This is a genomic window from Methylobacterium sp. J-092, from assembly GCF_022829325.1.
Lineage (GTDB): Bacteria > Pseudomonadota > Alphaproteobacteria > Rhizobiales > Beijerinckiaceae > Methylobacterium.
In genome coordinates this window covers 54,477-107,718 of record NZ_JAKSXU010000144.1, presented here as the reverse complement: position 1 = coordinate 107,718, position 53,242 = coordinate 54,477, and the positions used below count along the sequence as shown (strand labels likewise).

Below are 53,242 nucleotides of genomic sequence, written 5' to 3'. Positions count from 1 at the left end.
GTCGACGTCGTCGGCGTTGGCCGGGGTCTCCACCAGGGTCTTCCGCCCGGAGGCCTGAGCCGGGGACGGTGCCTGCGCCTGAGGCGGTGCCGGGGGCGGCGCCGGCGCGGGAGCGGGCGCCGACGGCAGGGTCGGCGACGTGATCGCCTTCTCGGGCGCGGGCGCGGACGACTTGTTCGGATCGGCGGGCGGGTTCGGCGCGGTCGTGGTCGGGAGCGGGTCCGTCACCGCGGGCGAGGGCGCCGTCGAGGCCGGCGGCGGGGGCTGCTCGGCCAGGACCGGCAAGGCCAGGACGGGAAGGACGGCGGCGCCGAGAAGGCCGGCGGCGAGCGTGAGGCGAGGGCGGGTCAAGGCAGCGCTCCGGCAAAGGCATCGAGGCGACGACCGAAGGCCGCCGCGGACCGAATCGGCACGGTCCCGTCACGCCCGAACGTAGTGACGAACACCGGTCTTCGCGAGGCCGTCGATGCAGGTTCCGAAGCGCGGCGTGCGGGCGCGGCGGATCTGCCACGCTCCGGCGCGCGCGGAGCCGCCCCTCGCGTCGGACGCCGGCCTTGCCATATACGGGGCCTCGACGACGGGCCGTTCGGAGCCCCGACCCCGCATCCCGCGACGACGCAGCTCGAACCACCATGGCCGCATGAGCGCACTCGCCCACAGACGCTTCCTGAAGATGCACGGCGCCGGCAACGCGATCGTGGTGCTGGACCTGCGCGGCAGCGGCGTCCGCGTCGCCGCCGCCGAGGCGCGCGCCATCGCGGCCGACCCGTCCTCGAGCTTCGACCAGCTGATGGTGCTGCACGATCCGCGAAGCCGCGGCACCGACGCGTTCATGCGGATTTACAACACCGACGGCTCGGAATCGGGCGCCTGCGGCAACGGCACCCGCTGCGTCGCCTACGCGATGCTCGACGACCCGGCCATGGCGCGCCCCGTCGAGACCGGGCGGCTGGTCCTGGAGACCGATGCCGGCCGCGTGGAGGTGAAGCGCGTCGCCGAGCGCTCCTTCACCGTCGACATGGGCCGCCCCCGGCTCGCCTGGAACGAGATCCCGCTGCGCGACCCCTTTCCCGACACGCGGCGGATCGAGCTGCAGATCGGGCCGATCGACGACCCGATCCTGCATTCGCCGGGCGCGGTGAACATGGGCAACCCGCACGCGGTGTTCTTCACCGACCGCGACCCGGACACGTTCGACCTCGGGCAGATCGGCCCGATGCTGGAGAACCACCCGATCTTCCCCGAGCGCGCCAACATCTCGATCGCGCAGGTCCGGGGGCGGGAAGCGATCAAGCTCCGGGTCTGGGAGCGCGGCGCCGGGCTGACGCTCGCCTGCGGGACGGCCGCCTGCGCCGCCGTGGTCGCCGCCTCGCGCCTGCGGATGATCGGCCGGCAGGCCACCGTGAGCCTGCCCGGCGGCGAGCTGTTCGTGGAGTGGCGCGCCGACGACCACGTGCTGATGACCGGCCCGGTCTGCCTCGTCGCCGAAGGCCGCTTCGCCCCCGAATTGTTCGCGCAGGACGCCGCCTGATGGCGGTCGAGACGCTGACCTTCGGCTGCCGGCTGAACACCGTCGAGGCCGAGGTGATGCGCGGCCATGCCGAGGCGGCATCGCGCGACCGCGACCTCGTCGTGGTCAACACCTGCGCCGTCACGACGGAAGCCGGGCGGCAGGCGCGCAAGGCGATCCGCCGCCTGCACCGCGAGCGGCCGGGCGCCGAGATCTTCGTCACCGGCTGCGGCGCGCAGATCGAGACCGCGGCCTACGCCGCGATGCCCGAGGTCGCCCGCCTCGTCGGCAACGGCGACAAGCTCTCCCCCGCCGCATGGGGGCCGGACCCCGACCGTCCGCGCGATGCCGTGGGCGACGTGTTCGCCGCCCGCCACGCCACGCCGACGCGGATCGCGGGCGTGGCCGGGCACACCCGCGCCTTCGTCCCCGTGCAGAACGGCTGCGACCATCGCTGCACCTTCTGCGTCATCCCGTTCGGGCGCGGGCACTCGCGCTCGGTGGCGCCCGCGGCGGTGATCGATCAGGTGGCGCGCATCGTCGCCCATGGCGGCCGCGAGGTCGTGCTCACCGGCGTCGACCTCACCGCCTACGGCCGCGACCTCGCCGGCGCGTCCGAAAGCCTCGGCACGTTGGTGCTGGCGATCCTCGCCGCGGTGCCGGACCTCGCGCGCCTGCGCCTGTCCTCGATCGACTCGATCGAGGCCGACGACGCCCTGATGCGCGCGCTCGCCGACGAGCCCCGGCTGATGCCGCACCTGCACCTGTCGCTGCAGGCCGGCGACGACCTCGTGCTGAAGCGGATGAAGCGGCGCCATGAGCGGTCCGACGCGATCCGCTTCTGCCGGGAGGTGCGGCGGTTGCGGCCGGACGCGGTGTTCGGCGCCGACCTGATCGCCGGCTTCCCGACCGAGACCGAGGACCAGTTCGCCCGCTCCCTCGAGCTCGTCGCGGAATGCGGCCTGACGCATCTCCACGTCTTCCCGTATTCGCCCCGGCCGGGCACCCCGGCCGCGCGGATGCCGCCCGTGGCCCCCGAGATCGTCCGGGGGCGCGCCGCCCGCCTGCGCGCGGCGGGCGCGGCGGCCCTCGTCCGCCACCTCGACGGCGAGGTCGGGCACTCGCACCGGGTGCTGGCCGAGCGCGGCGGCATCGGCCGCACGGAAGGCTTCACGCCGGTGCGGCTCACGGCGGAGCCGGGCACGATCCGGACGGTAGCGATCCTGGGCCACGACGGCCGGGCGCTGCTCGCCGCCTGATCGCAGGCCGTCGGCTGCGCACCCCGCCCGCTCAGGCGGTCCAGCCGCAGGCGAGGAGCCCGCTCCGCATGTGCTCCGGCGCCGGCGCCTCGGCGACGACCGGCGGCTTCTTCGGGTAGAGCGGCAGGGCGAGCTGCCGGGCATGGAGCTGCAGGCCGGGTCCGCCGTGGCGCGGCGCGGTGCCGTAGATCGGGTCCCCGACGATCGGAAACCCCGATGCGGCGCAGTGGACGCGAAGCTGATGGGTGCGGCCGGTGACCGGCACGAGCTCGAGCCAGGCCTGGCTCCCGGACCGGCCGAGCACGCGCCAATGCGTCAGCGACGGATCGCCGGCGGGATCCGCCTTCATCCACCACGAGCGCGGATCGCTCGAGCGCCGGGCGAGCGGCAGGTCGACGCTGCCGGTCTCCTCCGTCGGGCCGCCCTCGACCAAGGCCCAGTACGCCTTCCGGGCCCGCCCGTCGGCGAACAGCTTGTTCAGGCGGGCGAGCGCCTGCGCGTGGCGCCCGAGCGCGAGGCAGCCGGAGGTGTCGCGGTCGAGCCGGTGCGCGGCCTCCGGGCGCCGCGGCAGGCCGAAGCGCAGCCCGTCGAGGTGGTCGGTCAGGGTCTCGCCGCCCTTCGGCCCCGGATGCACCGGCAAACCCGCAGGCTTGTCGATGACGAGGACCAGGGCATCGCGGTAGAGCAGGCGCGCGCCTATGTCAGGGTGGATAGCGGCGGGCGACGACATGCCTCCCGGCTAACGGTGCCGGGGCGCGGGAGCAAGGACGACATGAGTCAAGACGAGAAGCCGGGCTGGTTCGGCCGCCTGTTCGGGCGCAAGGGCGCGACCGAAGCCCCCGAGCCGCCGGCGGACTCGCCCGCCTCGCCGGCGGAGGGCCAGCCGGACTTCGCCACCGGCGCCGACGACGTGGCGCACGTGCCGTTGCCGCCGGCCGAGCCGTCGCCGGTCGACCCCGACCGCAACGCGGTGCCCGACGCGACCGAGGGCGCCGACCTGCAACCGATCGAGGGCGAGCCCGAGACGCCGCCGGCGGGCACCGCGGGCGACGACCCGGCCCACGGCGCGGGGCCGGCCGACGCCACCACCGTCGCCCGGGAACCGGCGACCGGGACCGAGACCGAGACCGGTGCGGCGGCCAGCGCGCCCGACATCCAGCCGGTCGACGTCGCCGCCTCCCTCGCCCATGACGCCGTCAACGACGCGGCGCCGGCCGAGGCGGAGCCGGAGAAGCGCGGCTGGTGGACCCGGCTGACCTCGGGCATGAAGCGGACCTCCTCGGCCCTGTCCGACCGCGTCACCGGGTTGTTCACCAAGCGCAAGCTCGACGCCAACACCTTGGAGGACCTGGAGGACGCGCTGATCCAGGCCGATTTCGGCGTCGAGACCGCGACGCGGATCTCGGAGGCCGTCGGCAAGGGCCGCTACGAGAAGGGCATCTCCCCCGACGAGGTCCGGGCGATCCTGGCGACCGAGGTCGAGCGCGCGCTGGAGCCGGTGGCCAAGCCCCTGGTGATCGACGCCGCCAAGAAGCCGTTCGTGGTCCTGATGATCGGCGTGAACGGCGCCGGCAAGACCACGACGCTGGGCAAGCTTTCCCTCAGCCTCAAGGCGGAAGGGCGCTCGGTGATGCTGGCGGCGGGCGACACCTTCCGCGCGGCCGCGATCGAGCAGCTCAAGGTCTGGGGTGCGCGCACCGGCACGCCGGTGGTGAGCGGGGCGCAGGGCGCGGACGCGGCGGGCCTGGCCTTCGACGCCCTGAAGCGCGCCAAGGCCGAGGGCACCGACGTGCTCCTGATCGACACCGCCGGCCGGCTCCAGAACAAGGCCGGCCTGATGGCGGAGCTCGAGAAGATCATCCGCGTGCTGCGCAAGAGCGACCCGGAAGCGCCGCACGCCACGCTGCTGGTGCTCGACGCCACCGTCGGCCAGAACGCGCTGTCGCAGGTCGAGCTGTTCTCCAAGGCCGCGCCGGTCTCGGGCCTGGTGATGACCAAGCTCGACGGCACCGCGCGCGGCGGCATCCTGATCGCGCTCGCCGCGAAGTTCGGCCTACCGGTCCACTTCATCGGCGTCGGCGAGGGCGTCGACGACCTGGAGCCGTTCGCGGCACGGGACTTCGCGCGGGCGATCGCGGGGTTGGAGAAGGGCTGAGGCCGATCGCCTCCGGTAGACCTCACCATTCCCCGTCGATAGAGACGCCCTGACGTGACGGACCGTTCGGGGACGTGACGGACCGCTCGGATTCACTGGCCAGACGCATGCAGATCGAATCCGTCCCCCCGCACCGCCACCTGCCGCCGGCCCTGAAGCTCGCCCTGGAGATGGGGCCGCTGGTGATCTTCTTCCTCGGCAACGCCTATGCCGAGCGCTTCGGCGTCGCCGCCGATCAGAAGCTGTTCGTGGCGACCGGGGTGTTCATCGCGGCGACGGTGCTGGCGCTCGCCGTGCACTTCGCCCTGGTGCGCCGGCTGCCGATCATGCCGATGGTCTCGGGCGTGGTGGTGGTCGTGTTCGGCGGGTTGACCCTCTATCTGCAGGACAAGACGTTCATCATGGTGAAGCCCACCATCGTGAACACCCTGTTCGGCCTGGTGCTGCTCGGCGGGCTCGCCTTCGGCAAGTCCCTGCTCTCGGTGGTGCTCGACTCGGTGTTCTCGCTCACCGAGGAGGGATGGCGGAAGCTGACCTTCCGCTGGGGCCTGTTCTTCCTCGCGCTGGCACTGATCAACGAGGTGGTGTGGCGGACCCAAAGCGAGGATTTCTGGGTGAACTTCAAGGTCTTCGGCATCATGCCGCTGACCGTGGTGTTCGCGCTGGCCCAGACGCCCCTGCTCGCCCGCTACGAGCGCAAGAAGACCGACGCGTGAATCGGGCGCAAGCCGAACCGGCGCCGCCGGCTCGGCGGACGGCCCGCCCGGGCCGGTGCGGACCGTCCCTTCCTACTTCGCGGCCACCTTCCCGGCCGCCCGGATCTTGGCGATCACGTCCGCGAGGTTCTCTGGCGTGACGATGCCGACGAGCTTGTCGCGGATCACGCCGTCCGGGCCGATGATGAAGGTCTCGGGCACGCCGTAGACCCCGAAATCGATGCCGACGCGGCCGGTTTCGTCGTGGCCCACCGCCTGGAACGGGACGCCGTTCTTGGCGAGGAAGCGGCGCCCGTTCTCGGCCGCGTCCTTGTAGTCGATCCCGACGAGCCGGATGCCGGGCTCGCGCGCCAGCCGCATCAGCATCGGATGCTCGACCTGGCACGGCGCGCACCACGAGGCCCAGACGTTGAGCACCGTGACGCCGCCCTTCAGGTCGGCGCTCGACAGGCCCGGCACCGGCTTGCCGTCCGCGGTCAGGCCGGGCACCGCCGGGAGCGCGAAGCTCGGCACCGGCTTGCCGATCAGCGCGGAGGGGAGGGCGGCCGGATCGACGCCGGAGCGCAGGCGCAGGAAGAACACGCCGGCCAGCACCGCGAAGGCCAGCACCGGGACGACGACGAGGAGCGAGCGGCGGACCGGCTCCGGAGGGGCCTCGACGCTCACCGGCGATCCTCCGGCTGGAGCTGGGCCAGCGCCCGCCTCTGGGCCCGCCGGTCGCGGATCGCGTTGAGGACGAGGGCCGCCATCACCAGGGCGGTGAACGCGTAGGAGGCGAGGATGAAGCCGCCGTGGCTGCCGAGGTCGAAGGTCATGGGTTCAGGCGATCCGGATCGGTTTCATGCGTGGGCCGCCCGCTCGAGGGCGGCGACGTCCAGCTTGATCATGCCCTGCATGGCCGAGAAGACCCGGGCCGACACGGCGGGGTCCGGGTCGGCCAGGAGGCGGGGAAGCACCTCCGGCACGACCTGCCAGGGAATGCCCCAGCGGTCGCGGAGCCAGCCGCACATGATCGCGGAGCCGCCGTCGGCGGTCAGGCCCGCCCAGAGCCGGTCGACCTCGGCCTGATCGGCGCAGGAGACGGAGATCGACGCCGCCGTGCCGTACTCGACCGGCGTGCCGCCGTTCAGCGCCTGGAAGCTCTGGCCGCCGAGGGTGAACGCGACGAGGATCACGTCGCCCGCGGCGCCGCCCGGCCACGCGCTCGGCGCGCGCTGGATGTGATCGATGCGGGAATCGGGCACGAGCCCGACATAGCGGCGCACCGCCGCCTCCGCATCGGTGCCGAACCAGAGGCAGGTTCTCACCGTCTTCATGGGCCGCGTCTCCTTCCGGGATGCGGGGCGCGCCGCACGCGGACGCGTCTCGCGATCAGACGGCCTGGCCGAGCGGCAGGTCGCGCCCGGCGTCCGAGGTCGTCACGGTCGACCCGGCATCGAGGCGCTCGGCCTCGCGGATCGTCAGGGTCCGCACGCGTCGGCGCATGATCTCGGTCCGCATGGCATAGAGGTGCAGGGTGGTGCCGCCGAGGGTGGCGGCGCCGATCATCACCAGCAGCGGGTAGAGCATCGACGGGTCGATGGTCGAGCCGCCCATGCGCAGGATCGAGGCCGGCTGGTGCAGGGTCGACCACCAGTTCACCGAGAACTTGATGATCGGCAGGTTGATCGCGCCGACGAGCGTCAGGATCGCGACGGAGCGGGCGGCCCGGTTCGGGTCCTCCATCGTCCGCCACAGGGCGATGATGCCGCAGTAGATCAGGAACAGGATCAGCATCGAGGTGAGCCGCGCGTCCCAGACCCAGTAGGTGCCCCACATCGGCTTGCCCCAGAGCGAGCCGGTGACGAGGCAGATCAGGGTGAAGGCCGCCCCGATCGGCGCGGCGGCGCGCTGCGCCACGTCGGCGAGCGGATGGCGCCAGACCAGGGTGCCGACCGCCGACAGGCTCATCGACGCGTAGAAGAACACCCCGAGCCAGGCCGCCGGCACGTGGATGAACATGATCCGCACGGTCTCGCCCTGCTGGTAGTCGGGCGGGGCGACGAACCAGGACAGGTAGAGCCCGAGCGCGAGGATCGCGGTCGAGATCGCGGCGAGCCACGGCACCAGCGTGCCGGACCAGCGCATGAAGTGACTCGGGTTGGACAGGCGCGTCCACAGGGGCGTCGACATGGGCGATGTCTTAGCCCGGGGTGCGGTGCAGCGGCAATGCGCACGTCTGGCGCAGCCTCGCTGGGCGCGGGCACCGGCGGCATGAGCCCTCGACGTGCGCAGGCGTCGATGTCGCCGCGTGCGCCGTCCGGTGAGCCCGGTCGGCCGACGCGGCGGAAGATCGATCACCTCGGCAAGCCGCCGATCCGTCGTGCGGCGTCGCAGGGTGGAACGGTCACTCGCACTCGGAGAGGACGAGCTTGCAGCTGGGGCACTTGTCGAAGGCCATCTCCTTGGCGGCGGCCTCGGTCCGGCCCCAGCCCACGCCGTAGGTGGTGCGATTGGAGACGTAGGCGCCGCAGGCGTCGAAGCGGGCGACGACCTTGCAGTTGTCGTTGCCCATCTTGGCGCATTGGCGCATCGCGGCGGCGCCCGCGGCCTCGCGCGAATCGCCCCAGCCGATGCCGTAGCCCTCGTCGCCGGCCTTCTGGCCCTCCTCGGTGTCCACGGCGAAGGCGCCGGCCGCGGCGGCGGGAGCGGTCGCGAGGAGCGCCAGGAGCAGCGCGGACATCAGGGTCTTCATCGTTACGTCCCCATCGAGCTTGACAGGGCGGCCGAACCCTTCGCGCCGCCGCTGCCAGCCGTCTGATAAGGCAGGGCGGCGCAAAGGAAATTGCACGACCGTTCCGATCTCTTGCGCGAGCGTCCCGCCCTCATTCCGACCAGCGCAGGGCCGCCGCCGCCGCGAAGGTGCCGACCAGCGCGGCGATCAGGCTGAGGCCGGACAGGATCATCAGCGGGGTGGCGAAGGGGACGGTGCCGCCGAGGGCCGACTGCGCGGCCGAGACGCCGAAGATCAGCGTCGGGATCATCAAGGGCAGCACCAGCACGGCGAGGATTAGGCCGCCCCGGCGGATCGAGGCGGTGAGCGCCGCGCCGACCGCGCCGACGAAGGTCAGCGCCGGCGTGCCGACGAGCAGCGTCAGGGCGGTCGCGGCCATGGCGGTCCCGTCGAGCGCGACGAGCAGGCCGAACAGCGGCGAGGCCAGCGCCAGGGGCAGCCCGGTGGTGATCCAGTGCGCGATCACCTTGGCCAGCACCACGAGCTCGAGCGGCACCGGCGCGGCGGTCATCAGGTCCAGCGAGCCGTCCTCCTCGTCGGCCTGAAACAGCCGGTCGAGGCCGATCAGCGTCGCCAGCACCGCCGAGAGCCAGAGGATGGCCGGGCCGATCCGCGAAAGCAGGTTGAGGTCCGGCCCGAGGGCGAACGGCACCAGCGCCACGATCATCAGGAAGAAGACCAGCGACAGCATGCCCGACCCGCCGACGCGGGAGGCCAGCGTCAGGTCGCGGGCGACGAGGGCTGCGAGGATGCGGATCACGCCCACGCCTCCTCCGCGTCGTCCGCCGGCTCGGGCGCCCGCGGGGCGGCCTGCGCGATGTGGAGGTTGCGCGCGTCCTCGAGCCCGAGGGCCTGGTGGGTGGCGGCGATGACGAGGCCGCCGGCCGCCCGGTGCTCGGCCATCAGCCCGGCGAGCACGCCCTGCGAGGCGGTGTCGAGGGCGGCCGTCGGCTCGTCGAGGAGCCAGAGCGGGCGCGCGCAGACGAGGAGCCGCGCCAGCGCCACCCGCCGCCGCTGCCCGGCGGACAGGTAGGCGACCGGCAGGTCGAGCGCGTGGGCGAGGCCGAGCCGGTCGAGCGCCGCCCGCGGGCTCAGCCGCTTCGTCCCGAGAAGGCTTTGCGCGAAGGCGAGGTTCTCGGCCGCCGTCAGGCTGCTCTTCAGCCCGTCGCGATGGCCGACGGCGTGCAGGCACTCGGGCAGGGCCGCCTCGCCCATGTCGTGGACGGTGAGCCGGCCCGAATCCGGCCGCAGCCGCCCGGACAGGATCGCGAGCAGGCTCGACTTGCCCGCGCCGTTGCGGCCGGTGACGGTGATCGCCTCGCCCGGGCCGATGGCGAAGGTCAGCCCGGAGAAGATTTTTCGCCCCGAGCGGCGGCAGCAGAGGGCATCGACGGTCAGCCGCACGAAGGTTGCCTGTTCAGAGAATGAAACGCTTCGATCTACCGGTAGATCGCGCGCCGGTGGCCGATCCGTACCACGACGACCCTGACGGTCGCGTCGTCGATCGCAGCGATGATCCGGTAATCGCCGACCCGATATTTCCAGAGGCCGCCCAGCCGCGAACCTTTGAGCGCCTCACCGAGGCTTCTCGGATCGTCCAGGGGCGACAGGCGATCCCGCAGGAAACGGAGAATCCGCGCGGCGGCCTCACGATCGAGCCTATCGAGTTCGCGTTCCGCGGACCGTTCGAACTCAATCCGACAAGCCATGCCGATCCATCACCGCCTGCAGCGTGACGGTCCGGCTCTCGCCGCTTTTCAGAGCTGCGACCCGGCTCTCCGCTAGCTCGACGTCCTCGATCTCGTCGAGGTGGTCCTGGATCGCCTCACGCACGTGATCGTCCGCGCTGCGGCCGGTGCGTCGGGCCAGGGCGTCGAGGCGGCGTTCGATCTCCGGCGGCAGGTCGAGGGCGAGCATGGAAGTCTCCGAGGCGCGTCAGGCTTACGATGGCGGCGCGCATCCGTCCATTCTCGGCACCAAGCCCTCTTGCACGACGAGCCCACGACACCCGCGCCGCCTTGCCCGATTGCGCAAGACGAAGGAGCCGCGCAACCTCACCGTCATCGGGCAAGCGGCGTTCCGCGATCGTGGGACGCCGGGACGCACCGCCGACACGGAGGATGTCGCCATGACCAAGCCGTCGCAATCCGCGAAGCTGCGCGTGAACGACCCGCGGGTCCGCACCGAAGCCGAAATGGCCCGGGATCCCGACGCGCTCGCCGGCCGCGCGATGGTGGAGGCGCGGGTCGCGCGCTGCACCGCGGACGAGCAGGCCGCGTTCTGGGCGGCGGTGCGGCGCTGCTTCGGCGGCCCGGCGCCGGAAGCCGCCGCCTGAGCCGGACGGGACCGAGGACGCGGGCGGACAGCCTCGCGGCACTGTCACCCGCGACCCGGTAGCGGGCAAATTCGAATCGTTCTATACGGTCCCCAGGCTGCGCCGCGCGACCTTCGAGCGTCCAATTCGCTCCTCGCGCACCCTCCTGCCCGGGCACCCCCGGGGCGGCGCGCGCTCCCAGCGAGCGCAGTCAGGCCGAACACCGGTTTCGTGGCGCGGGTTATGCCTGCGCGTGTTCGACAAACGCCAGCGAGGATCAGACCAGCCGTGGCTTCCATCGACAGCTTCAAGTCCCGACAGACGCTTCAGGCGGCGGGCAAGACCTACACCTACTACTCGATCCCCGAGGCCGAGAAGAACGGGCTCGCCAACTCCACGGCCCTGCCGTTCTCGATGAAGGTGATCCTCGAGAACCTCCTGCGCTACGAGGACGACCGTTCGGTCAGGAAGGGCGACATCGAGGCGACGGTCGCCTGGGTCGACAACCGCGGCAAGACCGAGACCGAGATCGCCTTCCGCCCCTCCCGCGTGCTGATGCAGGACTTCACCGGCGTGCCCGCCGTCGTCGACCTCGCCGCGATGCGCGACGCGATGGTGGCCCTCGGCGGCGACCCGCAGAAGATCAACCCGCTGGTGCCGGTCGACCTCGTGATCGACCATTCGGTGATCGTCGACGAGTTCGGCACGCCGAAGGCGCTGGCCGACAACGTCGCGCTGGAATACGAGCGCAACGGCGAGCGCTACACCTTCCTCAAGTGGGGCCAGTCGGCGTTCGACAACTTCTCCGTGGTCCCGCCCGGCACCGGCATCTGCCACCAGGTCAACCTCGAGTACCTGTCGCAGACCGTGTGGACGAAGCGGGACCCCGACGCCTCGGACGGCTCCGAGATCGCCTATCCCGACTCGCTCGTCGGCACCGATTCGCACACCACCATGGTCAACGGCATGGCCGTGCTCGGCTGGGGCGTCGGCGGCATCGAGGCGGAAGCCGCGATGCTCGGCCAGCCGCTGTCCATGCTGATCCCCGAGGTCGTCGGCTTCAAGCTCTCCGGCAAGCTGCCCGAGGGCACCACCGCCACCGACCTCGTGCTCACCGTCACGCAGATGCTGCGCAAGAAGGGCGTGGTCGGCAAGTTCGTGGAGTTCTACGGCCCCGGCCTCGACGAGATGGCGGTGGCCGACCGCGCCACGATCTCGAACATGGCGCCCGAATACGGCGCGACCTGCGGCTTCTTCCCGATCGACCGCAAGACCATCGACTTCCTGAAGGTCACCGGCCGCACCGACGAGCGCATCGCGCTGGTCGAGGCCTACGCCAAGGCGCAGGGCATGTGGCGCGACGCCCAGACCCCCGACCCGGTCTTCACCGACACGCTCGCGCTCGACATGGGCGACGTGCGGCCCTCGCTCGCCGGCCCCAAGCGCCCGCAGGACCGGGTGCTGCTCGACGCCGCCAAGCCCGGCTTCGCCGGCTCGATGGAGACCGAGTTCCGCAAGGCGGCCGACATCGCCAAGCGCTACCCGGTGGAGGGCGCGAACTACGACATCGGCCACGGCGACGTGGTGATCGCGGCGATCACGAGCTGCACCAACACCTCGAACCCGTCGGTGATGATCGGCGCCGGGCTGCTGGCCCGCAACGCGGTGGCCAAGGGCCTGCGCTCGAAGCCCTGGGTGAAGACTTCGCTGGCGCCGGGCTCGCAGGTCGTCGCCGAGTACCTCGAGAAGGCCGGGCTGCAGCAGCCGCTCGATGCGCTGGGCTTCAACCTCGTCGGCTTCGGCTGCACCACCTGCATCGGCAATTCCGGCCCGCTGCCGGCCGCGATCTCGAAGGCGATCAACGACAACGACGTCGTGGCCGCGGCGGTGCTCTCGGGCAACCGCAACTTCGAGGGCCGCGTGAACCCCGACGTGCGGGCGAACTACCTCGCCTCGCCGCCGCTCGTCGTCGCCTACGCCCTCGCCGGCTCGATGCAGATCGACATCACCACCGAGCCGCTCGGCACCGGCTCGGACGGCCAGCCGGTCTACCTCAAGGACATCTGGCCGACGACGGCCGAGGTGGCGCAGTTCATCGAGGCGAACATCACCTCGGCGCTGTTCAAGTCGCGCTACGCCGACGTCTTCACCGGCGACGCGAACTGGCAGGGGGTCGAGGTCACCGAGGCCGAGACCTTCGCCTGGAACGGCGGCTCCACCTACGTGCAGAACCCGCCCTACTTCGAGGGGATGCAGAAGGAGCCGGCGCCGATCACCGACATCCAGGACGCCCGCATCCTCGGCCTGTTCCTCGACTCGATCACCACCGATCACATCTCGCCGGCCGGCAACATCCGCGCGGCCTCGCCCGCCGGCGCCTACCTGCAGGAGCATCAGGTCCGGGTGCAGGACTTCAACCAGTACGGCACCCGCCGCGGCAACCATCAGGTGATGATGCGCGGCACCTTCGCCAACATCCGCATCAAGAACCAGATGGTGCGCGATCCCGCCGGCCAGGTGGTCGAGGGCGGCTGGACCCTGTTCCAGCCCTCGGGCGAGCAGATGTACATCTACGACGCGGCGCAGAGATACGCCGAAGCCGGCACCCCGCTCGTGGTCTTCGCGGGCAAGGAGTACGGCACCGGCTCGTCGCGCGACTGGGCGGCCAAGGGCACGAAGCTGCTCGGCGTGCGCGCGGTCGTGGCCGAGAGCTTCGAGCGCATCCACCGCTCGAACCTCGTCGGCATGGGCGTGGTGCCGCTGGTGTTCCAGGGCGAGACCTCGTGGGCCTCGCTCGGGCTCAAGGGCGACGAGACCGTCACGATCAAGGGCCTCGCCGGCGAGCTGAAGCCGCGCCAGACCCTGACGGCCGAGATCACCGCGGCCGACGGCACCAAGCAGGAGGTGCCGCTGACCTGCCGCATCGATACGCTGGACGAGCTGGAATACTTCCGCAACGGCGGGATCCTGCCCTACGTGCTGCGCTCGCTAGCAGCCTGAAGCTCGGGTCGGGCGGCCCTCGGGTCGCCCGGCCTCACGACACTTCGTCGAGCCGCCGCGGGTCCGTCCCGCGGCGGCTCTTTTCATGCGGTGCGTGCCGGTCGGATCAGGCGGCCGGCTGCGCCGCGTCGAACGCCGCCGCGAAGGCGGCGCCGGGCCGCGCGGTGCACCGATCGACCCAGGCGTCGATGGCCGGCACGCCGGGCTTGCCGAACCACGCGAAGGGCGAGTGCAGCAGCAGGTCGACCGCGGTGAAGCGGTCCCCGAGCAGGAACGGGCCGTCGGCGAGTGCGGAGGCCAGGCGTGCCCTGGCCTCCGCGCCGTCCCGGAACGTCTGCGTCAGGAACGGGTGATCCAGCCCGGCGGCCTCGACGACCAGAACCGGCTCCAGCACGCCCGCGTACCAGGCGAGCCACCCGAGATAGGCGCCGCGCTGCCTATGCCCGTGGGGGACGGCGAGCCCGGCCTTCGGGAACAGCTCGGCGAGGTACTGCACGATGGCGCTCGATTCGCGGACCAGCGTGCCGTCGTGGTCGAGCAGCGGCACCTTGCCCTCGGGATGCGGGTTGCCGGAATCGCGGATCCCCGACCCGTCCCTGCGCGGGATGGTCACCCGCTCGATCCGGACGTCGTCGAGGGCGTCGAGCTCCTTGAGCAGGGCGACGATGCGGGTCGAGCGGCTGTTGGGGGAATGGTAGAGCGTGATCACGGCGATCTCCTGCTGGCGGGTCGGCAGGGGATGGTCTAGCCAAGGTCTCCTGCCAGTTTCCGTCAGTTGCACGATGGCCCGAGCCGACCGGCTTCTCCGACTGCTGCATGCGATGCGCGTCCTGCCGGCGCCGGTGACGGCGGCCCGGCTGGCCGAGGAGACCGGGGTGTCGCTGCGATCGATCTATCGCGACATCGACAGCCTGCGCACGGCCGGCGCCGGGATCGAGGGCGAGCGCGGCTACGGCTATCGCCTCGTCGAGGACGTCGCGCTGCCGCCGCAGACCTTCGACCGGATCGAGATCGAGGCCCTGGTGCTGGGTCTCGGTGAGGTCCGCCACATGGGCGACCCGGCGCTCGCGGAGGCCGCCGCCTCGGTGCTGGCGAAGGTCGCGGCAACGCTGTCCGACCGGCGCGAGCAGCACCTGCTCCACGCGGTGTCGCAAGTCCGCCGCTTCGGGACGCGCTACCCGGCGACCTTCGACATGACGACGATCCGCACCGGGTGCTGGCGCGAGGAGGCGGTGACCATCCGCTATGCCGACAAGGACGGAGCGACGACCGTGCGGACGATCCTGCCGCTCTCCATCGTCTACCTCGACGACAAGATGACGGTGCTGGCCTGGTGCTGCCTGCGCGCGGCGTTCCGCATGTTCCGCGCCGACCGCATCGCGGCGGCGGAACCGGCCGGCACCAGCTTCCGCCCGCGACGGGTGGCGTTGCTGCGCAGCTACGTCGCCGAGCTCGGCCGCCGCGGATGATGCGGGCCGGGCCCGCCGGCCGGGCGATGCGCGTCTGAGCCAGAAATAAGAGCCAGCGACCGCGAATAGATTGTGCGCAAGGGTGTTTTGCGGCCGCCGCCGCCCCATAACCTCCCGACCACAACCGGGAGATGCCCCATGAAGACCCTGAATGTCCTCGCCCTTGCCGGCCTGATGACCCTGTCCGGCGCCGCCCTCTCGGCCCAGGCGCTGGAGCGCGTCCGCGGCACGATCGAGAAGGCCGACGGCGGCATGGTGACGATCAAGACCGTCGACGGCGCGACCGAGACCGTCGACGTCGGCGGCGCCAAGTTCGCCTGGGTGGTGAAGTCGAGCCTCGACCAGATCAAGGACGGCGTCTTCATCGGCACCGCGACCAAGGGCGAGAACCCGATGACGGCGCTCGAGGTGGTGCTGTTCCCCGAGTCGATGCGCGGCACCGGCGAGGGCCATTACGGCTGGGATTCGATCACCGACCACACCGCCGCGGGCGGCACGGCGGTGAAGAGCTCGATGACCAACGGCACCGTCAAGGCCGAGTCGGGCACGCCGCGCGTCAAGAGCGCGATGACCAACGGCACGGTGAAGGCCGACACGGCCGGCGCCTCCGGCACGAAGACGTTGACCGTCGGCTACGGCAAGGACGGTGCGGCCAAGACCATCGAGGTGCCGCCGACCGCGCCGATCGTCGCCTTCGAGCCGGCCGACAAGGCGATCCTGATGCCCGGATCGAAGATCTTCGCCGTGGTCGACAAGGCCGGATCGAAGATCGAGGGCAAGCTGATCGCCGTCGGCAAGGACGGCCTCACCCCGCCGATGTGATCCCGGGCGCCGGCGGCACGCGGGTCCGTGCCGCCGCGCCTGACTGGTCATGTCCGAACGGCCGCGGGACCTCGAATCCCGCGGCCGTTCGCATGTCAGGGGGCCTTCGCGTCCGCGCCGACCGTGAACTCGCGCCACAGCAGCATCAGCGCCGCCATCACCGCCGGGCCGAGGAACAGGCCGAGCAGGTGGAAGGTCTCGACCCCGCCGAGAATGCCGAGCAGCACCCACAGGAACGGCAGCTTGGTCGTGCCGCCGATGAGCGCCGGGCGCACGAAGTGGTCGGCCACGAACGTCACGACGAAGCCGGCCACGGCCACGATCACCGCCGCCTTCACCGAGCCGGCGGCCACCAGCAGCAGCGCCGCGATGGCGATGGCGAGCGCGGCGCCGAACGGGATCATCGCGGCGACCGCGGTGAACGCGCCGAGCAGCACCGGGTGCGGCACGCCGGCGAAGTAGTAGACGATGCCCAGCACGACGCCCTCGCCGAGGCCGACGAGGACGAGGCCGTCGACCGTGCCGTGCACCGAGGCGACCATCTGCCGGCCGACCCGCTCGCCCCGCGGCCCGAACAGGCGGTTGCAGGCAACGAGGACCTGATCGCGGATGGTGCGGCCGTCGCGGAACAGGAAGAACAGCGCGACCAGGCTGAAGCCGAACAGCACGACGCGGTGCACGACCTCCTTGCCGACGTTGCGCGACACCCCGATCACCGAATCGTTGTCGAGCCTGCGCAGCATGTCGGAGCCGGCATCCGGATGGCTGAGGTTGGCGCTCCACCACGCCGAGGCCTGCGCCGCGCCGTAGGGCAGGTGGTTGACGACGTCCGGCACCGGAATGCCGTCCTTCTCGGCCGCGCGCACGAAGTCGAGGACGTCGTGGGCCTCGCGCGCCGCCTGGATGCCGAGGACGACGAGCGGCGCGAGGAAGACGAGGGCGACGAGGAGCGTCGCGACGAGCGGGAGCACGACGTTGTGTCCGCCCGGCGGGAAGCGCCGCTCGACGCGCACGTAGAGCGGCCACAGCGCGATCGCGAGCACCACCGCCCAGGCCAGCGCCGGCAGGAAGCCGGACAGGATCCAGAGCCCGAGGGCGGCGAGCGCCAGCACCAGCACGACGCGGGCGACGCCCTGGCCCCTGGCCTTCTCCACCGGCGGAAGCGGCGGCGCGTGTTCGGTGCGAAGCGTCTGGTCCATCAGGCGGGTCCTCCGGCGCGATCCGCCGCGCGCTCATGTAGGCCGCCGCGGGACCTTTGCCATACGCGGAATCCGGGCCCCGGGGGCGGCACGGTTGCCGGGCCGGACCCCCTCGTGTAGAGGTCGCGGCCACATGACGGGGCGGCGCGCGGCGCCCTCCGCCACTGGGCCGTGCGGATGGGGGCGCCGCGTCGAGCACCGGCGGCGGCCCGTCGCACCAATCCCGATTCGGCGAGAACGCATGTCAGACCAGCCCAGCACCGGCACCGCCACCTTCGAGCGCGTGGCCGACATCATCGCCGACACCGCCGACATCCCGCGCGAGAAGATCACGCCCGAGAGCCACGCGATCGACGATCTCGGCATCGACAGCCTCGCCTTCCTCGACATCGCGTTCGCCGTCGACAAGGCCTTCGGGATCAAGCTGCCGCTCGAGCGCTGGACCCAGGAAGTGAACGAGGGCAAGGTCCCGGCCGAGGAGTACTTCGTGCTGAAGAACCTCTGCGCCCGCATCGACGCGCTGGTCGCGGAGAAGGCCGCCAAGGTCTGATCCCGGGGTCTCGGCACCGAGACCGGCACCGGCAAGACCCGGGCGGCGACGCCCGGACCGAACGACCCTCCGAAAGCCTGCGGATCGGCAGCCCATGCGCCTCGAATATTTCGAGATGATCGATTCCGTGGTGAGCCTCGACCGCGCCGCCGGCCGGATCGAGGCCCTGGCCCAGGTGCCGATGGAGAGCCCGGTCTTCGAAGGGCACTTCCCCGGCCATCCGCTGGTTCCTGGCGTGCTGCTCACCGAGACGATGGCGCAGGCCTCGGGCTACCTCGTGCTCGCGCACCTGAACTTCGCGCAGATGCCGTTCCTGATGGCGGTGGACAAGGCGCGCTTCCGCTCCTTCGTCGGCCCCGGGGCGACGCTCAGCGTCACCGCGAGCCTGGAGCATGACGGCTCGGGCTACGCCGTGACCAAGGCCGCGATCCGCCACGACGGCAAGCTCCTGGCCGATGCCGAGCTCCGCTTCCGCACCATGCCGTTCCCGGACGGGCTCGACGCGCTGATGCGCGCGCGCACCGCGAAGATCGGCCTGGTGATGGACGGGGATCCGGCGGAGGCCCCGGCAGGAGAACCCGCATGAGCCGCGCCGTCGTCGTCACCGGGATCGGCCTCGTCTCCTGTGCCGGCGAGGGCCTGGCCGCCCATCTCGACGCGCTCGCGGCCGGCACGCCGCCGCGGACCGACGCGACGACGTTCGCGCCCTATCCCGTCCACCCGGCGCCGGCGCTCGCCTGGGACGGTCAGATCCCGAAGAAGTCCGACCAGCGACAGATGGAGGCGTGGCAGCGCCTCGGCGTCTACGCCGCCGGGCTCGCCCTCGACTCGGCCGGCGTGAAGGACGACGCCGCCTTCAAGCAGGCGCTCCACCTCGTGGTCGCGGCCGGCGGCGGCGAGCGCGACTACGCGGTCGACGGGGCGATCCTCACCGGCCTGCGCGATGCCGCCGATCCCGGCGCCTATCTCAACGAACGGTTGCAGAACGACCTGCGGCCGACGCTGTTCCTGGCGCAGCTCTCGAACCTGCTCGCCGGCAACATCGCCATCGTCCACGGCGTCAGCGGCGCGTCGCGCACCTTCATGGGCGAGGAGGCGGCCGGCGTCGACGCGCTGCGCATCGGCCAGGCGCGGATCGCCTCCGGCCAGATCGACGCGATGCTGGTCGGCGGGTCCTACAGCGCCGAGCGGCCGGACGTGATGGTCGTCCACGAGATGGGCGGCTTCCTGCGCAAGCCCGACTATGCGGCGGTCTTCGCACGCGAGGACGCACCCGGGTTCATCCTGGGCAGCTGCGCGGCCTTCCTGATGCTCGAGGCCGCCGAGACCGCCGCGGCCCGCGGGGCGCGGGCGCTCGCCCGCCTCGGGCCGGTCGCGAGCGACCGCACCCGGCGCGCGCCCGGCAGCGTCTCGACCAGCCTCGACGCCCTGTGGCGGCAGGCCGGGATCGGGCAGGCGCAAGCGGTCGTCTCCGGCGCCACCGGCGTCGCGGCGATCACCGGCGAGGAGCACGCGTGCCTGTCCACCCTGGCGCCCGACCGGCCGGTCCATGCGCTGGGCGACCTGATCGGCCACGGCCTCGAGGTGACGGCGCCGTTCGGGGCCGCCCTGGCCGCCGGGCTCGTGGCCGATCGCGGCCTGTCGGAGGTCGCGGTCACCGCCGTGGGCCACCGCCGCGGCGAGGGCGTTCTACGCCTGATGGCCGTCTGAGCGGCGGCCGTCGCGACAGTTTCCCCGATGCGCCTTCGGCAAGGGTCACTCCCACCCGCCGCCTCATCCTGAGGCGCCTGCCTCGGCGGCCCTCGAAGGGGGCCTCCCGCCGACGCGCGATCCCTCAAGGTCTCCTTCGAGGTCTCCTTCGCGGCGGCTCGCGCCGCACCTCAGGATCAGGGGGGTGGATGGGAGTCGGCCGCCACGGGTCGGCCGCTTCGTCCCTGCTTTCCGGTCCTACTTCGCCGCCGTCGTCAGCGGGCAGCCGCTGGCCTCGGCGGTGGCGAAGGCCTCCGGTCCGGGCACGGTGGCGAGCTTCCTGTAGAGGTCCCACTCGCCCTTGGATTCGGCGGGCTTCTTGACCTCGAACAGGTACATGTCGTGGACCATGCGCCCGTTCGGCAGCACCTTGCCGCCCTTGGCGAAGACATCGTCGACCGGCATCGTGTGCAGCAGCGTGTTGACCGCCTCGGTCTCGTCGGTCCCGGCGGCCTTCACCGCCTTGAGGTATTGCAGCACCGCCGAATAGGTGCCGACGTGGATCATGTTGGGCATCTTGCCGGTGCGCTTCATGAAGCGCTGCCCGAAGGCGCGGGTCTCGTCGGTGAGGTCCCAGTACCAGCCCTCGGTGAGCGTCAGGCCCTGCGCGACCTTGAGGCCGAGACCCTTTACCTCCGCCAGGGTGAACAGCAGCGCCGCGAGCCGCTGCCCGCCCTCGACGATGCCGAACTCGGCGGCCTGCTTGATGCTGTTGGAGGTGTCGAGGCCGGCATTGGCCAGCCCGATCACCTTGGCGCCGGAGCCCTGCGCCTGGAGCAGGAACGAGGAGAAGTCCTGCGCCGAGAGCGGATGGCGGACGTTGCCCAGCACCTTGCCGCCCTTCGAGGTGACGTAGCGGGCGATCTCGGCTTCCAGCGAGTAGCCGAAGGCGTAGTCGGCGGTCAGCATGAACCAGGTGTCGCCGCCCTGCTGCACCAGGGCGCCGCCGGTGCCGACCGCGAGCGCGTGGGTGTCGTAGGCCCAGTGATAGCCGTAGGGCGTGCAGGCCTTGCCGGTGAGGTCGGCGGTGGCCGCGCCGGTGGTGATGGTGATCTTGCGCTTGTCCTTCGACAGGCCCTGGACCGCGAGCGCCACCGACGAGGTCGTCAGCTCCATGATCGCGTCGACGTTGTCGCGGTCGTACCATTGCCGCGCGATGCCCGACGCGATGTCGGGCTTGTTCTGGTGGTCGGCCGAGACGAGCTCGATCGGCGTCCCGTTCATCGTGCCGCCGAAATCCTCAACCGCCATCCGCGCCGCCTCGATCGAGGAGCGGCCGCCGAACTCGGCGTAGGTGCCGGACTGGTCGTTGAGGATGCCGATCTTCACGACGCCGTCCGAGAAGCCCTGCGCGGCGGCGGGTGCGGCGAGCGCGGCGAGCGCGACCGCCAGCGCGAGACGGACCTGTCCCTTGGTCATGCGTATCCTCCCGGAAGACGTGATCTTGTCGATCGGCCGCCGTTCGGGCGGTCCGGGGCGCATGCTAGGCGAAGGGCGGCCGCGCAACCACGGCGGGCGTCGCCCTCCGTGTTACGCTTTGCGCGGAGCTTCATTCTCGAGGAAGGGGCGGAGCGCCGCGAGGGTCGCGGCCGGGTTCTCCTCGGCCAGGAAGTGGCCGGACTCGATCTCGGCGCCGACCGCGTTCGGCGCCAGCGTCCGCCGCCACGCCGCGAGCGCCGTCTCCGGCTTGTCGCGATCCAGGTAGCGGCTGCTGGCGAGAACGAGGACCGGCATCGCCAAGGTCCGCCCGGCGGCGATGTCGGCCCGGTCGGCCGCGCGGTCGGGGCCGGCGCCCGCGCGGTAATCCTCGCACATCGCATGGATGCGCTCGGGCACGGACCAGGCCTGGGCATAGAGGTCGAGCGCGCGCAGGTCGAACGCCGAGAGGTCCTTGGCCGACGTCCAGCCGGCGATCAGCGTCCGGAAATAGCCGTCGGGATCCCTGCCGATCGCGGTCTCCGGGTTCGGGGCCGGCTCGGCGAGGAACGGCCAGTGCGGGTTGGCGCCCGGCGCGGCCTCGATCCGCTCCCACTGGACCGCCGTCGGCACGACGTCGAGCAGCGCGAGCGTCGAGACGCGGGCGGGCTGGTCCAGGGCGAGGCGGTAGGCCACCCGCGCGCCGCGATCATGCCCGGCGAGCGCGAAGCGGACATGGCCGATCCGCTCCATCAGCGCGACGATGGCCCCGCCGATCCGGCGCTTGGAGTAGCCGTCGTGGGCCGGATCGCCCTCTGGAGCGGCCGACCAGCCGTAGCCCGGCAGGTCGAGGCAGATCACGCGGTGGTCGCGGGCGAGGTCGGGGGCGATGCGGTGCCAGAGCGCGTGGCTCTGCGGGAAGCCGTGGAGCAGCAGGAGCGGCGGCGCATCCGCCGGGCCGCCGACGCGGGCGAAGGCCTTGCCCCAGGCGGCCTCGGTCCACAGCGCCTCGAACCCGGGAAACAGATCGTCGCCACCGCTCGACATGGGCCTTGCTCCAACCTTCGCCGATCGCGACCCGCGGGTGGCGGCGTCGCGCGCCAGCGTCAAACGCGCTCAGGGGCGTCGGGCTCCGGCGGCGATGCGCCCACGCGCGGCAGGGAATGCGAATAAAATCTTAATCCCTGTCGTGGAGGGTCGCATCACGACTGATGGTGCCCGAATGCCCGTTCAAACCCTGGAAGAGCTCGCGAGGATCGACTCCGACTGGGTCTGGCAGACCGATGCCGCGCAGAACTTCACCTATCTGTCTCCCGAGGTGGAACGCTTCCTCGGCCGAACCGCCGGCGCGCTGACCGGCACGTCGCGGATGACGATCGCCGCGAACGGCGGCGACGGCAGCTTCTGGGAGCCCTACTTCACGGCGCTCGACCGGCGGCAGGCCTTCACCGGCTTCATCTATCCCTACGCCCATCCCGACGGCCACGTGCGCTGGTTCCGCATCAGCGGCGAGCCCGTCGTCGCGCCGGACGGGACCTTCTGCGGCTATCGCGGCACCGGCACCGACATCAGCTCCGAGGGCCAGGCGCGCAGTGCCCTCGCCGACGCGCTCGCGGAGCTGCGCACCTCGCACGCCATCCTGGTGGAGCAGAACAAGCGCTTCGAGGCGGCGCTGAGCGACATGACCCAGGGCCTGTGCCTGTTCGACGAGGCGGCACGCCTCGTCGTCTACAACCAGCGCTATTGCGAGATCTTCGGCCTGGCACCCGAGGCCCTGCGGATCGGGATGTCCCAGCGCGAGATCTGCGCGATGCTGGTGGGGGCCGGCTGCTATCGCGGCGGCACCACCGTCGATGCCCTATGCGAGGGCACGCGCCAGGCCCTGCTCGACCCGGACCCGAAGCCGATCCAGCGCGAGCTCGCCGACGGCCGGATCCTCGCCGTGTGCTATCGGACGATCGAGGACGGCGGCTGGGTCTCGACCTTCGAGGACATCACCGAGCGCCGCCGCAACGAAGCGCGGATTGCGCACATGGCGCGCCACGACGCGCTCACCGACCTGCCCAACCGCACGGCGTTGCGCGAGCACGGCCTCAGCATGCTCGGCAAGCCGCGGCGTGCGGGCGAGACCACGCGGCTCGCGATCCTCTGCCTCGACCTCGACCGGTTCAAGGCGGTCAACGACACGCACGGGCACGGCGCGGGCGACGCGCTCCTGCGCGCGGTGTCCGAACGGCTCTGCGCGCGGGTCCGCACCGGCGACCTGGTGGCGCGCCTCGGCGGGGACGAGTTCGCGGTGCTGCACCGCGTCGCCGACGCGGCCGGCGCGCTGGCCCTGGCCGAGCGGATGATCGAGCTGGTGAGCACGCCCTACGATCTCGACGGCTACACCGTCGAGATCGGCATGAGCGTCGGCATCGCAATCGCCGACGAAGCGGCCGACGACATCGACCGCCTGCTCAAGAACGCCGACACGGCGCTCTACCACGCCAAGGGCAAGGGCCGCGGCACCGCCTGCCTGTTCGAGGCGGCGATGGACGAGACCGCCGAGGTCCGCCGCGCGATCGAGCGCGATCTCGCCGACGCCCTGAAGCACGGGATGTTCGAGGTGCATTACCAGCCGCTGGTCAACCTCGACAGCAACCGGGTCACCGGCCTGGAGGCCCTGGTCCGCTGGCGCCATCCGGAGCGCGGGCTGATCCCGCCGGCCACCTTCATCCCGGTGGCCGAGGAGACCGGGCTGATCGTCGCCCTCGGGGAATGGGTGCTGAACCGGGCCTGCCGCGACGCCGTCGCCTGGCCGGGCGGGATCAGCGTCGCCGTCAACGTCTCGGCCGTGCAGCTGCGCCACCGCACCTTCGCGCAGACGGTGCTGCTCGCCCTGGCCGCGAGCGGGTTGCGGTCCGACCGGCTGGAGCTCGAGATCACCGAGAGCGTCCTGCTCGACGACACCGAGGCCAACCTCGAGACCCTTCACCTGCTGCGCCGGACCGGCATCCGCATCTCGATGGACGATTTCGGGACCGGCTACTCGAGCCTGACCTACCTGCGCCGCTTCCCCTTCGACAAGATCAAGATCGACCGGTCCTTCGTCCAGGATGCCGGGAAGGCGACCGAGGCCGGGGCGATCATCCGCGCCCTGGTGAGCCTCGGCACCAGCCTCGGCATCACCACGCTGGTCGAGGGCATCGAGACCGAGGAACAGCTCGCCGCCGTCCGGGCCGAGGGCTGCCAGGAGATGCAGGGCTTCCTGTTCAGCCGGCCGCGCACGGCCGACGAGATCACGGCGATGCTGACGGCCGCGCGCGACGAAGCCGCCGCAGCCTGAGACCGGCATATACAACTCCGGATTGTATTTACATCTTTCCTTAAGCCGAAACCCATACGGTAGGTTGCATAGCCGGTTTGCGATGCAAGCTCATGGGATCGCGTGCGATGGGAACGAGGGCGGGACGCGGGGGCGGAAGGCTGGCGGCCTGCCGCGGCGGAAACGCGGCGGTCGAGTTCGCGCTGGTCACGCCGCTCCTGCTGCTGTTGTTCGCCGGCATCTCCGCCTTCGGCATCTATCTCGGCGCCACGCACACCCTGCGCGAGATCGCGGCGGAGGCGGCACGCGCCTCGGTCGCCGGCGTCAGCGACGGCGAGCGCGCCTCCCTCGCCCAGGCGGTGGTGCAGCGCAGCCTCGCCGCCAGCGCGATGTTCAAGGCCGGCAGCGTCGGGGTCTCGGTCGGCACCAGCCCGAGCGACGCCACCGTCTACACGGTCACGCTCACCTACGATTCCTCCGGGCTCGGGCTGAAGTCCCTCGGCAAGCTGGTCCCGCTGCCGCCGGACATCTTCACCAGCACGGTCAGCGTGCGCCGGGGCGGGCTGTGAGCCGCGGGGCGCGCGACCTGCGATCGGCCCGGGGCGGCTCGGTCGCGGTTCTGGTGGCGCTCGGGGCCACCGCGCTGATGGGCGCGGCCGCGGTCGGGATCGATCTCGGCATGGTGGTGCAGGCCAAGCGCAAGGCGCAGGGTGCCGTCGACATCGCCGCGATGCTGGCCGCCGCCGGCGGCGGCGGGGCCGACGCGCTCGCCCGCCGCTCGCTGGCCGACAACGGCTACGCCGCCGCCACGGTGACGGTCTCGCCCGGGAGCTACGCCGGCAACGCCAGGATCGCGCCCGCCAGCCGGTTCCAGGCCGGCGCCAGCCCCGCCAATGCCGTCCGCGTCGGGCTGCGGACGGGGGTGCCGGTGCATTTCGCCCAGGTGCTCGGCCTGCCCAGGACCGTGCCGATCCAGGTGACGGGCACGGCCGCGAGCGCGCAGTTCGCCGCCATCTCGATCGGCTCCGGCGTGGCCGCGCTCGATGGCGGCATCGCCAACGCCCTGCTCGGGGCGATGCTGGGGACGAAGCTCTCGCTCTCCGTCCTCGACTACAACGCGCTGCTGTCGATGCAGGTCGACGCCTTCCGCTTCCTCGACGCGCTGGCGACCAACCTGAACCTCCAGGCGGCGGACTACACCGACCTCGTCGCCGCCAACGCCAGCGTCGGGCAGCTCACCGCCGCCCTCAAGGTCGCGGCACAGGGCACGTCGGGGGCGGGCGCCGCGGTGACGGCGCTGACGAAGCTGATGGGCGCGCTGCCCAACGCCGGCGCGCTGATCCCCGTGGCGCAGGTCGTCGACCTCGGGGATGCGGCCGCCCTGTCCCCGGCGCGGGGCGCGGCCGGCCCCCTCGTCGGCCTGATGGACGTGATCTCCGACATCGCCGCCAACGCCAACGGCCAGAACCAGATCGCGCTCGACCTCGGCGCGACGGTCCCGGGCCTGCTCAACACGCGGCTGACGCTGGCGATCGGCGAGCGGCGCCAGGATTCCGGCTACGTCCAGCCGGGCACGCCGAACGCCACGGTCCACACCGCGCAGGTGCGGATGCTGCTCGAGACGACGCTGACCGCGCCGCTCGGCCTCGGAACCGTGACCCTGCCGATCTATCTCGAGGCGGCGCAGGCCTCGGCGACCCTGCGCGGGGTCGCCTGCCCCTGGACCGCCTCGACCCGGCGGCAGGCGACGGTGGATGCGCAGCCCGGCCTCGCGACCCTCGCCGTCGCCAACGTCCCGCGCAGCAGCATCGCGGTCGGCGCCGGCACGCCCGACCTGAGCCGGTTCGCGAACCTCATCGCGCTGCCGCTGCTGACGGTGCAGGGAACGGCGCGGACGACCATCGCCAGCCCGGCGCCGCAGACCCTGACCTTCTCCGACGACGAGATCACGCGGCAGGTCACCAAGACCGTGTCCACTACCGGCCTGACGCAATCGCTGACCGGAAGCCTGGTCCAGGGCCTGTCGCTCTCGATCAACGGGTTGATCGTGCCACCCCTGCTCGGGCCGGTGCTGTCGACCGCGCTGATGGCGGTGACCCCGGCCCTCGACATGGTGCTCGACACGACGCTGCGCATCCTGGGGCTGCGCCTCGGCTACGCCGACGTCACCGTCGACGGCACGATGTGCAACCAGGCCGTGCTGGTACAGTAGCACGCCGCCGCTTCGGCCCGGCGCCTGCCGGACGCCCGGCCCGGCACGATCGATGTGCCGAAGCCCGGCCTCGCCGGCGGCGCGGCGGCACGCGCGCCGCACCGGCCGGTTCGACGATCAGTGCCCGCGCCCCGGCCCGCGCGACAGGGCGGCGATCTGCTGGCCGAGGCTGAGGAGCAGCACGTCGACGAGAAGACGCAACTCCGAGTTGTCGAGCTGATCGATCGTCTCGCGGCAGGCCAAGGCGTGGGCGGCGGCGGTGTCGAGGATCGCCGAGGGGTCCTTCCGCTCGATCTCGGCGAAGGCGCCGAGGTCGAGATCGCCCTCGGTGACGTCGATGATGATCCCGTGGCCGTGCAGCACGGTCCCCGACTCGTTGCGGACGAGCCGGCCGCGATCGAGGATCCGGCGGACGCGGCCGGCGGTCGAGACGGTGCGGTATTCCGCGACGAACAGGCCCCCGCTGCGGCGCAGGCGCTTGAAGTGGCGCGACAGCTTCGGCAAGTCGTCGGGATGGACGCGGGCCTTGGCCCGCTCGAACGGCACGGGCAGCCCGGCGATCGCATGGTCTCCCGCCAGAACGTCGGCGGCCCCGGCATCCAGAATGCAGCGGTCGGGCTGGGCCGACCAGGCCCAGGTTCCGACCACGCCGGAGGCCGACAGAGCCGCCGTCAGGTCGACGGGCCGCGAGCGGGACCGGTCGATCGTTTCTGAGCGCATGGAGGACCTCCACGGTTCGGTTGCAGTTTCGCTTGGGAACCGCCGATATACAACCCAAGATGGAATTAACAACGCGTTAATTCAACACTCGGATCAGGCTCGACACCGCTGCATTCTACCGATTCCTGGGGGATGCAGGGCTATCCGATGCTGGGAATGCTGTTGGAGCCCAGTGCAGGCGCGCAGGCCCGGCCGACGAGGCCGAGACGTCGCCCCGTTCGTTTCCCGACATCGCTCGGGCGAGGCTCGAGACCGGACGAGGGGGGACGATCAGCCGATCTGGCTGAACAGGGTCACGGCCCCGAAGATCAGAACGGATACGACCACGACGGCGATCAGGATCAGGGCCGCACGCGATTCCTGCAATTCCGGCGACATGCCCGCTCCATCACAGCCGGCGGACACGATGCCTCCGGCCAGCGCTATCCCGAACGAAACCTTGCATCGATCGATCCGGCTGTCGAGATGCGCGCGGTCGCCGGCCGCGGTGCGACAGCGCACAGCTTGGCCGCACGTTCACCCCTACGTTGAAGTCCTGCCGAAGGCCGACCCGTGCTCGCGCGTGAACGGCCGAGCCGGCATGGAGTGATGATCATGACATCGTCCCTGCGCATCGCCGCCCTCGTCCTCGCCGCCCTGCCGATCGCCTCGGCTCACGCCGGCGACACCCGGTCGAAGCCGCTGAGCCCGCGCGACCGCGCCGCCCTCGAGACCGCCCAGAAGTTCTCCGCCCGCATGAGCCGCCTCGATGCGCTGATGGGCGGCGTCCCGCAGAGCCCGGGGACGGCCCGCTCCCGCTCGGCCAACGCCGAGCACTAACGCGACGGCATCTCACCGAGGCCGCCGGCCTCGACGACGAAGCGCGCGACCGCGTCGGCTCCCGCGCCCTCCCGCAGGGATGCGAACACGTAGGGCCGCGGCCCGCGCATGCGCCGGGTGTCCGCCTCCATCACCCCGAGATCGGCGCCGACCAGCGGCGCGAGGTCGGTCTTGTTGACGATGAGCAGGTCCGAGCGGGTGATGCCGGGGCCGCCCTTGCGCGGGATCTTCTCGCCGCCCGCCACGTCGATGACGTAGAGGGTGATGTCGGCGAGCTCCGGCGAGAAGGTCGCCGCGAGGTTATCGCCGCCCGACTCGATCAGGATCAGGTCGAGCTTCGGGAAGCGCCGGCGCATCTCGGCCACCGCCGCCAGGTTGATCGAGGCGTCCTCGCGGATCGCCGTATGCGGGCAGCCCCCGGTCTCAACCCCCATGATCCGCTCCTCGGGGAGCGCGCCGGCCACCGTGAGGATGCGGGCATCCTCCTTGGTGTAGATGTCGTTGGTGATGGCGCAGATCTCGTAGGTGTCGCGGAAGCGCTTGCAGAGCTGCTCCATCAGCGCGGTCTTGCCCGAGCCGACGGGCCCGCCGATGCCGACGCGCAAGGGTCCATTGTTCGATGCCATGCGGGCAAGCTCCGTCAGAGGATCACGAGCGGAAGATCCGCGAATACTGGGTCTCGTGCCGGAACGAGCCGAGATCGAGGCGAAGCGTCGCCGAGCCGAGGTCGTCGAGGCTGCAGGCCTCGGCCTGCTCGGCGAGCGCGGCGATGCGCGGGCTCAGGCCGGCGATGATCCGCGTGCCCGCGGCCTGCCCGATCGGCGCGGCGCGCAACGCGGCCGAGACGAGACTCTGGACGAAGGCGAGTCCGTAGGCGGCCAGCATCCCCGGCCGGTCCATGCCGTGCGCGCCCGCGGCGGCCCCGACCGCGACCGGGTAGGCGACCGCCCCCGGCAGCGCCCCGGCGACCCCGTCGAGGGGTGGGCACGGCCAAGCCGCCAGGGTCGCGTCGAGGAAGCTGCGGCCCTGCTGGCTCGTCTCGAGGTGAAGCTCGCGCGACGGCGCCAGCGCCAGGGCGAGATCGTTGATCCCGGCGAGGTCCGGCAGAGCCGCCGCCGCCGCGGCGCGGTGGGCGTGGGCCGCCAGGATCAGGTCGTTGCGGCCGGCCCCGTGCTCCATCACGTCGCCGAGCCAGCCGGAGATGCCCGCCTCGTCGGCGACGTCGCCCGCCTCCACCGCCCATTCGAGCCCGTGCGAGTAGGCGTAGGCGCCGACCGGGTAGGTCGGCGACAGCCACGCCATCAGCCGGATGCGCTCAATCATGGGTGTGGTAGCGCCCGTCGCCGTGATGATGGGCGCGGCCGCCCGCGGGCTCGCCAGGGTCGCCGGCATCATGGCCATGCGCCTGGGCGTGGCCGCCGGCATAGGCGCCCCCTTCCGGCCGGAACGGGCGCTCGACCGGCTCGGCGCTGCCGCCGAGGCCCCGCACCATCTCGGCCAGCACATGGTCGAAGGCGATGAACACCGCGTCCGCGGTGATCTCGGCCGGGATGTGCCGGTTGCCGATATGCCAGATCAGCCGCTTCAGGGCGTGGTCCGACCCGGCCCGGACCTCCAGCAGGCGCTCGGGCGCGGCCTCGACCCAGACGAGCCGCCCATCCTCCAGCGCCAGCGCGTCGCCGTCGTCGAGCACCATGGGCTCGGGCAGGTCGAGCAGGAAGGCGAGCCCGCCGACGCCGCGCATCGCCATGCGGCGGCGATGCCGGTCGCCGTGGTCGAGCACAATGCGGTCGACGATCTCGGCTCCGGCGAGAACGTCGGCGCGGATGACGCGGGTGGCGCGGATCATGGGGTCAGGACTGATCCAGCAGGTCGGGCTCCTTGGGCAGGTAGTCGAGGTCGAGCGCCTGAACGACCGTGAACGGCGGCACCTCGGGAAACAGCGTGAAGTCGATGCCGGTCTCCTTCGACGCCAGCAGGCGGCCGGACAGGTAACACGCGTCGAAGACATCCGCCGGGTAGCGCTTGAGGCTGGGGCTGGCGCGCAGAACACGGCCGATCCGGGTCCGCTGCTCGAAGATCGTGGCCGTCCAGCTGTTGTTGCGCAATCCCGGCTGGTACTTCCACTTGAGGAGATGGCCGAGAAGAACGTCCAGGCGGCTTTCGATCTGGTGCTTCTCGCTGCCGCCCACGCTCCTCACCTCGTCGATCAGGTTCCTCAGGTCGAGCTCGTCGAACCGGCGTGCCCGCAGCAGCTCGGCCTGGGCCTGCGTCCAGAGATAGAAGTCCGTCTCATAGGGATCGGCCGCCGGAGGCGGTCTCAGCGCGGCGTTCGACATCGTGGCTCTCCTCGAACGTGCCGATCCTACCTCAAAACAAAAAGTACCGCTGCGCCATCGGCAGAACGTCGGCCGGCTCGCAGACCAGCAGCTCGCCGTCGGCGCGCACGTCGTAGGTCTCGGGATCGACCTCGATCTCGGGCGTCGCGTCGTTGAGGATCATGCTCTTCTTCGAGATGCCGCCGCGCACGTTCTCCACCGCGACGAGCTGCTTCTGGACACCCAGGCGCTCGCGCAGGCCGTCCTCGATCGCGGCCTTCGAGACGAAGGTCAGCGCGGTCGCGAACGGCGCGCGGCCGTAGGCGCCGAACATCGGGCGATAATGCACCGGCTGCGGCGTCGGGATCGAGGCGTTGGGATCGCCCATCGGCGCCACCGCGATCATGCCGCCCTTGATCACGAGGTCGGGCTTCACCCCGAAGAAGGCCGGCGACCACAGCACGAGGTCGGCGAGCTTGCCCGGCTCGACCGAGCCGATATGGGCCGACACGCCGTGCGCGATCGCCGGGTTGATCGTGTATTTCGCGATGTAGCGCCGCGCCCGCAGGTTGTCGTTGCCCGAGGCGTCGCCGGGGAGGGCGCCGCGCTGACGCTTCATCTTGTCCGCCGTCTGCCAGGTGCGGATCGCGACCTCGCCGACCCGGCCCATGGCCTGGCTGTCCGACGACATCATCGAGAGCGCGCCGATGTCGTGCAGGATGTCCTCGGCCGCGATCGTCTCCTTGCGGATGCGGCTCTCGGCGAAGGCGAGATCCTCCGGGATCGACGGGTCGAGGTGGTGGCACACCATCAGCATGTCGAGATGCTCGTCGATAGTGTTTTTCGTGTAGGGCCGCGTCGGGTTGGTGGACGAGGGCAGCACGTGCGCAAGCCCCGCCACCTTGATGATGTCGGGCGCGTGCCCGCCGCCGGCGCCCTCGGTGTGGAAGGCGTGGATGGTGCGGCCGGCGAACGCCGCGATCGTGTCCTCGACGAAGCCCGACTCGTTCAGCGTGTCGGTGTGGATCATCACCTGCACGTCGTGCTGGTCGGCGACCGTCAGGCAGGTGTCGATCGCCTTCGGCGTGGTGCCCCAATCCTCGTGCAGCTTGAGCGCGCAGGCGCCGGCCCGCACCATCTCGACGAGAGCGTCGGGGCGCGAGGCGTTGCCCTTGCCGGCAAACGCCAGGTTCATCGGAAAGCTGTCGGCCGCCTCGATCATCCGGGCGATGTGCCAGGGGCCCGGCGTGCAGGTGGTGGCGAAGGTGCCGTGCGCCGGCCCGGTGCCGCCGCCGAGCATGGTGGTGATCCCCGAGCACAGGGCCTCGTCGATCTGCTGCGGGCAGATGAAGTGGATGTGGCTGTCGAAGCCGCCGGCGGTGAGGATCTTGCCCTCCCCGGCGATCACCTCGGTGCCCGGGCCGACGACGATGTCGACGCCCGGCTGGATGTCCGGGTTGCCGGCCTTGCCGAGCCGGACGATCCGCCCCTTCACGATCCCGACGTCGCACTTCACCACGCCCCAATGGTCGAGCACGACCGCGTTGGTGATCACCGTGTCCACCGCGCCGTCGGCGTTGGTGACCTGGCTCTGCCCCATCCCGTCGCGGATCACCTTGCCGCCGCCGAACTTCACCTCCTCGCCGTAGGTGGTGAAGTCGCGCTCGACCTCGATCTCCAGGCAGGTGTCGGCGAGCCGGATGCGGTCGCCGGTCGTGGGCCCGAACATGTCGGCATAGGCGGCGCGGGGGAGGGCGGCGCGGGGGGGCGTGTTGGCCATGCTAGAGCGCCCCCATCACGTCGCCGCGGAAGCCGTACACCGTCCGCCCGCCGGACAGCGGCACCAGGGCCACCTCCCGCGTCGAGCCGGGCTCGAACCGCACCGCCGTGCCCGGCGCGATGTCGAGGCGCCGGCCGCGGGCCTTCTCCCGGTCGAAGCGCAACCCCGGGTTGACCTCGAAGAAATGGTAATGCGAGCCGACCTGGATCGGCCGGTCGCCGACGTTGGCGACCTCGACCACGGTGCGCTCGCAGCCTTCGTTGAACACGATCTCGCCCGGCAGCGTGGTGACGGCGCCCGGCACGTCGGGGGAGGGCGCGCCGCGCACCGGATGGTGCACGGTGACGAGCTTGGTGCCGTCGGGGAAGGTCGCCTCGACCTGGATGTCGTGGATCATCTCGGCGATGCCCGGCATCACCTGGTCCGTGGTGAGCACGTTGGCGCCCGCCTGCATCAGCTCGGCGACCGAGCGCCCGTCGCGGGCGCCCTCGACCACGACGTCGGTGATCAGCGCGATCGCCTCCGGGTGGTTGAGCTTGACGCCGCGGGCAAGGCGGTTCCGCGCGACCTGAGCGGCCATGGCCACGAGGAGCTTGTCTTTTTCGCGAGGCGTCAGCAGCACGAGGAGCCCTCTCGGATTTCGGCCGGTCCGGACTCGTTTCGGCCGGTTCGGACCTGGAGCAAGGATCATGCTGGTGCGACGGTCAAGCCTTCCGGGCGACCGGAACGTGCCGCGCCTACCGCTGATTGAACCTTCGCGCGTCCGTACATGGCGCGTTCACGCGCACGCGTCATTCTGCGGATCCGAACATGACGATTCCCCTCCCCATCGCGCTCGTGAACGCGCGCCCCGTCGGCATCGCCGAGCTCGCCGCCTCCGCGGTGGCGCGCGCGCCGGCGCCCGATCGGCACGGCACCTTCCCCGTCGAGGCGATCGCGGCGCTGCGCGGCGCCGGGCTGCTCGTCGCGCCGCTGCCCGAGGCGTTGGGCGGAGCGGGCTTGTGCACGCCCGGCGGCGCTGACCGCCTGCGCGACGTGCTGCGCGGAATCGGGCGCGGCAACCTCGCGGTCGGGCGGATCTACGAGGGCCACGTCAACGCGCTGGCGCTGGTGCTGCGCTACGGCAGCGATCCGGTGCGCGCGCGCTTCGCGGCCGATGCCCGTGCCGGGCACCTGTTCGGCGTGTGGAACACCGAGCCGGCGGAGCCGGGCGGTCTCGCGCTCGGCACGGAGGCGGATCCGGCGGTGCTGACCGGCGCGAAGTCCTACGCCTCGGGGGCCGGGCACGTCACGCGCCCGCTGGTGACCGCGCGGCTGCCGGACGGGCGCCGCCAGATGCTCGTGGTGCCGCTCGATCCGGAAGCCCGCGCCGAGCTCGCCGACTGGCGCGCCCACGGGATGCGCGCCTCCGCCACCGGCACCGTCGACTTCTCCGGCCTGCGGGTCGAGCCCCTGGACCGCATCGGCGCCCCGGACGACTATTATCGCCAGCCGTTCTTCGCCGCCGGGGCGTGGCGCTTCCTCGCGGTCCAGTGCGGCGGCATCGAAGCGGTGCTGGAGGCGCATCGCGGCCACCTGACCGCGACCGGCCGCGGCGGAGATCCGCACCAGCGCGCCCGCCTCGGGCAGGCGGCCACGGCCGCCGAGACCGCGCGCCTGTTCGTGGAGCATGCCGCCCGGCTGGCGACGACGGAGCCCGTCGAGGGCGACCGGGCGGTCGCCTACGTCGCCCTCGCCCGCGGCGCGGTCGAGCGGGCGGGCCTCGACGCGATCGAGCTGGCCCAGCGCTCGGTCGGCCTCTCCGGCTTCCTCGAAGCCCACCCGCTCGAGCGGCTGGTGCGCGACCTCGCAACCTACCTGCGCCAGCCGGCCCCCGACGGCGCCCTCGTCAGCGCGGCGGCCTACGTCGCCGGGGCCGACGCCCCGGTCCACGCGCTCTGGCACGACCCCGAACTGACCTGACAGCCGCATCGACGCACGACCCCGTCGCGCCGAGCCCTGCGAACCGCCGAGACCCGATGCGCGCCGACGCCTTCCTGCCCCTCCTCGACACCCTGCCCGTCGCCGACCTCTCGGCGATGGCGACGCGCGGCCTCGTCGTGGTCGCCCCCCATCCCGACGACGAGAGCCTCGGCTGCGGCGGCCTGATCGCCGAGGCGCGGGCGCGCGGCCTGCCCGTCCGGCTCGTCGTCGTCAGCGACGGTTGCGGCTCGCACCCGAATTCCCGCCTGTACCCGCCCGAGCGGCTGCGCGGCTTGCGCGAGGACGAGACCCGCCGGGCGGTCGGCGAGCTCGGCTTGGCGCCCGAGCACGTCGCCTTCCTGCGCCTGCCCGACGCGCACGTGCCGAGCACCGGCGCGACGGCGCAGGCCGCGGCCGAGGCGGTCGCGGACGCCGTGCGCGAGAGCGGGGCCGATGCGGTGTTCGTCACCTGGCGCCACGACCCGCATTGCGATCACACCGCGGCGGCCGACATCGTCGGGCTCGCTCGCCCGCTGATCCCCGGCATCCGCGCCTACGCCTACCCGGTCTGGGGCTGGACCCTGCCGCCGGAGCGCGAGGTCGGGCCGGCGCCAACCGGATTCCGGCTCGACGTCGAGGCGCACCGCCCCGCCAAGCGCCGGGCGGTCGCGGCGCACGCCTCGCAGACGACGCGGCTGATCGCCGACGATCCGGACGGCTTCCGCCTATCGGAGGCGATGGTCGAGCGCCTGTGCGGCACCTACGAACGCTTCGTGGAGCTGCCGCGATGAGCCGCCGCGCCGACTCGCTGACGCCGGATTACTTCGCCGGGCTCTACGGCGCCGACCCCGATCCCGATCCGTGGGGCTTCACCACCAGCGCCTACGAGGCCGCCAAGTACGCCGCGACGCTCGAAGCCCTGCCGCGCGAGCGCTACGCCTCGGGCCTCGAGATCGGCTGCTCGATCGGCGTCCTCACCCACCGGCTCGCGCCGCGCTGCGCGGCGCTGCTCGGCATCGACGTGGTCGAGACCGCGCTCGCCGCCGCCCGCGCCCGCAACGCCGCGACGCCGTGGGTGCGCTTCGAGGCCTGCGCGATCCCGGATGCCTGGCCGGCGGGCCGGTTCGACCTGATCGTGCTGTCGGAGGTGGCGTACTTCTTCTCGCGCGCGGACGTCGCGCGGATCGCGGCGCGGATCGGGTCGTCGATCCTGCCCGGCGGCGACATCGTGCTGGTGCACTGGCTCGGCGAGACCGACTATCCGCTCACGGGCGACGCCGCGGCCGAGGCCCTGATCGCGGATGCGCGCTTCGCGCGGCCGGTGCATCGGGTCCGCACCGCCGAGTACCGCCTCGACGTGCTGCACGTGGACGGGGTCGCGGCCGAGGTCTCGGCGTGAGCGTCAGCGTCGTCACCCTGAACAAGGGCCGCGGGCACCATCTCGCGCGCCTGCTCGAAGGCCTCGGGCGCGGCGCGCCGCCGGCGGAGGCCGTGATCGTCGAGATGGGCGGCGACGACGGCCCGCTGCCGGATCTCGGCTTCCCGGTGCGGCGCACGCATCTGCGGCGCGACGGCCTGCCCCTTGCCGCGGCCCGCAACGCCGGACGCCGCGCGGCGTCCGGCGACGTCCTGGTCTACCTCGACGTCGATTGCATCCCGTCGGCGACCCTGGTGTCCGGGCTCGCCGCATCCGTCGCCGAGCACGACGGGCTGATCTGCTGCGAGATCCGCTACCTTCCGGGCGCGGCGGTCTCCGACGGCTGGACCGAAGCCGGCCTCGACCGGGTCGGCCACCGCCATCCGGCGCGCCGCTTCCCGGAGGCCGGCGTGATCCCGGCGCCGCAACCGGGCCTGTTCTGGTCGCTCGCCTTCGCGGTGCGGGCCGCCACCTACGACCGCATCGGCGGCTTCGACGAGGGCTTCACGGGCTACGGCGCCGAGGACACCGACCTCGCCTTCCGCGCGGCGCAGGCCGGGGTGCCGGTGCTGTTCGCCGGCGGGATGCACGCCTTCCACCAGCACCACCTGTCCTGCGACCCGCCGCTGCAGCATTTCTCCGACATCGTCGCCAACGCCCGGCGCTTCCACCGACGCCACGGGATCTGGCCGATGGACGGCTGGCTCGACGCCTTTGCCGGGCTCGGGCTGGTGGCGGCCGACCGCGCCGGCGGCCTCGCCGTGCTGCGTTCCCCGACCGAGGCCGAGATCGCCGCGGCGCAGGTCCCCGCCGACCGGCCGTTCTGAGCGCGGGCTCAGCGCGCGTCGAGGCCGGCGGCGATCCGCTCGATCGTCGCGGCCAGCCGCGGCACGGCGTCGGGATCGTGCAGGGCGAACATCGCCGCGGGGTCGAGGGCGAGGCCGGCCGCGACGACGCCGGGCCAGGCGGACGCCTCCGGCCAGGACGGGCGCACCACGGCGGCGCCGAGGCGCTCGAGCGCCGCCGCCTTCTCGGTCTGCTCGCCGAAGGCCCGCGGTTCGGGCAGGCAGACGAAGCGGCGTCCCGCAGCCGCCACTGCCGCGACCACGCCGTCGCCGCCGCCCCCGACGACCAGGGCGGCGTGGGCGAGATGCGGGCCGATCTCGGCGACCCATCCGTGCAGGTGCAGGTTCGGGGGCGGATCGGCGACCATGCCCGCGACCGGACCGAGGACGTGCCAGGCGCGATCCGGCACCGCGCGCGCCGCGGCGGCAAGCTCGGCGGCATCGCCGCCCGCGCCGCCGCGGCCGAACACCACGACGATCGGGCCGTCGGGGTCCGGGGCGGGGCCGGGGCGGGCGGTCGCGCCGAGGAAGCCGGCGTAATGGGTCCTGTCGCGCACCCAGGCCGGGACGGACGCGCCGTCGAGGGCGCGCGGGAACGGTGCGATCAGGCGCTCGGCGCTGCGGAAGGCCTCGAGATGGGGTGGATCGGTCCGGGTGCCGGCGAGCCGCACCATCAGCACCGGCACCGACATCAGGCGCGCGAACAGCGCGACCTCGACCGAGACGTCGACCACGATCAGGGCGGGGTCCTCCCGCGCGATCCAGGCCGCGATCGCCGCCATGCGGTCGCGCAGACCCGCCAGCCCGAGGGGCGCGTAGTGGAAGGCCTCGGGGCGCGTCGCCGCCCCGTCACAGCCGTCGAAAGCGGCCTCGGGCGAACTGGCCTCGGGCAAGCGGTCGTCGGGCAGGTCGAGCACGCTGCCCGGCGCCGCGTCGCGATCGAGGCCGGCCAGCGTGCCGATCAGGGTGCAGGGCCGGTCGAGGTGCCGGGCGATCGCGCAGGCGCGCTGCCAATGGCCGGCGCCCTGATGGTGGACGTAGTAGCCGACCGGCCGCTTCACGCGGCCGCGCTCGGGCGGAGGATCGTGTCGAAGGCGGCGAGCGCTGCGTCGAGCTCCATCTCCGGAGCCGGTCCGTCGGCGGCCTCGCACAGCGGGCCCGCCCGCTCGACGAAGGCGATGTCGTTGACGCAGGCATCCGGGCTGATGGATGCGAGGTCCGCCTCGGTGAGGCCGAACGCCGCGAGGGCGGCAAGGCGCCCGGGTCCGGCCGTGCCGCGGAAGACGCTGCGCAGCGCCGCGCGCCGCGCGATCACGGCTTCCCAGTGGCTCGGTGCGGGCAGGCGGTAGGGGAGGCCGGCGCGGGCGGTGACGGCGCGCCGGACCATCTCGGTGGCCATGCCGCCCTGCGCCCGGCCGGCGGCGCGGTCGGAGACCATCACCGACACCTCGGGACAGTGGCGCAGGCGTCCGCCGGCCTCGCGGACGCGGGCGACGAGGGCGTTGTCCTCGCCGCGCGGCAGGGCCGGCAGGCCGCCGACGCTGCGATACAGCGCGGCGCGCAGCGCGAGGCTCGCGCCGGTATGGTCGCCGTGACGGGGGGCGGGATCGTGCGGCGGCGGATCGAGCGCGTCCTCGATCCGGCGGACGGCGGCCCAGTAGCGCTCGATCCGGTCATGCAGGTCGGCGAGCGCCGGATCGGTCTCCTCTTCCGGGTCGATCACGAGACGGCCGCCGACGATCTCGGCGCCCTCCAGCGCCCGGAGGTTGGCGGCGAGCCAGGTCCGCGGCACCCGCGCGTCGGCGTCGGTGGTGAGCAGGATGCCGTCGGGATGCCCGTCGGCGTCCAGCCAGGCGGCGCCGGCATCGAGCGCCATCCGCCGCGCGGTGCCGACATGGGCCTCCGCCGGCTCGAGATGCGCCTCGATCACCCGGATCGCGAGCGCGGGCGCCTCGCCCGCCGCCTCCATCGCGCGCACGGCGGCGACCGTGCCGTCGGTGCAGTTGTTGGCCACGATCAGGACGCGCAGGGGCGTCCCGGCCGAGAGGCCGTCCTGAGCGGCCAGCGAGCGGAGGAGGCGCGGCAGGCAGCGCACCTCGTCGCGGGCGGGCACGCAGACGACCGCCTGTTCGGACGGGCGCATGGTCAGGCCTGCGCGCCGGCGACGCGGCGCAGGCGCGGCACCGGCAGCAGCGAGAGGTCGTGCGCGGCGAGCGCCGCGTCGTAGAGCGCCTCGTAGCCGGCGGTCATCGCGTCGGCGTCGAACAGGTCCTCGGCACGCTGCCGGCAGGCGCGGCGGTCGAGGGCGACGGCGCGGACGATCGCGTCCGACAGGCTCGCGACGTCGTCGGGCGCCGCCAGCGCGCCGCAGGTGGCGTCGAGGATGTCGGGGAGCGCGCCGCGGCGGAAGCCGGCGACCGGCGTGCCGCAGGCCAGCGCCTCGGCGACCACCAGCCCGAACGGCTCCTCCCAGCGCGGGGTGACCAGGGCCGCCCGCGCCCCGCCGAGGTGACGCGCGAGCTCGGCATGGCCGAGATGGCCGAGATCGACGAGGTCGTCCCCGAGGCGCGGGGCGATCCACTCCGCCCAGTAGGCGGGATTGGGCCGCGGGCCGGCGAAGTGCAGCGGGAGGCCGGCGGCGCGCGCGGCGTCGATCGCCAGGTGCAGCCCCTTCTCCGGCACGATCCGGCCGGACCAGAACACGTAGGGCACCGGGTCCGGCGCCGGGCGGTAGACGAAGACCGTGAGCTCGACGCCGTTGCCGATGACGACCGGCTCGGCGACGATCTCGCGCCACGCGTCGGCCGTGTGGTTCGAGACGGCGGCGAACGGCATGCCGGCGGGAGCGGCGCGCACGCCCGCCTCAAGCGAGTCGAACGGGGGCGTGTGAAGCGCCGTCACCATCGGCACCGCGAGGTCCCGGCTTCGGCGCAGCGGCAGGTCGTGAAGACTGTTGTTGTGCACGATGTCGAAGTCGCCGGCCCGCACCATCTCCATGATCCGCGCATAGGCCGCGTTCTCGGCGCGATCGATGGACGCATGACGCAGTGGATCGCCGAGCCCGTCACCGGTCGGCGGGCAGACGCAGACCGGCGCAAGTGTCGGATCCGATCCCTCCGAGGCGAACAACGTCACGTCGTGCCCGCGTCGCATCAGGGCGCCGGCGAGGAGATGCGTGTGCATCTCCAGACCGCCCGGATACGGCTGCGCGATGGGGAACTTCAGGTGGGCGATGAGAGCGATCTTCACGGAAGCTCGTTTTCCAGCGACGGAGGCCGTGGTCGCACATCGCATATCCTGTCTGTGTGCAGGATGAACGGATGCAACATTGCTGATTCACCGACCATCCCGGAAGCCGAGGATGACCGCAACGGTTCCCGCGTCGACGCAAGGTGCTGGGGACAGCGGGCCGCCATCGTATACGCCCGGGCGGCACGGGTCTCGCGGCGCCGGGGCCGCGGCGGACTTTCACATTGGATCGATCGAGGGGCCGTGCGATCCTGCCCTATGATGCAGGACCATCCGATCGGCGCACGATGACGGGACGCGAGGACGGCCGGATCCGCCATCCCGCCTGGGTGCGGGCGACGCACTGGATCAACGCCGCCGCGTTCGTCGCGCTCGCGGTCAGCGGCACGGCGATCCTGCTGGCGCTGCCGCGGCTGTTCTGGGGCGAGACGGGCGCGCTCGATGCCCCGGCATGGATCGCCCTGCCGCTGCCGGTGAACCTCGAGCAGACCGGCTGGGGCCGCAACATCCACTTCCTCGCCGCCTGGATCTTCGTCCTCAACGGGCTGCTCTATCTCGCCTGGAGCCTCGCGACGCGCCACCTGTCCCGCCGGCTGCTGCCGGATGCGGATCAGGTCCGCCCGGCGCACATCGCCGGCACGGTGCGCGAGCACCTGCACCTGCGCGGCCCGGGGCCGACGCAGACCCGCTACAACGTGCTGCAGAAGCTCGCCTACCTGGCAGTCGTCCTGGTGCTGTCGCCGCTGATGCTGCTCACCGGCCTGACGATGTCGCCCGGGGTCACGACGGCGATCCCCGAGCTGTTCGACCTGTTCGGCGGACGGCAGTCGGCCCGGACCCTGCACTTCCTGTGCGCGTCCCTGCTGGTGGCGTTCCTCGCCGTGCACGTCTGGCAGGTCCTGGCCAACGGCCCGGCGGCGCTGATGCGCGGGATGACCATCGGGCGCCGGGCGCCGGCCGCGGAACCCGCGCGGCGGCACGAGCGCGAGGCGAAGCGATGAGCGGCATCTCCCGGCGCAAGCTGATCCTCGGCGCCTCGGCTCTCGGCGGCACCGGGCTGCTCGCCGGCTGCGAGAGGATCGGGGAGGGCGGCCCGAGCCGCGGCGGCCTCTACGGGATCAGCGAGCGCCTGAGCTTCACCGTGCAGCGCTTCCTGCTGCGCCATCAGCCGCTGGTGCGCGAGTTCTCCCCGGACGCGATCTCGGCGGTCTTCCCGACGATCAACACCACCGACCCCGACGACGTTGCCTACCGCCGCTCGAAGGAGATCGGCTTCTCGGACTGGCGCCTGCCGGTGCGCGGGCTGGTGGCGAACCCGGCCGCATTCTCGCTCGCCGACCTGAAGGCGATGCCCGCCCGCACCCAGATCACGCTACATTCCTGCGAGCAGGGCTGGTCGGCGATCGGCGGATGGACCGGGGTTCCGCTGGCCCACGTCCTGGCCGTCGCCGGCCTGAAGCCGGAAGCGCGCTTCATCGTGATCCGCACCGTCGACGGCTGGTGGGACACCTACGACCTGTTCGACGCGCTGCACCCGCAGACGATCCTCGCCTACGGCATGAACGGCGACGCGCTGCCGATCGCGCACGGCGCGCCGGTGCGGCTCCGGGTCGAGCGGCAGCTCGGCTACAAGTCGCTGAAGTACCTCGCCTCGATCGAGGCCGTCGATCGCGTGGACGGCCTCGGCCAGGGCCGCGGCAGCATGGTCTCCGAACTCGGCTTCAGCTGGTACGCGGGGATCTGAGGCGTCCGCCTCACTGCGAGGCGGCCGCCCCCGTCACCCGCCAGACCGCGTTGCCGACGTCGTCCGAGACGAGCAGCGCCCCGGTCTTGTCGAAGGCCACGTCCACGGGGCGCCCCTGCGCCTTCTCGTCGGCGTCGAGGAAGCCGGCCAGCACGTCCACCGGCGTGCCCGCGGGCCGGCCGTCGGCGAACGGCACGTAGATCACCTTGTAGCCGCTCTTCGGACGCCGGTTCCACGAGCCGTGCTGGGCGACGAACAGGCCGCTGGTCCAGGCCGGGGGCAGGTGCGCGCCCCGCGAGAACGCGATGCCGAGCGAGGCCGTGTGGGGACCGAGGGCGTAGTCCGGCACGATCGCCTTGGCGACGAGGTCCGGGCGCTGCGGGGTGACGCGCTCGTCGACGTGCGGGCCGTAATAGCTGTAGGGCCAGCCGTAGAACCCGCCCTCCTTCACCGCGGTGACGTAGTCCGGCACGAGGTCGCTGCCGATCTCGTCGCGCTCGTTGACCGCGGCCCAGAGCGCGCCGGTCTCGGGCTCGAAGCCCAACCCGTTCGGGTTGCGCAGGCCGGTGGCGTATTCGCGGAAGGTCTTTGTCGCGATCGTGTATTCCCAGATCGCGGCGCGGCCCTTCTCGGCCTCGAGCCCGTTCTCGGCCACGTTGCTGTTCGAGCCGACGGTGATGAACAGCTTGGCGCCGTCGGGGCTCGCGACCACGTTCTTGGTCCAATGGTGGTTGATCCCGGCCGGCAGGTCGACGACCTTCTCGGGCGTCGCGCCGTTCTCGGTCCCGCCGGCCTCGTAGGGCACTCGCACCAGCGCGTCGGCGTTGGCGACGTAGAGGTCGCTGCCGACCAGCGCCATGCCGAACGGCGAGGTCAGGCCCTTCAGATAGACCGTCTTCACCTCGGCGACCCCGTCCCCGTCGCCGTCGCGGAGCAGCACGATCCGGTCCGGGCTCTTCACGCCGGCGCCGGCCCGATCCATGATCTTGCCCGCGATCCAGGCCTTCACGCCGGGAAACGTGCCGTCGGAGGGCGGGGTGTTGCTCTCGGCGACGAGCACGTCGCCGTTCGGGAGGGTGTAGAGCCAGCGCGGATGGTCGAGCCCCTCGGCGAAGGCTGCGACCGAGAGGCCGGCGGCCGGCGCGGGCTTGGCGCCCTTCGCCCAGCCGGTGGCGGGCGCGATGTTGACGGTGGGCAGCGGCGTCGCGTTCGGGGCGGGCAGCGTCGGGCTCGCCCCCTGGCCGTCGGCGAGCGGGAGCGACGCGCTCTCGGGATAGACCGCGAAGCGCACGAAGGCCGCGCCGCCGAGGAGGACCACGGCCAGCGCCGCGAGCCCGAGTTTTGCCGATGTCCGCATGTCGTTCCGTGAATCCGTCGTTCGTCCGGCGGCCTGCCCCGCCGATCGGACGGGACCGGCCCTGCCGGATGATGATCGTGTCCGAGGATAAGAAACGAGCGGGCAATTGGCTCCGTTCGCACGCCGAGGGTGCCGGCGGCGCCCGGGGACGCGTATAGGACGGTGCGTGGGTCCCTCGCCGAAGGGTCGCGCTCCGGGCGCGAGCGGCGCGGGCGCCGAGCGAGCCCTCGATGACCGATGCGACCCCAGGCCAGCCGACCTTCGCCGACGTGGCGCGCGCCGCCGAGCGCATCGCCGGCGTGGCCCACCGCACCCCGGTGCTCACGTCGCGCACCGCCGACGAACGCGCCGGGGCGAGCCTGTTCTTCAAGGCGGAGAACCTGCAGCGCGCCGGCGCCTTCAAGTTCCGCGGCGGCTACAACGCGATCGCGGCGCTCGCCGGCGACGCGCGGGCGCGCGGCGTCATCGCCTACTCCTCGGGCAACCACGCCCAGGCGATCGCCCTCGCGAGCCGGCTGCTGAACGTGCCGGCCACCATCGTGATGCCGCAGGACGCGCCGGCGATGAAGGTCGCGGCGACGCAAGGCTACGGCGCCGAGGTGGTGCGCTACGACCGCTACACCCAGGACCGCGTCGCCCTCGGCCGCGAACTCGCGGAGGCGCGCGGCCTCACCCTGATCCCGCCCTACGACCATCCGGACGTGATCGCCGGCCAGGGAACGCTCGCCCTCGAGCTGATCGCCGAGACCGGGCCGCTCGACATGCTCGTCGTCTGCCTCGGCGGCGGCGGCATGCTGTCGGGCTGCGCCCTCGTCGCCGCCGAGCGCTCGCCCGGCTGCGCCGTGATCGGCGTCGAGCCGGAGGCCGGCAACGACGGGCAACGCTCGCTCCGCGAGGGGCGGATCGTCACGATCCCGGTGCCGCGCACCATCGCCGACGGCGCGCAGACGACGTTCCTCGGATCGCTGACCTTCCCGATCATCCAGGAGCGGGTCGCCGACATCGTGACGGTGACGGACGCCGAGCTCGTCGCCACGATGCGCTTCTTCGCCGAGCGGATGAAGCTCGTGGTCGAGCCGACCGGCTGCCTCGCGGCGGCGGCGGTGATGCACGGCCGCCTCGACGTGCGGGGCAGGCGCGTCGGCGTGGTGATCAGCGGCGGCAACATCGACCTCGCATCGTTCGCCCGGCACGTCGCGGGCTGAGGAAGGTGCGCGCCCTGGTCCTCGTCGGCGCATGCCTGTGGGCCGGCGCGGCGCGTGCGGAGGACATGGCCTTCGATGCCGAGGCATGGCCCTACAGCGCGATCGGCAAGCTCAACGTGGTGCTCGGCACCAACCGCCTCCAATCCTGCACCGCGACCCTGATCGGTCCGCGGCTCGCGCTCACCGCCGCGCACTGCCTGTGGGACGAGCCGCGCAAGCGCTGGGTCAACCCGGGCGTCGTCCACTTCGTGGCCGGGTACCGCCAGGGCGCGTATCGCGCGCACAGCCTGGCCGCCGCCTACCGCAAGCCGGACGACTACGCCTTCGCCTACGGCACCGCGCGGCCGAACATGCAGGGCGACTGGGCCCTGGTCGAGCTCGCCGACCCGATCCCCGGCACGCCGCTGACGCTGGAGGATCCCGGTGCCGAAGCCGACCCGGCCGCGATCCGCCGCGAGATCCGGCGGGCGGGCTACAGCCGGCTCAAGCCCCAGCTGATGACCGCGCAGGGCGGTTGCAGCGCGTGGCGGGACCCCGGCCCGGCGCCCCTGCTGCTGCACGATTGCCGGGCGGTGCCCGGAGAATCGGGCTCGGCGCTGCTGCAGGTCGAGGCGGGCGGCCCCGTGGTGATCGGCGTGCTGGTGGCAAGCAGCCGGGAGGAGGGGCGGGCTCCGTCCGTCGCCGTGCCGACCGCCGCATTCCGCGGAACCGCGGCGGCGATGCTGAAAGCGCAGGCGACGACGCGCTGACGCAACCGTCGGTTCACCATGATGCCACAAAATCCGCACCTTTCGGGTCGAGCTTGGCCGGAACGCATCGCATCGGCGAGGCAATGGGCTGGGAGGCCGGGCGGCATGCAGGGTATCGGGACGAGATTGACGGTGCCGGCCCTGTCGGTCCTCCTGCTCGGACCAAGTCTCGGCGCCTGCAACACCAGCGCGAACACCGCTCTCAGCACCGGCTCGACGCGCGGCAAGCCGATGGTGGTGTCGGATACCGAGCGCGATTGCCTCGGCCGTGCGATGTACTTCGAATCGAACCGCAGCGATTCCGAAGGCCTGCTCGCGGTCGGGACCGTGGTGATGAACCGCCTGGAGAACGCCGCCTTCCCGAACGGCGGCATCTGCTCGGTGGTCGGCCAGCCGCGGCAGTTCGCGACCGGCGTGCTGACCAAGCCGATGGCCGAGAAGGACCTGCAGAAGGTCGCCGACGCCGCCGACGCAATCCTTGCCGGCGAGCGCCATCCCAAGGTCGGCCGGGCGATGTACTTCCACACCGCCGGCCGGAAATACCCGTACGACAACATGCACTACGTGGCGGTGGCCGGCGGCAACGCCTTCTACGAGAAGCGCAAGGCCGGGAGCCAGGCCCAGACCCCGCCGCCCGCCTCGACCGCGATGGCCTACGCCGAGGCGATCCCGCCGGCAGCGACCATCGCCCCGGCCGGCCCGGCGCAGACCGAGGTCGCGGCCGCGCAGACGGTGCTGGCCGAACCCGCCCGCGACATCTGCCAGGTGGCGGGCCTCGGCGCGCTTCCGGGCGGCGGCTGAGGCGGCTCAGCCCTCCCGCTCAGCCCTCCGGCTCTTCCCTGCCGCGCGCCCGACGCGCGGCCTGCGCCATCGCGATCAGCTCGCGCGCCGTGAGGCGGTGCGCCGTGGCCGTGCCGCGGTCGGCGGTGCCGACCGGCGGCGTGCGGGCGCAGCCGCTGGTTCCGATCCGCAGGTCGCGCGAGCGCCGCGTCGCCCGCAACCGGATCGCCTTCCGCAAGGCCTCGACCATCACCGTTCCCACCGAAAATCCCGTGGACATCGCCATAGCCAAGCTTGACCGTAAGCGACATTCTTGAAGGCGGATTTCCCTGCCCTAGCGCGGCCGGGATCGGCGTGGCCGACGACGCATCGCCGCCTGCAACACGCTGATGCCGCGTCAGTTCTGCGGCTTGTACTTGCTGTACTTGAAGTCCGGCGCGGCCCCGAGCTGCTCCTTGCTCATGTCGAGCGTGGCGGCGTAGCGCTCGCCGCCCGGGGACAGGATCAGCGCGGCCGGCTGCACCGCGACGTAGCGCGTGCCGACGCCGAGGAACCCGCCGATGTCGAGCACCACGGCCGTCAGGGTGCGCCCGTCCTCCATCACGAGGTCGACCACCGTGCCGAGCGCGTTGCCGGCATTGTCCGAGACCTTGATCCCGATCACGTCGGTGGTGAGGAAGCCGGCGGGGCTGAGCTTGTTGCGGCCCTCGGCATCCGCCTTCGATCCGGCGCGCTTGATCCCGACATCGGACGGACTGCCGCCCGCGCTGGTGCCCGGGCCGGTGCCCTGCACCACCATGCCGTCGCTCTGCGCCGGCTTGTCCTCCGGGCCGACGCCGGCGAGCGCCGGGAACACGAGCGCGAGCATCACGGGTGCGGCGAGCGCGCGGCGCAGGATCCGGGTCAAGCGATCTTCCTTCCGGTGAGGGCCGTGCGGCGGCCGTTGACCCCAAGGAACCGGATCCGTCACGCCGGGTTCCGGGCGGGCGTTGCGGCGGATCGCGCGGGCCCGCCGGCCATGACGAATCCGCGCGCCCTGTCTCGGGATCGTGGGCGACCTGCGGTCGCGCCGGTTTGCGGCGCGGGGCCGGACGTCTTAAGTCGCAGGTGCTCCCCGATACCCGCACCGCGGGTGCCTCGCACGCGGTGTGTCATGGCGACCGTCCTCGATCTCCTGAAGAACGATCCGCGGCCACCGCTTCTGGCCCGCATCCGCCACCCGGAGAAGGCGCACCGGCCGGACCAGCCGGTGCAGCTGCGCAAGCCCGACTGGATCCGCGTGAAGGCGCCGGGCTCCCCGGCCTGGGCCGAGACCCGGGCGATCGTGCGCGAGCACGGCCTCGTCACGGTCTGCGAGGAGGCCGGGTGCCCCAACATCGGCGAGTGCTGGGAGAAGCGCCACGCCACCTTCATGATCATGGGCGACACCTGCACGCGGGCCTGCGCCTTCTGCAACGTGCGCACCGGCTTGCCCAATGCCCTGGATCAGCACGAGCCCGACAAGATCGCCGACTCCGTGGCCAAGCTCGGCCTGCACCACGTCGTCGTCACCTCCGTGGACCGCGACGACCTCGCCGACGGCGGTGCCGAGCATTTCGCCCGCACCATCGCGGCGATCCGGCGGCTCAGCCCCGGCACCACCATCGAGATCCTGACGCCGGACTTCTTGCGCAAGGACGGCGCGCTCGAGGCGGTCGTGGCCGCCAAGCCCGACGTGTTCAACCACAACCTCGAAACGGTACCCGGCAACTACCTCACGGTCCGCCCCGGCGCCCGCTACTTCCACTCGGTGCGCCTGCTGCAGCGGGTCAAGGAGCTCGACCCCACGATCTTCACCAAGTCCGGCATCATGGTCGGCCTCGGCGAGGAGCGGAACGAGGTCGTGCAGCTGATGGACGACCTGCGCTCGGCCGACGTCGACTTCCTCACCATCGGCCAGTACCTGCAGCCGACCAAGAAGCACCACGAGGTCGTCCGCTTCGTGCCGCCGGACGAATTCAAGGCGTTCGAGACCACCGCCTACGCCAAGGGCTTCCTGCTGGTCTCGGCGACGCCGCTGACCCGCTCGTCGCACCATGCCGGCGAGGATTTTTCGCGGCTCCAGGCCGCCCGCAACGCGCGGCTCGCCCCCGACACCCTCTCAGCCTGAGTCGTCATGCCATCCTTCCGGATCACCCGCTGGGTGCGTCACTCGCCCCAGCAGATGTACGACCTCGTCGCCGACGTGGAGCACTATCCCGAGTTCCTGCCGCTGTGCGAATCGCTGCGCGTGCTGCGCCGCCAGCCCGGCACCGGGGAGGGGACCGAGGTGCTCGTGGCCGAGATGGGCGTCGGCTACAAGGCGATCCGCGAGCGCTTCACCACCCGGGTCGGCCTCGACCGCCCGAACCTCAAGATCACGGCCGAGTACATCGACGGCCCGTTCCGGCATCTCGAGAACCGCTGGGCGTTCAAGCCCGGCCGCGACGGCGGCTGCGACGTCGACTTCTTCATCACCTACGAGTTCAAGAGCTTCGCCCTCGGCCTGCTGATGGGCAAGATGTTCGATCGCGCCTTTCGCAAGTTCACCGACGCGTTCGAGAGCCGGGCAGACCGGGTCTACGGCAGGGCCTGAGGCCGGCCGCGCCGGCGGCATCCGGTTGGGCATACCCGAGAGAAGGCCTGCTCGGCCGTCGGGCTGCGGAGCCGGGCGCGACCGCAGACGAAGAGGACGCGCTGGATCGTGCGCCTCACCGCGGATGCTCCGGGCGGAAGCCGAGGCCGACGATCCGGGCCGGGATACGCTGAAGCCACGGCAGGCGGTCGAGCAGCCGGAGCGCGAGCGGCGGGCTGAGGCGCGCGTCCCCGTGGTCGAGCACCGGGGCGAGGATCCGATCCTGGATCAGGCGCTGGACCCGTTGCGTCAGCCGCGTCGGAAGGCTTCGGCGGGCCTGGACCCGCGCGAGGTCGGCCTCGGCGAGGCGTCCGGCCCGCAACGGCCCGGCGAGCAGGTTGGCGGCGGCGACCGCATCCTGGATCGCGAGGTTGATGCCGACGCCGCCGACCGGCGACATCGCATGCGCCGCGTCGCCGATGCAGAGCAGCCCCGGACGGTGCCAGCGCTCCAGCCGGTCCACGGTCACCGTCAGCGTCCTCACCGCCTCGAAGGTCCCGATCTCGCCGGTGCGGTCGGCCAGGAACGGCGCGAGGTCGGCGATGCCGGCGCGGAACGCCGCGAGTCCGCACGTGCGGATCGCCGCATCGCCGCCCTTCGGCACGATTGCGGCGCATTGCCAGTAATCGCCACGATCGATCGTGATCAGGATGCGGCCCGCCCCGAAGCGACCGGCCGCGGCCTCCGGGTCTCCGGGGCGGCGCGACAGGCGGAACCACAGCACGTCGATCGGGGCCGCGAAGTCGCGCGGCACGAAGCCGGCCCGACGTCGCATCGCGGAATGCCGGCCGTCGGCGCATAGGACGAGGTCGGCGGCGATCGCGATCGCACCGTCGGGGCCGGCGGCGCGAACCCCGGCGATCCGGCCATCCGTCTCGATCAGCGACTGCCCCTCGGTCGCCATCAGCAGCCGGAAGCCGGGCAGCTTCCTCGCCTCGCGGCCGAGGAAGTCGAGGAAATCCCATTGCGGCATCAGCGCGATGAAGCGGTTCCGCGTCGCGAGCCGGCGGAAATCGGCGACGCGGAACGTCCGGCCACCCATCACCGCCGATAACGTCTCGACCCGGCGCTGCGGCAGGGCGCGGAAGGCGTCGCCGAGGCCGAGATCGTCCATCACGGCCAGGGTCGAGGGATGGATGGTGTCGCCGCGGAAATCGCGCAGGAAGTCGTTGTGCTTCTCGAGCACCACGACCGAGACGCCCGCGCGGGCGAACAGCAGGCCCGCCATCATCCCTGCCGGTCCACCGCCGACGATGCAGATTTGTGCCGCCAGGCTGTCCATGGAACCGCGCCTCCGGTTCGGCGGCGTTCGCCGCAGGAACGCTCCGATCAGGAGAGACGAGCGCTCCGATCAGGAAACGAGCGCCCCCTCCAACAGGTCCAACGCATCGATGACGGCGCGACGTCGGATCTCGGCACGGCCGAGATCGCCGTAGCGCCGCTCCAGGTGGCGGACGCCGCCGCCGGTCGCCAGACCGAAATGCACTAGGCCGACGGGCTTGCCCGGGCTGCCGCCGCCGGGGCCGGCGATCCCGGTGATCGCCACCGCCACGTCGGCCCGCGACGCCGCCAGCGCGCCGCCCGCCATCGCGCGGGCGACCGCCTCGCTGACCGCGCCGTGCGCGCCGATGAGTGCGGCGGGCACCCCGATCGCCTCGGACTTGGCCTCGTTCGAGTAGGTGACGAAGCCGCGCTCGACGACCGCCGACGAGCCGGGCACCGCTGTCAGCAACCCGGCGACGAGCCCTCCGGTGCAGGATTCGGCCGTCGCGATCCGGGTGTCGGCCTCGGCGTAGGCCCCGACCAGGGCGGCGGCGCGGGCGAGGAGGACGTCGTCGAACATCGCGCGAATCCCTTTTTCGTTCGAAGCGGTCTTCGGATCATCGCAGCGGACGCGCGTCCGCCCAACCGTCAGCCCTGGCGCATGGCCGTCTCGGCCTGGGCGTCCACCGGGCTCGTCTCCACCTCCTCCGGCAGCCGGATGGTCGCGGCGGCCTGGGCCGCGAGCCCTTCCGCGCGGCCGACGAAGCCGAGCTTCTCCGTGGTCGTCGCCTTGATCGACACCGCGGTCAGCGGCACGGCGCAGATCTCGGCGATGCGGGCGCGGATCGTCTTGCGGTGGGCGCCGATGCGGGGCGCTTCCGCCAGCACCGTGATGTCGAGATGGTCGATGCGACCGCCGCGGTCGCGCACCAGCTTGCAGGCATGGGCCAGGAACCGGTCCGACGACGCCCCGCGCCACTGCTCGTCCGAGGGCGGGAAATGGGTGCCGATGTCGCCGTCGGCGATGGCGCCGAGCAGCGCGTCGGTGAGGGCGTGCAGCGCGACGTCGCCGTCCGAATGGGCGAGCACCCCGCGGTCGGCCGGGATCTTCACCCCGCCGAGCCAGACATGGTCGCCGTCGGTGAAGGCGTGCACGTCGAATCCGGTGCCGAGGCGGGTCACGTAGGTCGTCATAAAGATGTCCTTCGCACTGTCCTTCGCCGTCTCCTCGCCCGAGCCGGAAAAGGCCCGGTCGGCCTCGATCAGGTCGGAGGGTTGGGTGATCTTGCGGTTCTTCGGGTCGCCGGCGAACACCACCACGGCGAGGCCGGCCCATTCGGCGAGGGCGCCGTCGTCGGTGAAGCCGTGCAGGCCCTCGGCGGCGGCGGCGCGGTGCGCGTCGCGCAAGGTCCCGAAGACGAAGGCCTGCGGCGTCTGCACCGCGCGCAGGTGCTCGCGGGCCGGCGTCTCGCGCACGCGGCCGATGCCGCCCTGCTCGTCCACGAGCTTGATCGTGTCGGCGACGGCCACGCCCGGCACCGCCGCGCCGTGGTCGCGCCCGGCGGCGACGGCGCGGGCGATCAGCCCGGCATCGACGAAGGGCCGGGCCGCGTCGTGGACGAGGACCACGTCCGGTGCGCCCGCCGCCGCGAGCGCTTCGAGCCCGGCTCGGACCGAGTCCTGGCGCGTCGCCCCGCCCTCGACCGGCGGCAGCAGCTTGTCGGCGATGGCGGGCGCGAGCTCGGTGCGGCAGGTGTCGTAGAACGCGGCCGCGTCGGCGGCGATCACCACCTGGATCCGGCCGATCACGGGGTCGCGGCCGAGGGCGTCGAGGGTGCGGGTGAGGACCGCCTGCCCGCCGACGCGACGGTACTGCTTGGGCATCCCGCCGCCGATGCGGATGCCGCGACCGGCCGCCACGACGACGGCGGCGACGCTCGATCCGGGTTCGGACATGCCTGGGGGTTTCCGTCGTGCCGGGGCCGAGACCGCCTGCCATGCGGCCGGTTCGGGTCCTCAAAAATCTGCCTGTCGTTTATGCGGGGGATGAAGCGAAATCAAATCGCGCGGTTCCCCGCCCAACCCTCGCCCGGGGGCTTGCGCCGGGCTGGTTTTGTCTATTTGTTGTGCAGAATGATGGCTGATCATTATTTGAGCGTCCTGCGAGGGGAGCGCTCGGTCGATCCGGTGGCGCTGCTGGCGCCGCTGTCGGGCGTCACCGACCTGCACATGCGCCGCATCGCGCAGGGTGCCGGCGCGAGCGCGGTGGTGTCGGAGATGGTGGCGGCGGCCGAGTTCGCGCGCGGTTCGGAGGAGGCGCGGCTCAGGGCGGAAGGGTCGGGCATCGCGCCGCACATCGTCCAGCTCGCCGGCTGCGCCCCCGAGCCGATGGCCGAGGCCGCCCGGATCGCCGCCGCGAACGGCGCCGACGTGATCGACGTCAACATGGGCTGCCCGGCCAAGATCGTCACCGGCATCGCCTCGGGCTCCGCGCTGATGCGCGACCTCGACCATGCGGCCCGCCTCCTCGGCGCCGTGCGCGAGGCGGTGTCGATCCCGGTGACGGTGAAGATGCGCCTCGGCTGGGACCACCACGGCCTGAACGCCGCGGAGCTCGCCCGCCGGGCCCAGGCGCTGGGGCTGAACGCGGTCACCGTCCACGGTCGCACCCGGCAGCAATTCTACAAGGGCAGCGCCGACTGGGACGCGATCCGGCCGGTCGTCGCGGCGGTGTCGATCCCCGTCATCGCCAACGGCGACGTGACGGACCTTTCCAGCGCCCGGGCGTGCCTGGCGGCCTCGGGTGCTGCTGGCATCATGGTCGGCCGCGCGGCGGTCGGGCGGCCCTGGCTCGTCGGCGCCCTCGCCGCGGGGCTGGCCGGGCGCCCGGTGCCGACGCTGTCGCGGTCGGCCCGGGCGGGGCTGGCGGCGGCGCATTATGCCGGGCTGATCGCGCTCTACGGCGCAGCGATGGGCGTGCGTCATGCCCGCAAGCATCTGGCGGCCTATGCCGACGCGGCGGGCGGCCTCGATGCGGCCGAGCGCACGCGGCTCCTGACCACCACCGACCCGGAGGTGGCGGACCGGCTCCTGCGCGCCGCCTTCGAGGCTGCCCCGGCGATCGCGGAGGCCGCATGAGCGACGGGGAACCCAGGGACGAGGCGAGGCCGATCGGTCTCGACCCCGCCGCCAAGGAGCCCGCGGCGAAACCCCGCGGCATGCCGAGCGCCGAGGCGGTGATCAACGCCCTGCCGTTGCCGGTGCTGACCATCGGCGCGGACGACCGCATCATGCACTGCAACCACGCGGCCGAGACGTTCTTCGACTATTCCGCCCGGCTGATGCAGCGGCGCCGGCTTCGCGACATCATCCCCTTCGCCTCGCCGATCATCGCGCTGGTGGCCGAGGTGCGCCGGCGCGGGTCCAGCGTCAGCGAGTACCGGGTCGAGCTGACGCAGCCGCGCTCGGGCGCGGAGCGCAGCGTCGACGTGTTCGCCACCGCGCTCGGCGACGACGGCGAGGCGGTGGTGCTGATGCTCCAGGAGCGCACCATCGCCGACAAGATGAACCGCCAGCTGACGCATCGCGGCGCGGCGCGCTCGATGGTGGCGCTCGGCGCGATGCTCGCCCACGAGATCAAGAACCCGCTCGCCGGCATCCGCGGCGCGGCCCAGCTGCTCGAGCAGTCGGGGCCGGAAGAGGACCGGGTGCTGACCAGCCTGATCTGCGAGGAGACCGACCGGATCGTGCGGATCGTCGAGCGGATGGAGCTGTTCGGCGACGAGCGCCCGGTCGAGCGCGGCCCGGTCAACGTGCACGGCGTGCTCGATCAGGTGAAGCGCTCGGCGCAATCCGGGTTCGGGCGCCACATCCGCTTCGTCGAGACCTACGATCCGTCGCTGCCGCCGGTGCTCGGCAACCGCGATCAGC

At 72.3% G+C, this 53,242-nt stretch carries 60 protein-coding genes (2 of these 60 only partly in view); 28 read left to right on the top strand and 32 right to left on the bottom strand.

The features are described 5' to 3' along the window. On the bottom strand, window positions 1-351 hold the 5' end (the start) of the coding sequence (locus MKK60_RS18505) for a GyrI-like domain-containing protein (RefSeq protein WP_147844140.1). 453 nt of this gene lie to the left of the window's left edge; 351 of the gene's 804 nt are visible here — the first part of the coding sequence; it begins with the start codon at window positions 349-351; the stop codon falls past the left edge of the window. 289 nt (window positions 352-640) lie between these two features. Here MKK60_RS18505 and dapF point away from each other — a divergent pair, with 289 nt between their 5' ends. Then, complete coding sequence (gene dapF / locus MKK60_RS18500; RefSeq protein ID WP_147844141.1) at window positions 641-1,531, top strand: diaminopimelate epimerase; 891 nt, start codon at window positions 641-643, stop codon at window positions 1,529-1,531. Beyond that, on the top strand, window positions 1,531-2,769 hold the full coding sequence (mtaB, locus tag MKK60_RS18495) for a tRNA (N(6)-L-threonylcarbamoyladenosine(37)-C(2))-methylthiotransferase MtaB (protein WP_243988107.1): 1,239 nt from the start codon (window positions 1,531-1,533) through the stop codon (window positions 2,767-2,769). Before dapF ends, mtaB begins: the two co-directional genes overlap by 1 nt. Window positions 2,770-2,800: 31 nt before the next feature. On the opposite strand, the gene MKK60_RS18490 is transcribed toward mtaB, so the two are convergent. Beyond that, window positions 2,801-3,499 carry an RluA family pseudouridine synthase gene (locus tag MKK60_RS18490; RefSeq protein WP_147844766.1) on the bottom strand — a complete coding sequence of 233 codons (699 nt, stop codon included), beginning with the start codon at window positions 3,497-3,499 and terminating at the stop codon, window positions 2,801-2,803. 42 nt (window positions 3,500-3,541) lie between these two features. On the opposite strand from MKK60_RS18490, the gene ftsY reads away from it, so the two are divergent. Next, window positions 3,542-4,924 carry a signal recognition particle-docking protein FtsY gene (gene ftsY, locus MKK60_RS18485; protein ID WP_243934906.1) on the top strand — a complete coding sequence of 461 codons (1,383 nt, stop codon included), beginning with the start codon at window positions 3,542-3,544 and terminating at the stop codon, window positions 4,922-4,924. Between the two features lie 107 nt (window positions 4,925-5,031). Beyond that, on the top strand, window positions 5,032-5,640 hold the full coding sequence (locus MKK60_RS18480; protein WP_147728612.1) for a septation protein A: 609 nt from the start codon (window positions 5,032-5,034) through the stop codon (window positions 5,638-5,640). Window positions 5,641-5,712: 72 nt separating this feature from the next. Here MKK60_RS18480 and MKK60_RS18475 read toward each other — a convergent pair whose 3' ends face one another. From MKK60_RS18475 to MKK60_RS18435, 9 genes are all read right to left on the bottom strand, one after another. Continuing rightward, window positions 5,713-6,306, bottom strand: a complete 594-nt coding sequence (locus MKK60_RS18475; protein WP_147728613.1) for a DsbE family thiol:disulfide interchange protein — start codon at window positions 6,304-6,306, stop codon at window positions 5,713-5,715. After that, window positions 6,303-6,455, bottom strand: coding sequence for a heme exporter protein CcmD (gene ccmD, locus MKK60_RS18470; RefSeq protein WP_147728614.1), 153 nt, complete (start codon window positions 6,453-6,455; stop codon window positions 6,303-6,305). Before ccmD ends, MKK60_RS18475 begins: the two co-directional genes overlap by 4 nt. Window positions 6,456-6,479: 24 nt before the next feature. Next, complete coding sequence (locus MKK60_RS18465; protein WP_243988098.1) at window positions 6,480-6,956, bottom strand: VOC family protein; 477 nt, start codon at window positions 6,954-6,956, stop codon at window positions 6,480-6,482. A 55-nt stretch (window positions 6,957-7,011) separates the two neighbouring features. Continuing rightward, a complete protein-coding gene (locus MKK60_RS18460) occupies window positions 7,012-7,812 on the bottom strand; it encodes a heme ABC transporter permease (protein WP_147842502.1) in 801 nt (266 codons plus the stop codon). Window positions 7,813-8,026: 214 nt separating this feature from the next. After that, window positions 8,027-8,374 carry a DUF4189 domain-containing protein gene (locus tag MKK60_RS18455; RefSeq protein WP_147728617.1) on the bottom strand — a complete coding sequence of 116 codons (348 nt, stop codon included), beginning with the start codon at window positions 8,372-8,374 and terminating at the stop codon, window positions 8,027-8,029. 130 nt (window positions 8,375-8,504) lie between these two features. After that, entirely contained in the window at window positions 8,505-9,173 is a 669-nt protein-coding gene (ccmB, locus tag MKK60_RS18450; protein WP_147842503.1) for a heme exporter protein CcmB, read from the bottom strand. Continuing rightward, window positions 9,170-9,817 carry a heme ABC exporter ATP-binding protein CcmA gene (gene ccmA, locus MKK60_RS18445; RefSeq protein ID WP_147842504.1) on the bottom strand — a complete coding sequence of 216 codons (648 nt, stop codon included), beginning with the start codon at window positions 9,815-9,817 and terminating at the stop codon, window positions 9,170-9,172. The genes ccmB and ccmA overlap by 4 nt, the downstream gene beginning before the upstream one ends. Before the next feature lie 35 nt (window positions 9,818-9,852). Next, window positions 9,853-10,122, bottom strand: coding sequence for a type II toxin-antitoxin system RelE family toxin (locus MKK60_RS18440; protein ID WP_147727319.1), 270 nt, complete (start codon window positions 10,120-10,122; stop codon window positions 9,853-9,855). Next, a complete protein-coding gene (locus MKK60_RS18435) occupies window positions 10,106-10,330 on the bottom strand; it encodes a TraY domain-containing protein (protein WP_147842505.1) in 225 nt (74 codons plus the stop codon). The genes MKK60_RS18440 and MKK60_RS18435 overlap by 17 nt, the downstream gene beginning before the upstream one ends. Between MKK60_RS18435 and MKK60_RS18430 the strand changes: the two genes are divergently transcribed. Continuing rightward, window positions 10,329-10,748 carry a hypothetical protein gene (locus MKK60_RS18430; protein WP_243988096.1) on the top strand — a complete coding sequence of 140 codons (420 nt, stop codon included), beginning with the start codon at window positions 10,329-10,331 and terminating at the stop codon, window positions 10,746-10,748. The two genes, MKK60_RS18435 and MKK60_RS18430, sit on opposite strands and share 2 nt — an antisense overlap. A 267-nt stretch (window positions 10,749-11,015) precedes the next feature. Then, the gene (gene acnA, locus MKK60_RS18425; protein WP_147727321.1) at window positions 11,016-13,727 is read left to right on the top strand and encodes an aconitate hydratase AcnA; all 2,712 of its coding nucleotides are present in this window, start codon (window positions 11,016-11,018) and stop codon (window positions 13,725-13,727) included. Window positions 13,728-13,833: 106 nt separating this feature from the next. Here acnA and MKK60_RS18420 read toward each other — a convergent pair whose 3' ends face one another. Continuing rightward, window positions 13,834-14,436, bottom strand: coding sequence for a glutathione S-transferase family protein (locus tag MKK60_RS18420; RefSeq protein WP_243988094.1), 603 nt, complete (start codon window positions 14,434-14,436; stop codon window positions 13,834-13,836). Window positions 14,437-14,509: 73 nt separating this feature from the next. On the opposite strand from MKK60_RS18420, the gene MKK60_RS18415 reads away from it, so the two are divergent. Together MKK60_RS18415 and MKK60_RS18410 are read left to right on the top strand one after the other, a co-directional pair. Then, complete coding sequence (locus tag MKK60_RS18415; protein ID WP_243937424.1) at window positions 14,510-15,196, top strand: helix-turn-helix transcriptional regulator; 687 nt, start codon at window positions 14,510-14,512, stop codon at window positions 15,194-15,196. A 138-nt stretch (window positions 15,197-15,334) separates the two neighbouring features. Continuing rightward, on the top strand, window positions 15,335-16,018 hold the full coding sequence (locus MKK60_RS18410; RefSeq protein WP_147727324.1) for a metal ABC transporter permease: 684 nt from the start codon (window positions 15,335-15,337) through the stop codon (window positions 16,016-16,018). Between the two features lie 95 nt (window positions 16,019-16,113). Here MKK60_RS18410 and MKK60_RS18405 read toward each other — a convergent pair whose 3' ends face one another. Continuing rightward, complete coding sequence (locus MKK60_RS18405; protein WP_243934893.1) at window positions 16,114-17,217, bottom strand: AI-2E family transporter; 1,104 nt, start codon at window positions 17,215-17,217, stop codon at window positions 16,114-16,116. A 241-nt stretch (window positions 17,218-17,458) separates the two neighbouring features. On the opposite strand from MKK60_RS18405, the gene MKK60_RS18400 reads away from it, so the two are divergent. The 3 genes from MKK60_RS18400 to MKK60_RS18390 all read left to right on the top strand — a co-directional run bounded on the left by MKK60_RS18400 (window position 17,459) and on the right by MKK60_RS18390 (window position 19,477). Beyond that, window positions 17,459-17,767 carry an acyl carrier protein gene (locus MKK60_RS18400; protein ID WP_147727326.1) on the top strand — a complete coding sequence of 103 codons (309 nt, stop codon included), beginning with the start codon at window positions 17,459-17,461 and terminating at the stop codon, window positions 17,765-17,767. Window positions 17,768-17,861: 94 nt separating this feature from the next. Then, window positions 17,862-18,353 (top strand): 3-hydroxyacyl-ACP dehydratase FabZ family protein, encoded by a 492-nt coding sequence (locus MKK60_RS18395; RefSeq protein WP_147727327.1) that lies wholly within the window; start codon window positions 17,862-17,864, stop codon window positions 18,351-18,353. Then, window positions 18,350-19,477: a beta-ketoacyl-ACP synthase gene (locus MKK60_RS18390; RefSeq protein ID WP_243988086.1), complete on the top strand. Its 1,128-nt coding sequence runs from the start codon at window positions 18,350-18,352 to the stop codon at window positions 19,475-19,477. Before MKK60_RS18395 ends, MKK60_RS18390 begins: the two co-directional genes overlap by 4 nt. A gap of 237 nt (window positions 19,478-19,714) precedes the next feature. On the opposite strand, the gene MKK60_RS18385 is transcribed toward MKK60_RS18390, so the two are convergent. Together MKK60_RS18385 and MKK60_RS18380 are read right to left on the bottom strand one after the other, a co-directional pair. Continuing rightward, a complete protein-coding gene (locus tag MKK60_RS18385) occupies window positions 19,715-20,935 on the bottom strand; it encodes an ABC transporter substrate-binding protein (RefSeq protein WP_243988084.1) in 1,221 nt (406 codons plus the stop codon). 111 nt (window positions 20,936-21,046) lie between these two features. Beyond that, on the bottom strand, window positions 21,047-21,979 hold the full coding sequence (locus MKK60_RS18380) for an alpha/beta fold hydrolase (RefSeq protein WP_243988082.1): 933 nt from the start codon (window positions 21,977-21,979) through the stop codon (window positions 21,047-21,049). Between the two features lie 175 nt (window positions 21,980-22,154). Here MKK60_RS18380 and MKK60_RS18375 point away from each other — a divergent pair, with 175 nt between their 5' ends. The 3 genes from MKK60_RS18375 to MKK60_RS18365 all read left to right on the top strand — a co-directional run bounded on the left by MKK60_RS18375 (window position 22,155) and on the right by MKK60_RS18365 (window position 26,451). Then, complete coding sequence (locus MKK60_RS18375; protein ID WP_243988080.1) at window positions 22,155-24,260, top strand: putative bifunctional diguanylate cyclase/phosphodiesterase; 2,106 nt, start codon at window positions 22,155-22,157, stop codon at window positions 24,258-24,260. A gap of 107 nt (window positions 24,261-24,367) precedes the next feature. After that, entirely contained in the window at window positions 24,368-24,808 is a 441-nt protein-coding gene (locus MKK60_RS18370) for a TadE/TadG family type IV pilus assembly protein (RefSeq protein ID WP_243937449.1), read from the top strand. Then, window positions 24,805-26,451 (top strand): TadG family pilus assembly protein, encoded by a 1,647-nt coding sequence (locus tag MKK60_RS18365; protein ID WP_243988070.1) that lies wholly within the window; start codon window positions 24,805-24,807, stop codon window positions 26,449-26,451. Before MKK60_RS18370 ends, MKK60_RS18365 begins: the two co-directional genes overlap by 4 nt. A 117-nt stretch (window positions 26,452-26,568) precedes the next feature. On the opposite strand, the gene MKK60_RS18360 is transcribed toward MKK60_RS18365, so the two are convergent. Both MKK60_RS18360 and MKK60_RS18355 read right to left on the bottom strand, forming a co-directional pair. Continuing rightward, window positions 26,569-27,171, bottom strand: a complete 603-nt coding sequence (locus tag MKK60_RS18360; protein ID WP_147729382.1) for a PAS domain-containing protein — start codon at window positions 27,169-27,171, stop codon at window positions 26,569-26,571. A gap of 270 nt (window positions 27,172-27,441) precedes the next feature. Next, entirely contained in the window at window positions 27,442-27,672 is a 231-nt protein-coding gene (locus MKK60_RS18355) for a hypothetical protein (RefSeq protein WP_243988060.1), read from the bottom strand. A gap of 93 nt (window positions 27,673-27,765) precedes the next feature. Here MKK60_RS18355 and MKK60_RS18350 point away from each other — a divergent pair, with 93 nt between their 5' ends. After that, window positions 27,766-27,990, top strand: a complete 225-nt coding sequence (locus MKK60_RS18350; protein WP_147843749.1) for a hypothetical protein — start codon at window positions 27,766-27,768, stop codon at window positions 27,988-27,990. Here MKK60_RS18350 and ureG read toward each other — a convergent pair. The 6 genes from ureG to MKK60_RS18320 are packed head-to-tail and all read right to left on the bottom strand — an operon-like array spanning window position 27,987 to window position 32,710. Further along, the gene (ureG, locus tag MKK60_RS18345; protein WP_243934882.1) at window positions 27,987-28,616 is read right to left on the bottom strand and encodes an urease accessory protein UreG; all 630 of its coding nucleotides are present in this window, start codon (window positions 28,614-28,616) and stop codon (window positions 27,987-27,989) included. The two genes, MKK60_RS18350 and ureG, sit on opposite strands and share 4 nt — an antisense overlap. Before the next feature lie 22 nt (window positions 28,617-28,638). Next, window positions 28,639-29,313, bottom strand: a complete 675-nt coding sequence (locus MKK60_RS18340) for an urease accessory protein UreF (protein ID WP_243937455.1) — start codon at window positions 29,311-29,313, stop codon at window positions 28,639-28,641. Further along, a complete protein-coding gene (locus MKK60_RS18335; RefSeq protein ID WP_147858762.1) occupies window positions 29,306-29,839 on the bottom strand; it encodes an urease accessory protein UreE in 534 nt (177 codons plus the stop codon). Before MKK60_RS18335 ends, MKK60_RS18340 begins: the two co-directional genes overlap by 8 nt. A gap of 4 nt (window positions 29,840-29,843) precedes the next feature. Next, a complete protein-coding gene (locus MKK60_RS18330; protein ID WP_147843752.1) occupies window positions 29,844-30,329 on the bottom strand; it encodes a DUF29 domain-containing protein in 486 nt (161 codons plus the stop codon). A 31-nt stretch (window positions 30,330-30,360) separates the two neighbouring features. Beyond that, window positions 30,361-32,088 (bottom strand): urease subunit alpha, encoded by a 1,728-nt coding sequence (gene ureC / locus MKK60_RS18325; protein WP_147843753.1) that lies wholly within the window; start codon window positions 32,086-32,088, stop codon window positions 30,361-30,363. 1 nt (window position 32,089) lies between these two features. Continuing rightward, complete coding sequence (locus tag MKK60_RS18320; protein WP_147729308.1) at window positions 32,090-32,710, bottom strand: urease subunit gamma; 621 nt, start codon at window positions 32,708-32,710, stop codon at window positions 32,090-32,092. Between the two features lie 188 nt (window positions 32,711-32,898). On the opposite strand from MKK60_RS18320, the gene MKK60_RS18315 reads away from it, so the two are divergent. The 4 genes from MKK60_RS18315 to MKK60_RS18300 are packed head-to-tail and all read left to right on the top strand — an operon-like array spanning window position 32,899 to window position 36,294. Further along, entirely contained in the window at window positions 32,899-34,050 is a 1,152-nt protein-coding gene (locus MKK60_RS18315; protein WP_243988052.1) for an acyl-CoA dehydrogenase family protein, read from the top strand. 56 nt (window positions 34,051-34,106) lie between these two features. Further along, a complete protein-coding gene (locus tag MKK60_RS18310; protein ID WP_243988050.1) occupies window positions 34,107-34,841 on the top strand; it encodes a PIG-L deacetylase family protein in 735 nt (244 codons plus the stop codon). Next, window positions 34,838-35,449 (top strand): SAM-dependent methyltransferase, encoded by a 612-nt coding sequence (locus MKK60_RS18305; protein ID WP_243988048.1) that lies wholly within the window; start codon window positions 34,838-34,840, stop codon window positions 35,447-35,449. The genes MKK60_RS18310 and MKK60_RS18305 overlap by 4 nt, the downstream gene beginning before the upstream one ends. Next, on the top strand, window positions 35,446-36,294 hold the full coding sequence (locus MKK60_RS18300; RefSeq protein WP_243988046.1) for a glycosyltransferase family 2 protein: 849 nt from the start codon (window positions 35,446-35,448) through the stop codon (window positions 36,292-36,294). The genes MKK60_RS18305 and MKK60_RS18300 overlap by 4 nt, the downstream gene beginning before the upstream one ends. A gap of 8 nt (window positions 36,295-36,302) precedes the next feature. Here MKK60_RS18300 and MKK60_RS18295 read toward each other — a convergent pair whose 3' ends face one another. Genes MKK60_RS18295 through MKK60_RS18285 form a run of 3 tightly spaced genes read right to left on the bottom strand, consistent with a single transcriptional unit; the run spans window position 36,303 to window position 39,561 of the window. Next, a complete protein-coding gene (locus MKK60_RS18295; RefSeq protein ID WP_243988036.1) occupies window positions 36,303-37,373 on the bottom strand; it encodes a glycosyltransferase in 1,071 nt (356 codons plus the stop codon). Continuing rightward, on the bottom strand, window positions 37,370-38,455 hold the full coding sequence (locus MKK60_RS18290) for a glycosyltransferase (RefSeq protein ID WP_243988034.1): 1,086 nt from the start codon (window positions 38,453-38,455) through the stop codon (window positions 37,370-37,372). Before MKK60_RS18290 ends, MKK60_RS18295 begins: the two co-directional genes overlap by 4 nt. Before the next feature lie 2 nt (window positions 38,456-38,457). Then, the gene (locus MKK60_RS18285) at window positions 38,458-39,561 is read right to left on the bottom strand and encodes a glycosyltransferase family 4 protein (protein WP_147843158.1); all 1,104 of its coding nucleotides are present in this window, start codon (window positions 39,559-39,561) and stop codon (window positions 38,458-38,460) included. A 287-nt stretch (window positions 39,562-39,848) separates the two neighbouring features. Here MKK60_RS18285 and MKK60_RS18280 point away from each other — a divergent pair, with 287 nt between their 5' ends. Both MKK60_RS18280 and MKK60_RS18275 read left to right on the top strand, forming a co-directional pair. Further along, on the top strand, window positions 39,849-40,562 hold the full coding sequence (locus tag MKK60_RS18280; RefSeq protein ID WP_147728915.1) for a cytochrome b/b6 domain-containing protein: 714 nt from the start codon (window positions 39,849-39,851) through the stop codon (window positions 40,560-40,562). Further along, window positions 40,559-41,305, top strand: a complete 747-nt coding sequence (locus tag MKK60_RS18275) for a molybdopterin-dependent oxidoreductase (RefSeq protein ID WP_243988025.1) — start codon at window positions 40,559-40,561, stop codon at window positions 41,303-41,305. The genes MKK60_RS18280 and MKK60_RS18275 overlap by 4 nt, the downstream gene beginning before the upstream one ends. 10 nt (window positions 41,306-41,315) lie before the next feature. Here MKK60_RS18275 and MKK60_RS18270 read toward each other — a convergent pair whose 3' ends face one another. Then, window positions 41,316-42,662, bottom strand: coding sequence for a PQQ-dependent sugar dehydrogenase (locus tag MKK60_RS18270; protein WP_243988023.1), 1,347 nt, complete (start codon window positions 42,660-42,662; stop codon window positions 41,316-41,318). Between the two features lie 230 nt (window positions 42,663-42,892). Between MKK60_RS18270 and MKK60_RS18265 the strand changes: the two genes are divergently transcribed. The 3 genes from MKK60_RS18265 to MKK60_RS18255 all read left to right on the top strand — a co-directional run bounded on the left by MKK60_RS18265 (window position 42,893) and on the right by MKK60_RS18255 (window position 45,417). Beyond that, on the top strand, window positions 42,893-43,867 hold the full coding sequence (locus MKK60_RS18265) for a threo-3-hydroxy-L-aspartate ammonia-lyase (RefSeq protein WP_243988021.1): 975 nt from the start codon (window positions 42,893-42,895) through the stop codon (window positions 43,865-43,867). A gap of 5 nt (window positions 43,868-43,872) precedes the next feature. Beyond that, entirely contained in the window at window positions 43,873-44,616 is a 744-nt protein-coding gene (locus MKK60_RS18260) for a trypsin-like serine peptidase (protein ID WP_243988018.1), read from the top strand. A 105-nt stretch (window positions 44,617-44,721) separates the two neighbouring features. After that, window positions 44,722-45,417 carry a cell wall hydrolase gene (locus tag MKK60_RS18255; RefSeq protein ID WP_243934863.1) on the top strand — a complete coding sequence of 232 codons (696 nt, stop codon included), beginning with the start codon at window positions 44,722-44,724 and terminating at the stop codon, window positions 45,415-45,417. A gap of 19 nt (window positions 45,418-45,436) precedes the next feature. Here the strand turns inward: MKK60_RS18255 and MKK60_RS18250 are convergent, their stop codons facing one another. After that, the gene (locus MKK60_RS18250; protein WP_147858770.1) at window positions 45,437-45,676 is read right to left on the bottom strand and encodes a hypothetical protein; all 240 of its coding nucleotides are present in this window, start codon (window positions 45,674-45,676) and stop codon (window positions 45,437-45,439) included. A 117-nt stretch (window positions 45,677-45,793) separates the two neighbouring features. Next, window positions 45,794-46,303, bottom strand: coding sequence for a PRC-barrel domain-containing protein (locus MKK60_RS18245; RefSeq protein WP_147728943.1), 510 nt, complete (start codon window positions 46,301-46,303; stop codon window positions 45,794-45,796). A gap of 246 nt (window positions 46,304-46,549) precedes the next feature. On the opposite strand from MKK60_RS18245, the gene lipA reads away from it, so the two are divergent. Then, entirely contained in the window at window positions 46,550-47,545 is a 996-nt protein-coding gene (gene lipA / locus MKK60_RS18240) for a lipoyl synthase (RefSeq protein ID WP_243988009.1), read from the top strand. 6 nt (window positions 47,546-47,551) lie between these two features. Then, window positions 47,552-48,010: a type II toxin-antitoxin system RatA family toxin gene (locus MKK60_RS18235; protein ID WP_147843149.1), complete on the top strand. Its 459-nt coding sequence runs from the start codon at window positions 47,552-47,554 to the stop codon at window positions 48,008-48,010. A 115-nt stretch (window positions 48,011-48,125) separates the two neighbouring features. Here MKK60_RS18235 and MKK60_RS18230 read toward each other — a convergent pair whose 3' ends face one another. The 3 genes from MKK60_RS18230 to MKK60_RS18220 all read right to left on the bottom strand — a co-directional run bounded on the left by MKK60_RS18230 (window position 48,126) and on the right by MKK60_RS18220 (window position 51,268). Next, window positions 48,126-49,331 (bottom strand): FAD-dependent oxidoreductase, encoded by a 1,206-nt coding sequence (locus tag MKK60_RS18230; RefSeq protein ID WP_243988001.1) that lies wholly within the window; start codon window positions 49,329-49,331, stop codon window positions 48,126-48,128. Window positions 49,332-49,400: 69 nt separating this feature from the next. Further along, window positions 49,401-49,892 carry a CinA family protein gene (locus MKK60_RS18225; RefSeq protein ID WP_243987999.1) on the bottom strand — a complete coding sequence of 164 codons (492 nt, stop codon included), beginning with the start codon at window positions 49,890-49,892 and terminating at the stop codon, window positions 49,401-49,403. Window positions 49,893-49,960: 68 nt separating this feature from the next. Beyond that, window positions 49,961-51,268 carry a bifunctional 2-C-methyl-D-erythritol 4-phosphate cytidylyltransferase/2-C-methyl-D-erythritol 2,4-cyclodiphosphate synthase gene (locus MKK60_RS18220; RefSeq protein ID WP_243987990.1) on the bottom strand — a complete coding sequence of 436 codons (1,308 nt, stop codon included), beginning with the start codon at window positions 51,266-51,268 and terminating at the stop codon, window positions 49,961-49,963. Between the two features lie 177 nt (window positions 51,269-51,445). On the opposite strand from MKK60_RS18220, the gene dusB reads away from it, so the two are divergent. Both dusB and MKK60_RS18210 read left to right on the top strand, forming a co-directional pair. Then, window positions 51,446-52,450, top strand: a complete 1,005-nt coding sequence (gene dusB / locus MKK60_RS18215) for a tRNA dihydrouridine synthase DusB (protein WP_147843559.1) — start codon at window positions 51,446-51,448, stop codon at window positions 52,448-52,450. Between the two features lie 80 nt (window positions 52,451-52,530). After that, a protein-coding gene (locus MKK60_RS18210) for a two-component system sensor histidine kinase NtrB (RefSeq protein WP_147728393.1) crosses the window boundary here: on the top strand, window positions 52,531-53,242 show its 5' portion. The gene runs 392 nt beyond the window's last position; only the first 712 of its 1,104 coding nucleotides appear in the window; it begins with the start codon at window positions 52,531-52,533; the stop codon falls past the right edge of the window.

What these genes read in the sequence shown, in the direction of transcription:
- dapF (WP_147844141.1), top strand. Translation starts at nt 641, where the DNA reads ATGAGCGCACTCGCCCACAGACGCTTCCTGAAGATGCACGGCGCCGGC.
- mtaB (WP_243988107.1), top strand. Translation starts at nt 1,531, where the DNA reads ATGGCGGTCGAGACGCTGACCTTCGGCTGCCGGCTGAACACCGTCGAG.
- MKK60_RS18490 (WP_147844766.1), bottom strand. Translation starts at nt 3,499, where the DNA reads ATGTCGTCGCCCGCCGCTATCCACCCTGACATAGGCGCGCGCCTGCTC.
- ftsY (WP_243934906.1), top strand. Translation starts at nt 3,542, where the DNA reads ATGAGTCAAGACGAGAAGCCGGGCTGGTTCGGCCGCCTGTTCGGGCGC.
- MKK60_RS18480 (WP_147728612.1), top strand. Translation starts at nt 5,032, where the DNA reads ATGCAGATCGAATCCGTCCCCCCGCACCGCCACCTGCCGCCGGCCCTG.
- ccmD (WP_147728614.1), bottom strand. Translation starts at nt 6,455, where the DNA reads ATGACCTTCGACCTCGGCAGCCACGGCGGCTTCATCCTCGCCTCCTAC.
- MKK60_RS18465 (WP_243988098.1), bottom strand. Translation starts at nt 6,956, where the DNA reads ATGAAGACGGTGAGAACCTGCCTCTGGTTCGGCACCGATGCGGAGGCG.
- MKK60_RS18460 (WP_147842502.1), bottom strand. Translation starts at nt 7,812, where the DNA reads ATGTCGACGCCCCTGTGGACGCGCCTGTCCAACCCGAGTCACTTCATG.
- MKK60_RS18455 (WP_147728617.1), bottom strand. Translation starts at nt 8,374, where the DNA reads ATGAAGACCCTGATGTCCGCGCTGCTCCTGGCGCTCCTCGCGACCGCT.
- MKK60_RS18440 (WP_147727319.1), bottom strand. Translation starts at nt 10,122, where the DNA reads ATGGCTTGTCGGATTGAGTTCGAACGGTCCGCGGAACGCGAACTCGAT.
- MKK60_RS18430 (WP_243988096.1), top strand. Translation starts at nt 10,329, where the DNA reads ATGGAAGTCTCCGAGGCGCGTCAGGCTTACGATGGCGGCGCGCATCCG.
- MKK60_RS18435 (WP_147842505.1), bottom strand. Translation starts at nt 10,330, where the DNA reads ATGCTCGCCCTCGACCTGCCGCCGGAGATCGAACGCCGCCTCGACGCC.
- MKK60_RS18415 (WP_243937424.1), top strand. Translation starts at nt 14,510, where the DNA reads ATGGCCCGAGCCGACCGGCTTCTCCGACTGCTGCATGCGATGCGCGTC.
- MKK60_RS18410 (WP_147727324.1), top strand. Translation starts at nt 15,335, where the DNA reads ATGAAGACCCTGAATGTCCTCGCCCTTGCCGGCCTGATGACCCTGTCC.
- MKK60_RS18405 (WP_243934893.1), bottom strand. Translation starts at nt 17,217, where the DNA reads ATGGACCAGACGCTTCGCACCGAACACGCGCCGCCGCTTCCGCCGGTG.
- MKK60_RS18400 (WP_147727326.1), top strand. Translation starts at nt 17,459, where the DNA reads ATGTCAGACCAGCCCAGCACCGGCACCGCCACCTTCGAGCGCGTGGCC.
- MKK60_RS18395 (WP_147727327.1), top strand. Translation starts at nt 17,862, where the DNA reads ATGCGCCTCGAATATTTCGAGATGATCGATTCCGTGGTGAGCCTCGAC.
- MKK60_RS18390 (WP_243988086.1), top strand. Translation starts at nt 18,350, where the DNA reads ATGAGCCGCGCCGTCGTCGTCACCGGGATCGGCCTCGTCTCCTGTGCC.
- MKK60_RS18385 (WP_243988084.1), bottom strand. Translation starts at nt 20,935, where the DNA reads ATGACCAAGGGACAGGTCCGTCTCGCGCTGGCGGTCGCGCTCGCCGCG.
- MKK60_RS18380 (WP_243988082.1), bottom strand. Translation starts at nt 21,979, where the DNA reads ATGTCGAGCGGTGGCGACGATCTGTTTCCCGGGTTCGAGGCGCTGTGG.
- MKK60_RS18375 (WP_243988080.1), top strand. Translation starts at nt 22,155, where the DNA reads ATGCCCGTTCAAACCCTGGAAGAGCTCGCGAGGATCGACTCCGACTGG.
- MKK60_RS18370 (WP_243937449.1), top strand. Translation starts at nt 24,368, where the DNA reads ATGGGAACGAGGGCGGGACGCGGGGGCGGAAGGCTGGCGGCCTGCCGC.
- MKK60_RS18360 (WP_147729382.1), bottom strand. Translation starts at nt 27,171, where the DNA reads ATGCGCTCAGAAACGATCGACCGGTCCCGCTCGCGGCCCGTCGACCTG.
- MKK60_RS18350 (WP_147843749.1), top strand. Translation starts at nt 27,766, where the DNA reads ATGACATCGTCCCTGCGCATCGCCGCCCTCGTCCTCGCCGCCCTGCCG.
- ureG (WP_243934882.1), bottom strand. Translation starts at nt 28,616, where the DNA reads ATGGCATCGAACAATGGACCCTTGCGCGTCGGCATCGGCGGGCCCGTC.
- MKK60_RS18340 (WP_243937455.1), bottom strand. Translation starts at nt 29,313, where the DNA reads ATGATTGAGCGCATCCGGCTGATGGCGTGGCTGTCGCCGACCTACCCG.
- MKK60_RS18335 (WP_147858762.1), bottom strand. Translation starts at nt 29,839, where the DNA reads ATGATCCGCGCCACCCGCGTCATCCGCGCCGACGTTCTCGCCGGAGCC.
- MKK60_RS18330 (WP_147843752.1), bottom strand. Translation starts at nt 30,329, where the DNA reads ATGTCGAACGCCGCGCTGAGACCGCCTCCGGCGGCCGATCCCTATGAG.
- ureC (WP_147843753.1), bottom strand. Translation starts at nt 32,088, where the DNA reads ATGGCCAACACGCCCCCCCGCGCCGCCCTCCCCCGCGCCGCCTATGCC.
- MKK60_RS18315 (WP_243988052.1), top strand. Translation starts at nt 32,899, where the DNA reads ATGACGATTCCCCTCCCCATCGCGCTCGTGAACGCGCGCCCCGTCGGC.
- MKK60_RS18310 (WP_243988050.1), top strand. Translation starts at nt 34,107, where the DNA reads ATGCGCGCCGACGCCTTCCTGCCCCTCCTCGACACCCTGCCCGTCGCC.
- MKK60_RS18305 (WP_243988048.1), top strand. Translation starts at nt 34,838, where the DNA reads ATGAGCCGCCGCGCCGACTCGCTGACGCCGGATTACTTCGCCGGGCTC.
- MKK60_RS18290 (WP_243988034.1), bottom strand. Translation starts at nt 38,455, where the DNA reads ATGCGCCCGTCCGAACAGGCGGTCGTCTGCGTGCCCGCCCGCGACGAG.
- MKK60_RS18280 (WP_147728915.1), top strand. Translation starts at nt 39,849, where the DNA reads ATGACGGGACGCGAGGACGGCCGGATCCGCCATCCCGCCTGGGTGCGG.
- MKK60_RS18275 (WP_243988025.1), top strand. Translation starts at nt 40,559, where the DNA reads ATGAGCGGCATCTCCCGGCGCAAGCTGATCCTCGGCGCCTCGGCTCTC.
- MKK60_RS18270 (WP_243988023.1), bottom strand. Translation starts at nt 42,662, where the DNA reads ATGCGGACATCGGCAAAACTCGGGCTCGCGGCGCTGGCCGTGGTCCTC.
- MKK60_RS18265 (WP_243988021.1), top strand. Translation starts at nt 42,893, where the DNA reads ATGACCGATGCGACCCCAGGCCAGCCGACCTTCGCCGACGTGGCGCGC.
- MKK60_RS18255 (WP_243934863.1), top strand. Translation starts at nt 44,722, where the DNA reads ATGCAGGGTATCGGGACGAGATTGACGGTGCCGGCCCTGTCGGTCCTC.
- MKK60_RS18250 (WP_147858770.1), bottom strand. Translation starts at nt 45,676, where the DNA reads ATGTCCACGGGATTTTCGGTGGGAACGGTGATGGTCGAGGCCTTGCGG.
- lipA (WP_243988009.1), top strand. Translation starts at nt 46,550, where the DNA reads ATGGCGACCGTCCTCGATCTCCTGAAGAACGATCCGCGGCCACCGCTT.
- MKK60_RS18235 (WP_147843149.1), top strand. Translation starts at nt 47,552, where the DNA reads ATGCCATCCTTCCGGATCACCCGCTGGGTGCGTCACTCGCCCCAGCAG.
- MKK60_RS18230 (WP_243988001.1), bottom strand. Translation starts at nt 49,331, where the DNA reads ATGGACAGCCTGGCGGCACAAATCTGCATCGTCGGCGGTGGACCGGCA.
- MKK60_RS18225 (WP_243987999.1), bottom strand. Translation starts at nt 49,892, where the DNA reads ATGTTCGACGACGTCCTCCTCGCCCGCGCCGCCGCCCTGGTCGGGGCC.
- MKK60_RS18220 (WP_243987990.1), bottom strand. Translation starts at nt 51,268, where the DNA reads ATGTCCGAACCCGGATCGAGCGTCGCCGCCGTCGTCGTGGCGGCCGGT.
- dusB (WP_147843559.1), top strand. Translation starts at nt 51,446, where the DNA reads ATGATGGCTGATCATTATTTGAGCGTCCTGCGAGGGGAGCGCTCGGTC.